The organism is Brevibacterium epidermidis NBRC 14811 (genome assembly GCF_001570805.1).
GTDB classification, from domain to species: Bacteria; Actinomycetota; Actinomycetes; order Actinomycetales; family Brevibacteriaceae; genus Brevibacterium; species Brevibacterium epidermidis.
On record NZ_BCSJ01000004.1, the window covers coordinates 1 to 57,671 of the forward strand.

Annotated in this window: 49 protein-coding genes and 1 riboswitch (1 of these 50 running past the window's edge); of the genes, 30 read left to right on the forward strand and 19 right to left on the reverse strand. The window is 65.8% G+C overall.

The window, feature by feature from the left end; genetic code table 11:
* Positions 1-55: 55 nt before the first annotated feature.
* Positions 56-718, reverse strand: coding sequence for a TetR/AcrR family transcriptional regulator (locus BEP01S_RS17205; RefSeq protein ID WP_062240933.1), 663 nt, complete (start codon positions 716-718; stop codon positions 56-58).
* Positions 719-1,032: 314 nt separating this feature from the next.
* Between BEP01S_RS17205 and BEP01S_RS04380 the strand changes: the two genes are divergently transcribed.
* Positions 1,033-1,611: an NADPH-dependent FMN reductase gene (locus BEP01S_RS04380; RefSeq protein ID WP_039212101.1), complete on the forward strand. Its 579-nt coding sequence runs from the start codon at positions 1,033-1,035 to the stop codon at positions 1,609-1,611.
* A 123-nt stretch (positions 1,612-1,734) separates the two neighbouring features.
* Entirely contained in the window at positions 1,735-2,496 is a 762-nt protein-coding gene (locus BEP01S_RS04385) for an SDR family NAD(P)-dependent oxidoreductase (protein WP_062240935.1), read from the forward strand.
* A gap of 118 nt (positions 2,497-2,614) precedes the next feature.
* On the opposite strand, the gene BEP01S_RS04390 is transcribed toward BEP01S_RS04385, so the two are convergent.
* Together BEP01S_RS04390 and BEP01S_RS04395 are read right to left on the reverse strand one after the other, a co-directional pair.
* Entirely contained in the window at positions 2,615-3,247 is a 633-nt protein-coding gene (locus tag BEP01S_RS04390; RefSeq protein ID WP_062240937.1) for a response regulator, read from the reverse strand.
* Positions 3,244-4,650, reverse strand: coding sequence for a histidine kinase (locus BEP01S_RS04395; RefSeq protein WP_062240939.1), 1,407 nt, complete (start codon positions 4,648-4,650; stop codon positions 3,244-3,246). The genes BEP01S_RS04390 and BEP01S_RS04395 overlap by 4 nt, the downstream gene beginning before the upstream one ends.
* A gap of 181 nt (positions 4,651-4,831) precedes the next feature.
* On the opposite strand from BEP01S_RS04395, the gene BEP01S_RS04400 reads away from it, so the two are divergent.
* Entirely contained in the window at positions 4,832-5,866 is a 1,035-nt protein-coding gene (locus BEP01S_RS04400; protein WP_167348257.1) for a CPBP family intramembrane glutamic endopeptidase, read from the forward strand.
* Here BEP01S_RS04400 and BEP01S_RS16755 read toward each other — a convergent pair.
* From BEP01S_RS16755 to BEP01S_RS16760, 3 genes are all read right to left on the reverse strand, one after another.
* A complete protein-coding gene (locus tag BEP01S_RS16755; protein ID WP_062240942.1) occupies positions 5,775-6,773 on the reverse strand; it encodes a hypothetical protein in 999 nt (332 codons plus the stop codon). The genes BEP01S_RS04400 and BEP01S_RS16755 overlap by 92 nt on opposite strands.
* A 74-nt stretch (positions 6,774-6,847) precedes the next feature.
* Positions 6,848-8,893, reverse strand: coding sequence for a sensor histidine kinase (locus tag BEP01S_RS04410; RefSeq protein WP_062240944.1), 2,046 nt, complete (start codon positions 8,891-8,893; stop codon positions 6,848-6,850).
* Complete coding sequence (locus BEP01S_RS16760) at positions 8,890-9,789, reverse strand: DMT family protein (protein WP_062240947.1); 900 nt, start codon at positions 9,787-9,789, stop codon at positions 8,890-8,892. The genes BEP01S_RS04410 and BEP01S_RS16760 overlap by 4 nt, the downstream gene beginning before the upstream one ends.
* A gap of 168 nt (positions 9,790-9,957) precedes the next feature.
* Here BEP01S_RS16760 and BEP01S_RS04420 point away from each other — a divergent pair, with 168 nt between their 5' ends.
* On the forward strand, positions 9,958-10,689 hold the full coding sequence (locus BEP01S_RS04420) for a response regulator (protein WP_162835632.1): 732 nt from the start codon (positions 9,958-9,960) through the stop codon (positions 10,687-10,689).
* Between the two features lie 156 nt (positions 10,690-10,845).
* Here BEP01S_RS04420 and BEP01S_RS04425 read toward each other — a convergent pair whose 3' ends face one another.
* Complete coding sequence (locus tag BEP01S_RS04425; RefSeq protein WP_083532526.1) at positions 10,846-11,877, reverse strand: NAD(P)H-dependent flavin oxidoreductase; 1,032 nt, start codon at positions 11,875-11,877, stop codon at positions 10,846-10,848.
* A gap of 286 nt (positions 11,878-12,163) precedes the next feature.
* Here BEP01S_RS04425 and BEP01S_RS04430 point away from each other — a divergent pair, with 286 nt between their 5' ends.
* On the forward strand, positions 12,164-13,747 hold the full coding sequence (locus BEP01S_RS04430) for an acyltransferase family protein (protein WP_062240949.1): 1,584 nt from the start codon (positions 12,164-12,166) through the stop codon (positions 13,745-13,747).
* Between the two features lie 69 nt (positions 13,748-13,816).
* On the opposite strand, the gene BEP01S_RS04435 is transcribed toward BEP01S_RS04430, so the two are convergent.
* Together BEP01S_RS04435 and BEP01S_RS04440 are read right to left on the reverse strand one after the other, a co-directional pair.
* Positions 13,817-14,308, reverse strand: coding sequence for an SRPBCC domain-containing protein (locus BEP01S_RS04435; RefSeq protein WP_062240951.1), 492 nt, complete (start codon positions 14,306-14,308; stop codon positions 13,817-13,819).
* Positions 14,305-14,643 (reverse strand): ArsR/SmtB family transcription factor, encoded by a 339-nt coding sequence (locus BEP01S_RS04440; RefSeq protein ID WP_062240954.1) that lies wholly within the window; start codon positions 14,641-14,643, stop codon positions 14,305-14,307. The genes BEP01S_RS04435 and BEP01S_RS04440 overlap by 4 nt, the downstream gene beginning before the upstream one ends.
* Before the next feature lie 197 nt (positions 14,644-14,840).
* Here BEP01S_RS04440 and BEP01S_RS04445 point away from each other — a divergent pair, with 197 nt between their 5' ends.
* The 6 genes from BEP01S_RS04445 to BEP01S_RS04470 all read left to right on the forward strand — a co-directional run bounded on the left by BEP01S_RS04445 (position 14,841) and on the right by BEP01S_RS04470 (position 21,497).
* Entirely contained in the window at positions 14,841-16,121 is a 1,281-nt protein-coding gene (locus tag BEP01S_RS04445; protein WP_280512728.1) for a cystathionine gamma-synthase, read from the forward strand.
* Between the two features lie 285 nt (positions 16,122-16,406).
* Positions 16,407-18,488 (forward strand): sensor histidine kinase, encoded by a 2,082-nt coding sequence (locus BEP01S_RS04450; RefSeq protein ID WP_062240960.1) that lies wholly within the window; start codon positions 16,407-16,409, stop codon positions 18,486-18,488.
* The gene (locus BEP01S_RS04455) at positions 18,476-19,120 is read left to right on the forward strand and encodes a response regulator transcription factor (protein WP_062240961.1); all 645 of its coding nucleotides are present in this window, start codon (positions 18,476-18,478) and stop codon (positions 19,118-19,120) included. Before BEP01S_RS04450 ends, BEP01S_RS04455 begins: the two co-directional genes overlap by 13 nt.
* A gap of 1 nt (position 19,121) precedes the next feature.
* Positions 19,122-20,057 (forward strand): DUF4097 family beta strand repeat-containing protein, encoded by a 936-nt coding sequence (locus tag BEP01S_RS04460; protein WP_062240962.1) that lies wholly within the window; start codon positions 19,122-19,124, stop codon positions 20,055-20,057.
* 68 nt (positions 20,058-20,125) lie between these two features.
* Positions 20,126-20,875: an SDR family oxidoreductase gene (locus BEP01S_RS04465; protein WP_062240963.1), complete on the forward strand. Its 750-nt coding sequence runs from the start codon at positions 20,126-20,128 to the stop codon at positions 20,873-20,875.
* A gap of 82 nt (positions 20,876-20,957) precedes the next feature.
* A complete protein-coding gene (locus tag BEP01S_RS04470; protein WP_062240964.1) occupies positions 20,958-21,497 on the forward strand; it encodes a DUF421 domain-containing protein in 540 nt (179 codons plus the stop codon).
* A gap of 61 nt (positions 21,498-21,558) precedes the next feature.
* Here the strand turns inward: BEP01S_RS04470 and BEP01S_RS04475 are convergent, their stop codons facing one another.
* The gene (locus tag BEP01S_RS04475; RefSeq protein ID WP_306306251.1) at positions 21,559-22,554 is read right to left on the reverse strand and encodes an amidohydrolase family protein; all 996 of its coding nucleotides are present in this window, start codon (positions 22,552-22,554) and stop codon (positions 21,559-21,561) included.
* A gap of 134 nt (positions 22,555-22,688) precedes the next feature.
* Between BEP01S_RS04475 and BEP01S_RS04480 the strand changes: the two genes are divergently transcribed.
* Complete coding sequence (locus BEP01S_RS04480) at positions 22,689-23,531, forward strand: ribonuclease FAU-1 family protein (RefSeq protein ID WP_062240965.1); 843 nt, start codon at positions 22,689-22,691, stop codon at positions 23,529-23,531.
* Positions 23,532-23,606: 75 nt separating this feature from the next.
* Entirely contained in the window at positions 23,607-24,629 is a 1,023-nt protein-coding gene (gene curA, locus BEP01S_RS04485; protein WP_062240966.1) for an NADPH-dependent curcumin/dihydrocurcumin reductase, read from the forward strand.
* A gap of 122 nt (positions 24,630-24,751) precedes the next feature.
* Here the strand turns inward: curA and BEP01S_RS04490 are convergent, their stop codons facing one another.
* The gene (locus tag BEP01S_RS04490; protein ID WP_062240967.1) at positions 24,752-25,753 is read right to left on the reverse strand and encodes an asparaginase; all 1,002 of its coding nucleotides are present in this window, start codon (positions 25,751-25,753) and stop codon (positions 24,752-24,754) included.
* Between the two features lie 76 nt (positions 25,754-25,829).
* Here BEP01S_RS04490 and BEP01S_RS04495 point away from each other — a divergent pair, with 76 nt between their 5' ends.
* The 8 genes from BEP01S_RS04495 to poxB all read left to right on the forward strand — a co-directional run bounded on the left by BEP01S_RS04495 (position 25,830) and on the right by poxB (position 39,475).
* Positions 25,830-26,264: an MmcQ/YjbR family DNA-binding protein gene (locus BEP01S_RS04495; RefSeq protein ID WP_062240969.1), complete on the forward strand. Its 435-nt coding sequence runs from the start codon at positions 25,830-25,832 to the stop codon at positions 26,262-26,264.
* A gap of 45 nt (positions 26,265-26,309) precedes the next feature.
* The gene (locus tag BEP01S_RS04500; protein WP_062240971.1) at positions 26,310-29,261 is read left to right on the forward strand and encodes a DEAD/DEAH box helicase family protein; all 2,952 of its coding nucleotides are present in this window, start codon (positions 26,310-26,312) and stop codon (positions 29,259-29,261) included.
* A 103-nt stretch (positions 29,262-29,364) separates the two neighbouring features.
* Entirely contained in the window at positions 29,365-30,828 is a 1,464-nt protein-coding gene (locus BEP01S_RS04505) for a DUF3375 domain-containing protein (protein ID WP_062240973.1), read from the forward strand.
* Positions 30,825-31,595, forward strand: a complete 771-nt coding sequence (locus tag BEP01S_RS04510) for a DUF4194 domain-containing protein (protein WP_083532529.1) — start codon at positions 30,825-30,827, stop codon at positions 31,593-31,595. The genes BEP01S_RS04505 and BEP01S_RS04510 overlap by 4 nt, the downstream gene beginning before the upstream one ends.
* Complete coding sequence (locus tag BEP01S_RS04515; RefSeq protein WP_062240975.1) at positions 31,592-35,017, forward strand: ATP-binding protein; 3,426 nt, start codon at positions 31,592-31,594, stop codon at positions 35,015-35,017. The genes BEP01S_RS04510 and BEP01S_RS04515 overlap by 4 nt, the downstream gene beginning before the upstream one ends.
* Positions 35,014-36,375, forward strand: a complete 1,362-nt coding sequence (locus BEP01S_RS04520) for a Wadjet anti-phage system protein JetD domain-containing protein (protein ID WP_062240977.1) — start codon at positions 35,014-35,016, stop codon at positions 36,373-36,375. Before BEP01S_RS04515 ends, BEP01S_RS04520 begins: the two co-directional genes overlap by 4 nt.
* Positions 36,362-37,528: an MFS transporter gene (locus tag BEP01S_RS04525; RefSeq protein WP_062240979.1), complete on the forward strand. Its 1,167-nt coding sequence runs from the start codon at positions 36,362-36,364 to the stop codon at positions 37,526-37,528. The genes BEP01S_RS04520 and BEP01S_RS04525 overlap by 14 nt, the downstream gene beginning before the upstream one ends.
* Before the next feature lie 231 nt (positions 37,529-37,759).
* On the forward strand, positions 37,760-39,475 hold the full coding sequence (gene poxB / locus BEP01S_RS04530) for a ubiquinone-dependent pyruvate dehydrogenase (protein ID WP_062240981.1): 1,716 nt from the start codon (positions 37,760-37,762) through the stop codon (positions 39,473-39,475).
* 98 nt (positions 39,476-39,573) lie between these two features.
* On the opposite strand, the gene ribH is transcribed toward poxB, so the two are convergent.
* The 4 genes from ribH to ribD form a co-directional block, all read right to left on the reverse strand.
* Positions 39,574-40,044 (reverse strand): 6,7-dimethyl-8-ribityllumazine synthase, encoded by a 471-nt coding sequence (gene ribH / locus BEP01S_RS04535; protein WP_062240983.1) that lies wholly within the window; start codon positions 40,042-40,044, stop codon positions 39,574-39,576.
* A 139-nt stretch (positions 40,045-40,183) separates the two neighbouring features.
* Positions 40,184-41,593 carry a bifunctional 3,4-dihydroxy-2-butanone-4-phosphate synthase/GTP cyclohydrolase II gene (locus BEP01S_RS04540; RefSeq protein ID WP_062240985.1) on the reverse strand — a complete coding sequence of 470 codons (1,410 nt, stop codon included), beginning with the start codon at positions 41,591-41,593 and terminating at the stop codon, positions 40,184-40,186.
* Positions 41,586-42,311 carry a riboflavin synthase gene (locus BEP01S_RS04545; protein WP_083532530.1) on the reverse strand — a complete coding sequence of 242 codons (726 nt, stop codon included), beginning with the start codon at positions 42,309-42,311 and terminating at the stop codon, positions 41,586-41,588. Before BEP01S_RS04545 ends, BEP01S_RS04540 begins: the two co-directional genes overlap by 8 nt.
* Positions 42,312-42,386: 75 nt before the next feature.
* Positions 42,387-43,481 (reverse strand): bifunctional diaminohydroxyphosphoribosylaminopyrimidine deaminase/5-amino-6-(5-phosphoribosylamino)uracil reductase RibD, encoded by a 1,095-nt coding sequence (gene ribD, locus BEP01S_RS04550; protein WP_241897552.1) that lies wholly within the window; start codon positions 43,479-43,481, stop codon positions 42,387-42,389.
* A 114-nt stretch (positions 43,482-43,595) separates the two neighbouring features.
* Positions 43,596-43,724, reverse strand: a riboswitch (FMN riboswitch).
* 179 nt (positions 43,725-43,903) lie between these two features.
* Between ribD and BEP01S_RS04555 the strand changes: the two genes are divergently transcribed.
* The 4 genes from BEP01S_RS04555 (at position 43,904) to BEP01S_RS04570 (ending at position 47,409) form a co-directional block, all read left to right on the forward strand.
* Positions 43,904-44,428, forward strand: a complete 525-nt coding sequence (locus tag BEP01S_RS04555; RefSeq protein WP_083532531.1) for a MarR family winged helix-turn-helix transcriptional regulator — start codon at positions 43,904-43,906, stop codon at positions 44,426-44,428.
* 87 nt (positions 44,429-44,515) lie between these two features.
* Positions 44,516-45,829 (forward strand): MFS transporter, encoded by a 1,314-nt coding sequence (locus BEP01S_RS04560; protein ID WP_062240987.1) that lies wholly within the window; start codon positions 44,516-44,518, stop codon positions 45,827-45,829.
* A gap of 361 nt (positions 45,830-46,190) precedes the next feature.
* Complete coding sequence (locus tag BEP01S_RS04565) at positions 46,191-46,697, forward strand: DUF805 domain-containing protein (protein WP_083532538.1); 507 nt, start codon at positions 46,191-46,193, stop codon at positions 46,695-46,697.
* Between the two features lie 115 nt (positions 46,698-46,812).
* A complete protein-coding gene (locus tag BEP01S_RS04570; RefSeq protein WP_062240992.1) occupies positions 46,813-47,409 on the forward strand; it encodes a DUF805 domain-containing protein in 597 nt (198 codons plus the stop codon).
* 232 nt (positions 47,410-47,641) lie between these two features.
* Here BEP01S_RS04570 and BEP01S_RS04575 read toward each other — a convergent pair whose 3' ends face one another.
* Complete coding sequence (locus BEP01S_RS04575; protein ID WP_062240994.1) at positions 47,642-48,721, reverse strand: tellurite resistance/C4-dicarboxylate transporter family protein; 1,080 nt, start codon at positions 48,719-48,721, stop codon at positions 47,642-47,644.
* A gap of 378 nt (positions 48,722-49,099) precedes the next feature.
* On the opposite strand from BEP01S_RS04575, the gene BEP01S_RS04580 reads away from it, so the two are divergent.
* Together BEP01S_RS04580 and BEP01S_RS04585 are read left to right on the forward strand one after the other, a co-directional pair.
* On the forward strand, positions 49,100-49,957 hold the full coding sequence (locus BEP01S_RS04580) for an ATP-binding cassette domain-containing protein (RefSeq protein WP_062240996.1): 858 nt from the start codon (positions 49,100-49,102) through the stop codon (positions 49,955-49,957).
* Positions 49,958-49,997: 40 nt separating this feature from the next.
* Positions 49,998-52,175 (forward strand): YhgE/Pip domain-containing protein, encoded by a 2,178-nt coding sequence (locus BEP01S_RS04585; protein WP_062240998.1) that lies wholly within the window; start codon positions 49,998-50,000, stop codon positions 52,173-52,175.
* Between the two features lie 177 nt (positions 52,176-52,352).
* Here the strand turns inward: BEP01S_RS04585 and BEP01S_RS04590 are convergent, their stop codons facing one another.
* Positions 52,353-52,952 carry a LysE/ArgO family amino acid transporter gene (locus BEP01S_RS04590; protein ID WP_062241000.1) on the reverse strand — a complete coding sequence of 200 codons (600 nt, stop codon included), beginning with the start codon at positions 52,950-52,952 and terminating at the stop codon, positions 52,353-52,355.
* Between the two features lie 70 nt (positions 52,953-53,022).
* On the opposite strand from BEP01S_RS04590, the gene BEP01S_RS04595 reads away from it, so the two are divergent.
* Positions 53,023-53,922: an ArgP/LysG family DNA-binding transcriptional regulator gene (locus BEP01S_RS04595; RefSeq protein WP_062241037.1), complete on the forward strand. Its 900-nt coding sequence runs from the start codon at positions 53,023-53,025 to the stop codon at positions 53,920-53,922.
* A 105-nt stretch (positions 53,923-54,027) separates the two neighbouring features.
* On the opposite strand, the gene BEP01S_RS04600 is transcribed toward BEP01S_RS04595, so the two are convergent.
* Positions 54,028-54,633, reverse strand: a complete 606-nt coding sequence (locus BEP01S_RS04600) for a TetR/AcrR family transcriptional regulator (protein WP_062241002.1) — start codon at positions 54,631-54,633, stop codon at positions 54,028-54,030.
* A gap of 146 nt (positions 54,634-54,779) precedes the next feature.
* Between BEP01S_RS04600 and BEP01S_RS04605 the strand changes: the two genes are divergently transcribed.
* Together BEP01S_RS04605 and BEP01S_RS04610 are read left to right on the forward strand one after the other, a co-directional pair.
* Positions 54,780-55,253: a membrane protein gene (locus BEP01S_RS04605; RefSeq protein ID WP_039212163.1), complete on the forward strand. Its 474-nt coding sequence runs from the start codon at positions 54,780-54,782 to the stop codon at positions 55,251-55,253.
* Positions 55,254-55,304: 51 nt separating this feature from the next.
* Entirely contained in the window at positions 55,305-57,443 is a 2,139-nt protein-coding gene (locus BEP01S_RS04610; protein ID WP_083532535.1) for a RecQ family ATP-dependent DNA helicase, read from the forward strand.
* Between the two features lie 7 nt (positions 57,444-57,450).
* On the opposite strand, the gene BEP01S_RS04615 is transcribed toward BEP01S_RS04610, so the two are convergent.
* Positions 57,451-57,671, reverse strand: the final stretch of a protein-coding gene (locus BEP01S_RS04615; protein ID WP_062241003.1) for a hypothetical protein. Its footprint extends 265 nt past the window's final position; only the last 221 of its 486 coding nucleotides appear in the window; its start codon lies beyond the right edge, outside the window — the gene reads right to left on this strand; its stop codon occupies positions 57,451-57,453.

The window sequence follows — 57,671 nt, forward strand, 5'->3', positions numbered from 1 at the left end:
GGCGGCCCAGCAACCTCGCGCGAGGTAGCTGGGCCGCCGTCAGGTAGTACGGGGGTTATTTGGTGTCGGCGATGAAGTCGAGCATTCCGGCCTGGTTGACCGGCAGAGCCAACAGGCGGTCGAGTTCGGCCTCGTCGGGGTCGATGCCGAGGATGCGCAGCGAGTACTGGGTGAAGTCGCGCTCGATCATGTCAGGCGTCAGGTCGCCCGTCGGCCGGTACCACAGCGAGAGCGAATTGCAGATCGAGTGGATTGCGCGAGTGGCCAGAGCCGCACTGTTGACGCGGAACGTCCCTGCGTCGATTCCGGTCTGGACGATATCGCCCATGATCTCGCGAGCTTCCCGCTGGAGTTCCTTGACGCGGACCGCGTTGTCGCCGGTGAGGCGTTCGGTGTCGCGCAGCAGCACGGTGGAGACCGAGACGTTCTCCATCCGATAGCGGGCGAGGTAGCGCACGGCCACGGCCAGCTGATCGACCGGATCATCATCGACGTCGGCGATGACGGCCTGGCAGTGCTCGATGTACCAGGAATACGCTGTGTGGACGAGCTCGTAGAGTGCTTCCTGCTTGGATGGGAAGTAGTAGTAGAGCGCAGAGAGGCTCAGGCCTGCTGTCTGTGCGATGTCGCGGATGGACGCACCGTCGAATCCTTTGTCCGCGAAGGTGTCTCTGGCCGAGCGGAGGATATTGTTGCGGCCGTTGGTTGAGCGCGCGATGACCGGACTCCTTGCCTAGTTTTCCGTCGAAGCCGTCTTTTAACGAACAGTCTTTCACTTGCCCATCGACCATACACGACAGACGGGCTCTGCGGGCCTGATTTCGCGCGGAAATACGGTATCACCGTGTTCTGCGCCCGACTCCAATTAGTGACGAGGGTCACTCGATCCCCGGGAATGATTGAGTGTTCAACCATGTTGCCCAGTGTGGAGTTGCAAGTGATCCGGTGCGCCGAGGTCGCTGGCTCCACCCGTGAACTCGACCGCCACGGCCGCCCGGCCGGCGGACACCGCTCAACGATTTGAGGACGCATATGCTCAACATTGCCATCATTCCCGGAACCTCCCGCCCGCAGGCGCTCAACCCGCAGATCGTGAACTGGGTCGAGCAGCAGCTGGCTTCCAACGGCGATGTCCGCGCCGAGGTCGTCGACTTCGGCAGCTTCGACCTGCCCCTGCTCGACGAGGTCATCCCCGCCGGTGCGAAGATGTACGCCAATGACCACACGAAGGCCTGGGGCGCGAAGCTCGAAGAGTTCGACGCCTTCATCTTCGTCACCCCCGAGTACAACCACTCGATCTCCGGCTCGCTGAAGAACGCCCTCGACTTCGTCGCCACCGAGTTCAACCACAAGGTTGCCGGCATCGTGAACTATGGCGCCGACAAGGGAGTGCGCGCGGCTGAGCACCTGCGCCACATCCTCGCGAACTACAAACTGGCCGTCGTCCGCGACCAGGCATCGTTCTCGATCTTCACCGACGTTGCCGACGGCACCTTCGCCCCGACCGAGGTCTCGACCGCCCCGTTCGCATCCATGGTCGACGACATCGTCGCCTGGGGCGAGGCGCTGAAGTCCGTGCGCGAAGCCGGCGCCGAGGAGCAGGCCGCCTGAGTCTGCCCGCATCGCTGAACTGAGACAAGCCCGCCGGTCACCCGACCGGCGGGCTTCGTCGTCCCCGCACTTGCGTTAGAGTCACAGTGATCAACTGTTCGCTCAGCGATGCAAAGGACACTCATGGATCTCACGAACACCGTCGCCCTCGTCACCGGCGGGGCCTCCGGCCTCGGCCGCGCCACCACCGAACGTCTCCTGGCCGCCGGCGCCCAGGTCGTCATGGTCGATCTCAACGCCGAGGTGGGGCAGCAAGCCGCCGCCGAACTCGGCGATTCCGCCCACTTCGTCACCGCTGACGTCACGAACGAAGAGCAGGTTCAGGCCGCCGTCGACACCGCCACCGGACTCGGCGCCCTGCGCGTCGTCGTCAACTGCGCGGGTGTCGCGACCCCCGGAAAGCTCGTCTCCCGCAAAGGTCCGCTGCCGCTCGAAGCATTCCAGAAGGTGCTCAACATCAACATCGTCGGCACCGTCAACGTCTGTCGCCTCGCCGCCGCCGCGATGCAGGAACAGGAAGCCGACGGCGAAGAGCGCGGAGTCATCATCAACACCGCCTCCGTCGCGGCCTTCGACGGACAGATCGGCCAGATCGCCTACTCCGCGTCCAAGGGTGCCGTGGCCGCGGTGACCCTCCCGATGGCACGCGAGCTCGCCGCCTCCCTCATCCGCGTCGTCACCATCGCACCCGGCATCTTCGAGACCCCGATGATGGCCGGTCTGCCCGCCGAGGCGCAGGAATCCCTCGGAAAGTCCGTCCCGCATCCGGCCCGACTGGGCAAGCCTGCCGAATACGCGCAGCTCGTCGAATCGATCGTTGCCAACCCGATGATCAACGGCGAGACGATCCGCCTCGACGGCGCCATCCGCATGGCCCCGAAATGATCGACTGACCCCTCACCGAGGATGCCCTCCCCGAGGACTTCCCCGTCGAGGATCGCGTGACCGACAGAGGCGCCCGTCCGCAATTGCGGACGGGCGGCTCTGTCGCTTGGTGGGACGCTCAGCGGTGCGAGTTGACGAGCAGTGCCAGCTGCACCCGCGAGGTCACCTCGAGCTTGTCGAAGATGCGCGCCAAGTGGGTCTTCACCGTCGCCGTCGAGACGAAAAGCGACCGCGCCACCTGCGCGTTCGTCATTCCCTGCGCGACCGCCTCGGCGATCTCCCGCTCCCGTGTCGACAGCGACGCGAGCGGATCCTGACCCGGCGCCGAGGCGGGCGGACGAGACGACATCAACGTGGCCAAGGCGGTCGCCGACAGAGTCCGGGTGCCATCGGCAGCCGCCCGGACGGCATTGATGAGCTCTTCCGGCGGGGTGTCCTTGAGGATGTAGCCGGCAGCCCCGGACTGCAGAGCGCGGTGGATGAAATCGTCGGTGCCGAAAGCCGTGAGCATGAGCACCTGCGGGTGTTCGGGATCGCTCAGCAACGTCTGTGCCGCCTCGAGCCCGTCGAGTCGGGGCATCCGGATGTCCATGAGCACAAGGTCGGGACTCAGCCGGCGAGCGAGGTCGATGGCTTCGACTCCATCGACCGCCTCGGCGATGACGTCGATATCGTCGGCAGCGCCGAGGAGGAGCTTGAGACCCGAGCGCATGAGCGATTCGTCGTCGGCGATGATGACGCGGATCGTCATGCTTTCTCCTGTTCGTCGTGGGAACCGGCCGTGTCGGCGGTGCCCGCTGAGTCGTCGTCTGTGAGGACGTCTGCGTCGATGGGGATGCGGGCGCGGAGGGTGAACTCCGGGGTCGTCGTCACCGTGAGGTCGCCACCCATGGCTTCCATTCTCTCCCGCAATCCGAGCAGCCCCAATCCGGATCCGGTGACGAGCTGCTGCGCTCCGGCGCGGAAGGCCGGGGCCAGCCCCGTGTGCGGATTGCTCGCGGTCAGTTCGAGGTGACCGTCGGCCTCATCGAAGCCGACTTTGATCGTCACCTTTTGGCCAGGGGCATGCTTGACCGCGTTCGTGATCGCTTCTTGGACGAAGCGATAGATCGTCGTCTGCTCGAGTGCCCCGCACCGGTGGAGCGCCGCGGCGGTCACGGGTTCGAGGTAGCGCAGCTCGGCGGTGTCGCCCCTGGCCGCGACGAGGCGGTCGATGTCGGGGTCGATGACCGTGCCCTGATCGTCGCTGCGCAACATCGTCAGCACCTCGCGGAGTTCGACACCGGAGCGACGGGCCGCATCGGCGATGAGGCGGGCGCTTTCGCGGACTTCGTCGGGGTCGAGGTCCTGCCGCACTGACAGGGCACCGGAGTACATGGCGATGACGGACAGGTGATGGGACAGAGAATCGTGCATGTCGCGGGCGATGCCGCGGCGCACCTCGGCGATGGCGCGGTCCTGCCGTGAGCGTTCGCGCAGCAGGGTCTGCGCGGCGGAGTCGATGAACCCCTGCTCGCGGGCGCCGCGGATGACGCCGATGATGACGATGACGGCGAAGACGACGCCGTTGGTTACGAAGATCGGGACTTCGAAGGCGCCGGTTGCCTGCGGAGTGAGGAAGTAGGTCGTTGACTGTGCGACGACCGCCGTCGCCAGCGCGCCGAAATCGAGTGCCCAGCTGCGTCTGGCCGCCAGGGAGACGAGCATGATCGAGGCGGCGAAGGCACCGAGAACGCTGACCGTGCCGATGAGGATCCCGATGATCCCGACGGTGACGGGAACCCAACCGCCCGGTCGGCGCTGGAGAGATTCGACGGATCCGTCGGCGGCGAGGAACTCCTCACCACCGCGGCCGGTGACGGTGAGGAATTCGCGCAGCTTCTCTGCGGCCAGCACCTTCGGGCGCAGCTGAGTGCGCGGAACCCGACGTCCATCGAGGACGAGGACGATGGGCAGGCAGACGAGGGCAATGAGTCCGAAGAAAAGGTGGACGAGGAACTCGAAATAGAGTGCGTCGTCCTGGGCTTCTGCGCTGTCAAGGTCCGGCCACTCGGTTCCGATGACTATGAAGAGCAAGAGCACACCGGCGGCAGCGGTGATGCCGGTCCAGAGGAGGGCTCGTGCGAGCGGGCGGCGGGCGGGGCGAGGAGTCACGCTTCGAGCCTACCGGGGAGACGGCTGCGAGACTGTCGTCCGAAAGGATGAGTTCTGCCGGACGCTGTGGCCGCAGGAACCCGGATGTAGGCATTCTGACGTGCGCAATCACCCGAACGGATGACACGAATCATGCCCTTGGCCGATGGCGGGCGACCGTCGGTTTCGAAAGGGTGGAGGCATGAGAAACCTACCCCGCCGCACATTGTCACCCACGCCCACCGCAACCCAGTCGGCTGCGCTCATAACAACCCAGCCGGACCTTAACCCCCATATCGACGGTTCCGTCGAGCCGCCTCGGCGGTATCATCGGCAGTTCGCCGAGCTGCCGAACAATCGGTGGTTCAATCCGATCCTCGTGGCCCTTCTGACCCTGGCGTTCTACCTGATCGCGGTCCTCGTCCTGTTCGTCGGCTTCTTCGTCTGGGCGCTGTTGGCCTTCGGCGCCGACGGCGACTTCAACGCCTGGTCGGACCGTCTCATCGACATGAACACCACCACGGGCGTGCTCTTCGGACTCATCAACGTCATCGTCATGTGGCCGGCGGCGGAGCTCGCGACCTTGTGCATCTATCGGCGCTGGTTCTCCTCGATGATCTCGCTGCGTGGAGGAATGCGCCTGCGTCGACTCGGCCGGTATCTACTGGCCGGCACGGCCGTGTGGGTGGTCTGCGCGTTGGTCATGGTGCTCTTCTCCGATGGTGCGATTGGCAGCCTGACCTCGGGAATCAAGTGGGATCAGCACGTGCTCACCATGCTCATCGCAATCGTCCTGCTCGTGCCCTTCCAGGCAACGGCCGAAGAGATCGTCTTCCGCGGACTGGCCATGAACATCACCGGCTCATGGCTGCGCCACCCCGCATGGGCCGTGCTCATCCCCGTGCCGATCTTCGTCGTGGGCCACGTCTACGACCTGCCGGGACTCATCGACGTCGGCATCTTCGCCGTCATCGTCGGCGTCCTGACCATCATCACCGGCGGACTCGAAGCCGGAATCGCCTTCCACATCGTCAACAACGTCTTCGCGTTCGGTCTGGGCGTGCTTGCCGGAGCCGACCTCAACGCGACGAGCGCCCCGACGATCGAGGTCGTCATGTCGATTGTCGCCCCGATCGTCTTCGCCGTCATCGTCGTCTTCGATGAGCGTCGCCGAGGCGGAACGACCCCTCGTCTGCCGAAGGGTTTCGAGGCTCCGCTGTCAGCAGCCGATCGATGAGCTCGTCGGCAGTTATGCCCTCGGCCCGGGCGGCGGCGTCGATGCGATCGAGCGTCGACGGGGACAAAGCCGGCGAAGGGTGAGTCGAAGGAGACTGGGTCGACGACTGCGCCGAGCGTGGCTGGGCCGACGACGACTGAGCTGATGCCGAAAGAGGATGGGAATTCGACGGCCGAGTCTGTTTCTCCGGCGTCTCGACGGTCTCGACGGCGCCGGTGGGCTTCGTCCCGGCCCTGAGCAGCAGCGACGTCAGCGGCACGATGACGACTCCCAACGCAGCGAGAATCCACACGATCCCGTTGACGCGGGTGAGCCACTCGAGTCCCCACGCCGATTCGACCCAGATCGTCACGAGCACCAGGCATGTGCCGAGGGCAAGCAGGCCGAGCGTGATCGGCAATCCGATCCGCACCAGCCAGGTCCGGGACGTCAGGAGCAGAATGAGCGAGGAAATCGAGGCGACAGCGGTGACAAGGGCGAATGAGGACAGCACCTGGTAGAAGATGTCGCCAAAGGTCATGCCGGTCGAGCCGGGGGCATGGTCACCCCACGAAAACGGATCGCCCCACAGCAACACAACGCTCAACAGCAGAGTGACGAAGGCCAGCAGAATTGTGACGCTGCCGAACCATTGAACTCGTCGACCGATGAGCGTCGCCCCACAGAAGGCGGCGACACTGCAGATGCCGGTCACTGCCGTCGTCCCGATGACCTGGAACGTCGCTTCGGACTCGATGTCGCCGAGGAGGACGATGATCCCGCCGGCTGCAGCCAGGCCGAACGCCACGACGATGATGATGGCAATCGTGCGCCGGAGATCCCGGACGAACTGGGACTGTTTCCGTGGCACGGACTCGGTCGCGGGCGTCGTCAGGCCGGAACGTGTCGATGACGATGAGTGAGGCACTGTTCATGCACCTTTCGGAGCGGATTTCAGACAGCAGGAATCCCTGATTGATTATGTCATCAATCCGTTCGCCCTCACTCCACCGGCAGCGATGCCCGCACGGCGAACCCGCCGGCTTCCGTCGGCCCCACCTGCAGGCTCCCGTTCAGTGCTTCGACGCGTTCGCGCATCCCTTTGATGCCGAAACCTCCGCCGAGGTGGCTGTGCCCACCCGGATCCGACCCGCTGTCGGGTTCCCCGTTGAGCACGGAGATCTCGAGTCGGGTGCCGATGACCGTGACGGTGACGCCCACCGCAGCACCGGCTGCATGTCGCAGCGCATTCGACAGGCTCTCCTGCACCACGCGGAACGCCGTGAGACTCGTCGTCGGCGGCAGCGGCAGGGTCTCAGCCGGAAAGTCGAGATCGACGACTGCACCAGAACCACGTGTGACATCGACAAGAGCGGGAATGTCGTCGACGGTCGGCTGCGGAGCCAGATCGGCGTCCCGTCCGCCGCGGAGGATTGCGAGCAGTCCGCGCATCTCCGTCAGCGCCTGCCTGGCCGATGAGGCCATCGAGTCGAATTCGCCGAGGCTGCGCTCATCGAGTCCGGGCAGTCGGTACTTCGCCGTGGTCGCCTGCACGCTGATGACCGACATGCTGTGGGCGACGACATCATGGAGTTCCTGAGCGATCCGGTTGCGCTCTTCCAGCTCCTGGCGCTTCGCCAGCTCCGCGGCACTGAGTTCGCGTTCGGATTCGAGCTGCTGGCGACCTTTGATGAGCAGGTTGCCGATGACGCCGATGATCCCGGCGCCGGCGGCGATCGACATAGTGGTGATGACGTTCGACAGAGCCCCGGGCAGCTCGCCGGCATGCGGCAGGATCAGGGCGAGCACACCGATGAGCGCACTGCCCGACCACAGTGCCACGAGGTGGATCCAGCGGTGACGCAGTCCGATGATGAGGTGGAGGAACACGAGAGCCAACAGTGAGGTGACCGTGAACGGTCGGACCGCTCCCGAGATGTCCGCGGTGAGGAGGATTCCCGCCAGCTGACCGACGAGTCCGAGAGCGATCGCCGGAATCGGCCAGCGCACGACAAGGACGAGGGCGGCGCTCTGGGCAAGCGCAATGAGCATGGCGAAGACCGTCGGAACGTCGTAGAGAACCGTCGTCACCGGCCATGAGATCGCCACGAGTACGGCACCGACGAACACGGAGATCAGCCAGAACCACCCCTCACCGCCGGTGATCGCCTGGAACCTCGACGGCTTCGGTGAGGCTTCGGGAGTCGCCTGCGACCCCGCTGCTGGACTCGCAGCGACTGCAGTGGTCCGAGGCCCGCCCGGATTCTGCGCAGCGCCAGAACCTTCGACATCGTGGGACAGGGCCGCACGAATCGCGACGATCTCGAGCAGCGCCATGGCATGGAGAACGAAGGGGAACGTCAGCAGCAGGATGATCCCGACGATGAACTGGAAGGTGGCCTCGGCTGCGAACCCGAGATCAGTGACCGGGGAGTTCGTCACCCACGCGACGACGAAGTCGACGGTGTTTCCGCCTCCGTCGGGGACGAACGCGCCCCAGAAGAAATGCGTGATCCCGCCCAGACCGCCGGCGAACCAGGCCAGGCAGACGGAGAACGTGAAGAGCCGGATCGGCAGGGCGAACACGGTTTCGAAGAGTAAGTCCAACCACGCGCGGGCATCGGACAGCGGAGCCAACCACCAGCGAAGTCCGTGTCCACGGGGACGGGGAGCCGCCTCGGCGATGGGCGCGCCCCAGGCGCGGGCACGGCCCCGGGAGAGGTTGCCGAACGCGCGGGCGACGGTGAGCGTCAGCGGCAGGAGGATCACACCGACCCAGACGATGACCGTGGCTATCGAGGCGGAGAACAGGGTGATGAGCACCGGGAACGCGATGAGCGAGATGAGCAGGCTCGGGGCGATGAGAACGGAATCGCGGCCGAGATTGCGCCACAGCCTGGCCCACCGCGAACGCGGTTCGCGAGGGGCCGGAGAGTCGGCGGCCGACGTTGCGTTCGGGCCGATCTGCGGAGGCTCTGCTGGGCGGGGCACGTCTCCAGCGTACGTCTCGGCGGGGGCGGGGGAGGTGAGATCGGGGGAGTGGTTCACAGCGTGATTCCTTCCTGAGCTGTCTGCGAGGCGGCCGGCGCAGGGGCGGCGGGAGCAGTGCCGCGAGATTCGAGGACTTTCGGGTGGAAGCGCGAGAGCATCCACACCCCGCCGATGCCGACGGCCGCGGAGACGAGCAGACCGATGACAGCCGGCGGCGTCAGTCCCGTGTATTCGCCGAAGAACGCGGCACCGATGATGACGGCGACGATCGGGTCGATGACCGTGAGACCGGCCAGCACCGTCTCGGCGGGGCCGCAGGCATACGCGGTCTGGACGAGCCAGAATCCCGCTGCCGAGGCCAGCCCGACTGCGGCCAGCAGCGCCCACCAGCGCAGACCGAATGTGTCGAGTTCGGGCAGACCCGACATGACGACCGACCGAGCCAGGACGTGCGTGGCCGCAGCGACCGTGCCGAAGACGATCCCGGTCATGACGACCCTAGGGATGTGGCCGGCGGAGCTGAACGAGAACAGTCCGGCGAAGAGGGTGAGGGCGATGAGCACGGCGAGCAGCCAGGTCACCGACTGTGCGTTCACGGAGATATCGTGGGCGAACCTCGCCGAGGTGGCCACGAAGGAGAAGATCCCGAAGAGCGTGACCGCGATGCTGATGAGCAGCGGAGCACCGAGGCGGAGACCGAAGTACCGCCGGCCGATGAGGACGGCGAAGACGAGCGAGACCGCGCCGATGGGTTGGACGATGGAGACCGGACCGAGTCCGAGTGCGATGACGTTGAACACCGTGACCAGCCCCATGAGGCCGAGCCCGGTGACCCAGGTGGCGCGACGGCGCAGGCCGGGGGCCATGGTGGCCACGGCATGCTGCTGGAAGTGGGTTCCCAAGGCCAGGCAGAACGCTGCGGCGGTGGCGAGGATGACGGCGGTGATGATCATGACTCGAACATTAGGGAGGCGGTATGCGCCGGCACATCATACGCAGGAGTGAAATGGGTGCCGCACGTATCACCCATGAGGATGAAATTCGGTCGAAACCGGGCACGGTCGGCGGATTCTCGGGGATTGCGCGGGTTCCGTGACCACACTGTCCGGTAGGTTGGAACCATGCCGGGAATTGAGGATGCGCTGGGCGGGGACGGGGGAGCCGCCTCGGCGAGTGTGCCGCCTCCGTCGGAGACGACGATCAGGGTCGCCATCGTCGACGATCAGGCGATGGTGCGGCAGGGGTTCGGGGCACTGCTCGACGCACAGTCGGACATGCAGGTCGTCGGCAGCGCCGATGACGGATCCGCCGTCGTCGACCTCGTGCGCCAGACGAGCCCCGATGTCATCCTCATGGACATTCGGATGCCGACCCTCAACGGGCTCGACGCCACCCGAGCGATCTTCAACATGCCCGGAGCCCACCCGCGGGTCATCATGCTCACCACGTTCGACGCCGACGAATATGTGTTCTCCGCGCTGCGGGCCGGTGCCAGCGGATTCCTCCTCAAGGACGCCACCGCCGAGGACATGATCACCGCGGTCCGCGTCGTCGCCGGAGGGGAATCGCTGCTCGCGCCCTCGGTGACCCGCCGGCTCATCGCCGAATACGTCGCCGGGCCCACCGTGGCCAAGGACACCGCCGTGCTCGGCCAGCTCACCGACCGGGAGATCGACGTGATGACCCTGGTGGCGAAGGGGCACGCCAACGCCGAGGTGGCCGAGCAGCTCTTTCTCGCCGAACAGACCGTGAAGACCCACGTGTCGAGGATCCTGTCGAAGCTGGGTCTGCGCGACCGCACCCAGATCGTCGTCGCCGCCTACGAGTCCGGGCTGGTCGTCGCCGGGAGCTGAGGGCGTTCTGTTGCGGGCTTCGGGCTGGGAACGCCTGCTTAGGTGGTCAAAATGGTCACGCCGTGCTCGGTTTTCTGTGACCATTTCGCCCACCTAAGCGCATCGCAGTTTGAGGAAAGTGCGGTCCGCCGGTCTGCCCGCCCGGTGACTGCCTGACTACTCGCGGGCGAAGCGAGAGCCGAGGTCCTTGACGATCGTCTCGGCAGAACCGTCCCGGGCGCCGCGGTAGCCGGTACCCGCCCATAGGTGTAGGTTCTGCGGGTCATCGGCCTTCTTCGCCGCGGCCCGGAATTCCTTCGTCAGATGATGCACCGCCGGGTAGGCGTCGACGGCGACCGGATCGAACTTCCGCACGAAGTCATTGACCAAAGCTCGAGCCGGACGACCCGTGAACGCCCTGGTCAGCTGGGTGTCAGCGAACTCATCGGAAGCAAGTGCGGCCCGATGCGTGGGCGCCGTGCCTGCCTCGTCTGAGCGCAGCAGCAGGGTGCCCACGACGACGGCGCTCGCCCCGGCCTCGAGGAGGTCGCCCACCATGGCCTCACCGTCGACTCCGCCTCCCGCCGCCACGGGCAGGTCCACCTCGGCGAGGATGTCGCGGACGAGTTCGGCCGTCGCGCGGTCTTCGACGGTCCGCGTCGGATCGGCCGTTCCCGAATGTCCGCCGGCACGCGGACCTTGGACGATGAGCCCATCGACCCCGACTTCGGCAGCCGCACGAGCCTCGGGAACCGAGGTCACCGTGGCGACGACCTGAGTGCCGACGGCGTGGAGGCGGTCGACCGCCTCGGCGGTGGGCAGATTGAACGTCGTTGAGACCAGGGGGACGGGGTGCTCGGTGAGCCAATCGAGCTTGGCGCCGAAGTGATCGTCGTCCTCGACCGGTTCGGGGTCGAGCGTGATCCCACGCTCGGCAGCGGCCGGTTCGAGTGCGGTGACGAAGTCATCGAATGCTTCGCGATCGACGGGGACGGGGTTCGGAACGAAGAGATTGACGCCGAAGTTCGGGGTCGTCTCACGCATCCGTGTGATAAGCGGAGCGAGGGCCTCGGCGGTGAGATAGCCGCCCGCGACGAAGGGGAATCCACCGGCCCGAGCAACCGCCTCGGTGAGTTCGGGCGTCGTCGTCCCACCGGCCATGGGTGCGCCGATGATGGGCAGTGCGGTCTTCGCGAAGGCGATCGTCACGGTTCTCTCCTTATATCGGCCGGAACCAGGCTCGGTGTCTGTCGCCGAACGAGGCGGCCGGGTGGTCGGGCGTGCTCATCGCCATTCTCACACGTGCGGACGACGCGAGTATGAGGTGGTCGGTCAGCGGTATCCCTCGGAAGTATCGGTCGGCGGGGGAGAGGTCGGCTCTCCGGCGTGATGTGGAAGGGCAGATGCGGTTCCTAACTTTGGTGTCAATGCATCCGGTCGCACGTGATCGGCACTGAATGACTCTGACACTGAATGACTCTGACGAGGAACTGATATGACACTGACACTCAACGACCCGTTGCCGTCCGATGATCACCATGAGAATACGCGGCTCGCTGGAAGAACCATCCCGAACGCAACACCCGTTCCGCTGCGCAGGCAAGCGAAGCCCCACCGTGACCAAGCCATCGACCTTCTTCGCTTCGGTTGCCTGGTCGTCGTGGTCGTCCTCCACTCGCTGATGAGCGCGGCGGTGCTCGGCCCTGGCGGCACGGTGGTGCCCACCGTCGCGCTGTCCGGCACTCAAGGATTCGCCGCCGCATCTTGGTTCTTCCAGATCATGCCGCTGTTCTTCATCATCGGCGGTTACGCGGGCATCACCGGCTGGCGCCGCACCCGCGCCCGAGGAGGCACCTGGACCGACTATCTGCGCGCTCGCCTGCGCCGGCTCGTCGTACCCGTCACCGTGCTCATCGGCCTCGCCGGCCTCGGGCTGTCCGTGGCCGGCGAGCTCGGAGTTTCGCCCGACCTCCTCGCCGAGGCCAGTCTGCGGATCGGCCAGCCGTTGTGGTTCCTCGCCGTCTACGTCGGCCTCACCGCGCTCGTGCCGGTTGCCGTGCATTTCCACGAAACCGCGCCGAGGCGGTCCCTCGCATCCCTCGCCGGTGCCGTCATCGTCGTCGACAGTCTGGTCGCGGTCACGGGCGTGACCGGGCTCGGCTACCTGAACTTCCTGCTTGTGTGGCCCCTGGTCCAGCAGCTCGGCTTCTTCTACGCCGATGCGCTCGACCGTCCCGTGCACAGGCCCATCGCCTGGTTCGTGCTGGTGGCAGCGCTGCTGACCCTGGTCGGACTCGTCTCGGCCGGCGTGTACAGCCCGAACATGCTCGTCAACCTCAATCCGCCGACCGGTGCCCTCGTCCTGCTCGGGGTGGTCCAGATGTGCGGATTGCGCCTCGGCCACGCTCGGCTGGGCCGAATGCTCAACGCCGCGGACGAGACCACGAGCACCTCCACCGGCGAGGCGGCTCTCGACCCTCGAGTCCTCCGCGCGCAGATCTGGGGCCGGGTCATCGCCTGGGGCAATCGGTACGGGATGCATGTCTACCTGTGGCATATGAGCATCGTCATCGTCCTCATCGGCGGCCTGGGCGCGCTTGCTCAGGTTGTGTCTCTCGTGCCGGGTGCCTCCGAGCTCGTCCTCCCGGAGATCGGATCGTCATGGTGGTGGGCCACACGTCTGCCCTGGCTGATTGCTGTGATGGTGCTGTCCGGCCTGGTGGCCATGGCCGCCGAGCGGATTCCGTTTCCGTCGGAACAGCGGCTTGCCGCGGTCGGTCGAGTGATCGCCGAGATCGCGCGTGAGGTGCGCGGACGTGAGACACATGAGCAGGGTTCGGCGGCTTCCCACGTTGACGCCGACGGCGTCGCCCCAGCTGTTTCCCGTGCAGGAGCCGACGCCGTGACCCCGACTCTCGGTCATCCGCGGTTGCGGGCCGCCATCGCGGTCGGTGCCGCCGCAGCCGGCATCTCTGTTGCTCTGCTCGTCGGGATCGCCCCGTTGATCTGGACGTTTGTCGCGTTCGGCCTGCTCCTCACCTCGCTCACCATCTCAGCTGGGCTGACTCCGCGGAGGTGACCGCGCAGGGCTGATCCGGCAGCTGTGTCCGGCCCGCGCGGCGAGCCTGGCACAACTGGGACGCGCGAGTCACTCCACCGAGGCAGCCAATTGATCGGTGACTGTTCCCCATCCGTCGAAGAAGCCGAGTTCTTCGTGTCGGGCCCGCTGTTCGGGGCTGCCGTGTCGGACGATGGCGCGGTAGTCGGTGCCGTCGGGATGGTCACCGAGGATGATCTCCGTGGTCATCGCCACCGGGTCCGGCAGCGCCGGATGCCAGGAACTGCTGACCGCGTTCGTGAACACGAGTCGGCTGCCCTCCTCGATGACGAGGAACACTGCGTCGACATGAGGTCGCCATTCGGTGCCGTCCTCGCTCATCTGGGTGACGAAGGCGCCGCCCGGGGTGAGCTCGAGGGAGTCCACGCGAAGTTGCAGCGGTGCGGGAATCCACCACTGGGCGAGCTGAACCGGTGTGGTCCAGGCGTCCCAGATCGTCTGCTTCTGGGCGCGGATGACGCGTTGGATGCTGAGGTCGAGGTCTGGATTCTGATTCCGGGTGCGAGAGAGATGGGTGGTCATGATTCCTCCTGGGTGACGAACTGCTCGAGCCGATCGGTGCTCTCTTCCCAGATCCGCCGCTGTTCCTCCAACCAGCCCGTAAGCAGGTGGAAGCGATTCTGATCGAGCACGCAGGTGCGAACTCGCCCGGACTTCTCGGTTCTGATGAGGCCGCACGATTCGAGGCTGCGCACGTGCTTCATAAAGGACGGCAGCGAAATCGACAGCGGACTCGCCAGTTCCCCGACGCTGGCCGGTCCCGCGCCGAGGCGTGCGATGACCCCGCGTCGTGTGGGATCCGCCAGGGCCGCAAACATCGCGTCGAGCTCATGCGAATGAATCTGATGCTTAGCCATAAGGCTAAGTATTACACCCTTTTGGCCTAGTGCGGAAGAGGAAACCGAGGATAGACGCGTCGAAAAATGACAATTATCGGCGACATATGACATGCAGTGACAATGCGCGTCACCGGGCATGCACGAACGGGAATCGGCCACTCACACTGAAGCACACCGCAGATGCGCGGTACCCATCAGTGAAGGAAGGATCCGCCGTGAGTTCACCCCGTTTCGAACCCACCACACCCGCCGGAATCTCGACCCGATCGGTGCACTCGGGAGCTATGCCCGAGGCACACACCGGTTCGGTCGTGGCCCCGATCTTCCAGACCTCGACCTTCATGATGGACACCCCGGGACAGACTCGTGCCGGCTTCGACTACGCGCGCACGGGCACCCCGAACCGCAGCGACCTCGAACAAGCTCTGTGCGAATTGGAAAGAGCAACGTTCGCCGCGGCCGTGAACTCGGGAACGTCGGCCGAGGTGGCCGTGTTCTCCGCGCTGCTGCGTCCCGGTGACGAGGTCATCTTGCCCCGCGACGTCTACGGCGGGACCTTCCGGCTCCTGCAGAACGAGTACGTGCGCTGGGGAGTGGTCATCCGCACCGTCGACCTCACCGACACCGAGGCGCTCGCCGCCGCCATCAATGAGAACACCGCGATCATCTGGGTCGAGACACCGAGCAACCCCGGTCTCGACATCATCGACATCGCCGAGACGGCCCGGCTCGCCCACCGCGCGAATGCACTCCTGGCCGTGGACTCGACCTTCGCGACCCCGGTGCTGCAGCGTCCGCTGGAGCTCGGTGCCGATATCGTCGTCCACTCGACGACGAAGTTCATCAACGGCCACTCCGATGTCATCGGCGGTGCCGTCCTCACCGGTGATGGGACGAGCTGTCCCCGAGCCGCCGAGGTGGTCGACCGTCTCGAGAACCACCTCGCGTCCGTCGGGCTGGGTATCTCCCCGTTCGACGCCTGGCTGACCAGGCGCGGGATCAAAACCCTGCCGGTGCGGATGAAGGCGCACTGCGCCAACGCGCAGGCAGTGGCCGAATGGCTCGAGACTCGCGATGAGGTGGCCGATGTGATCTACCCGGGCCTGCCGTCGCACCCGGGGCATGAGGTGGCGAAGCGGCAGATGAGCGGGTTCGGGGGAGTGGTGTCCCTACGCACCGACACCGAGGAGCGGGCGTTGTCCCTGGTGGCGAACACGAAGCTCATCACTCTGGCCGAGTCGCTCGGAGGAGTTGAGTCACTCATCGACCACCCGGCGACGATGACGCATCTGTCCGTGGCAGGCAGCGAGGTCAGCGTTTCCGGCAGGTTCATCCGCCTGTCCGTCGGCATCGAGGACATCGATGACATCCTCGCTGACCTCGCCCAGGCCTTGGATGCCACGGCGGAGGGATCGGCCGAGGCGCCATCCGACCTTGACTCAAGCCGTATTGCCGACCCGGATGCCTCGGTTATCGGAGTCTCGGTCCTCGCTTAGCCGGCAGCCATCACGCACCGGCAACGTCACATCCCACCCCGAGTGGCACGTCCTCCCGGTGCTTCGGCATCCCTCACTCATTGTGGCGAAACACCTCCTTGCACCGGGGTAATTCGCCGCGAAGAGTGAGGGATGCTCAGGTACGGCACGGCGTGAGGAGCGCGCGGGGATCCAGAGTCCACCGAGGATCCCGTGTCCGTGGTCACAGGGTGTCGGGAAAACCCGACGTGGGGTCGGAGGTCTTCGTGCTGTTCGCGCGCCCACGGCTCCCGTAGCGTTATTGCTATGAGTGAGAAGACCCCCGAGAACCCGCAGGATCAGGAGCCGGTCGGCCCCGATCCGCAGGAGACTCAGACCCCCGAGGCGGCCCCAGGCATGTCCTCGGACGATGTCCCCGCCGCGGATGACCATGGCACCGCAGATGCGGCGCCCGGCACGATGGAACGCGAAGAGTCCATCAGCGCCGAAGCGATCGTCAATGCACCGCCGACCACCGAAGTCGATGCAGCGGCAGCCGATGCGGCCGCAGCCGACGCGACCGTAGCTGATGCGACGGCGGCCGATACGGCCGCAGCCGACGTGACAGCGGTCGACGAACCGACCGCTCGCGAAGCCGGCGAGTTCCGGACGAAGCCCGTCGACCTCGATGTTCCCTTTGCAGCGGGCACGACCCGAGTGATGGGATCAGGCGACCAGGCTCAGCGACCTGACTACCCGCCGATGAACCCCACCCGGCCAGTCACCCACACGACCCCGATGGCTCCTGCCCAGCCGGGCACCCACACTCATCCCTCGGCTCAGGCCGCATCATCCGGGTACGCCCCTTCGAACACCCCGAACTACCCCGCACCGCCCGGCCACGCCCCTCAGCCCGGACCGCACCCCGCCCAGCAACCCGCCGCGCAGTTCGGTCGGCCCGCGCCGAATGCGCAACCCATGCCGAACGCGCACCCCGCCCCGAACGCGCAGCCCATGCCGGCCGCTCAGCCGATGCCACGTCAACGGCCGCCTCGGCGAATGAAGCCGCGACGCGAACCCGTCGCATACGCACCGGTCACCGGTTCGCTGCCGCTCAGCCGTGACGAGGTCACGGAGATCCCCGCCGACGGCCCCATCACCTGGCCCAAGCGCCCCACCGGAATCATCGGCGTCGCGAACCTCGTGCTCTCCGCCGTCCTCGGCCTGATCTGGGCGTGGATACCGCTCGGACTGCTGTTCACCGGCATCGGCGGAATCTTCGCCCTCGGTCTCGGCGTCCTCGCCCTCCTCGTCTGGGTTCTCGTCCAGCAGGGCGCGAACAACGCCGAACGCTACCGAGCCGAACTCATCTACTCCGATAAGATCCCCGTCCCGAAGATCGAAAGCAGCAATCGCGATCCCGGCATGGGCCGCTTCCTCCACAACCGCTGGCTGCAGGTGAAATCCGGTGCCTTCTGGCGCTCGACCGCCCACCACTACATCAAGATGCTCCTCGGCCTGATCGTCGTCGCCGGCACCATCGCAGCGATCTGCGGGTCCATCTTCGGCATCTTCGCGGCCATCAACCCCCACGGAGTCAACACCTTCTTCATCGGTGAATCCATCGACGGACCGGCCCGTATCGGTGTGGCCATCGGCGCCGTCATCGTCCTCGCCAGCTCGCTGGCCATCCTCTGGTTCGCCCCGTTGCTCGACCGCGCCCTCGATCGGGCGCTGCTCTCACCGGCCCGCACTGTGGCGCTGCAGGCAGAGGTCACCGAACTCGACCGGGCCCGCATGGCCGGCATCGAGGCGGCCGCCGCCGAACGCCTGCGCATCGAACGCGACCTCCACGACGGAGCCCAGCCCCGCCTCGTCGCGCTGACCATGACCCTGGGAATGGCGAAGACGAAGATCGACTCCGACCCGGAACGGGCGAAGGAACTCGTGTCCGAAGCCCACGCCGAGGCGAAGGGCATCGTCACCGAACTCCGTCAGCTCGCCCGCGGCATCCACCCCGCCGTCCTCACCGACCGCGGACTCGACGCCGCCGTCTCCGCTCTGGCAGGTCGTGCGACGATCCCCGTCGATGTCGATGTTCGACTCGAGGGCCGGATCGGGCGCGAAGCCGAAGCCGTGTCCTACTTCGTCGTCGCCGAATGCCTGACGAACATCACCAAGCATTCGGGTGCGACTCACGCCAGAGTGTTCATCGCTCCGACCGATTTCGGTGTGCAGATCGTCGTCACCGACAACGGCCACGGCGGAGCACGCGTCGACCGTTCCGGGCGTCACACCGGAATAGCCGGTCTCATCGACCGGGTCGAAGCCGCTCGTGGCACACTGAACCTGACCAGCCCCGCAGGTGGGCCAACGACTGTAGTTGTGGAGGTGCCATGCGCATCGTAATCGCTGAAGACTCTGCCGTCCTGCGGGCCGGACTCGAACGGCTGCTCGCCGACGCCGGACATGAGGTCATCGCCGCCGTGCCCGACGCCAACGAACTCCTCGCCGTCGTCCACAACGATCCGCCGGACCTCGCCGTCATCGACGTGCGCATGCCTCCGACGTTCACTGATGAAGGCATCCGCGCCGCCGTCCTCATCCGCAAGCAGAACCCGGACGTCAAGGTTCTCGTGTTCAGCCAGTACGTGGAAGAGCAGTACGCGTCCGAACTCATCGCCGAGAATACCGGCGGCTTCGGCTACCTGCTCAAAGACCGCGTCGCCGATGTCGAGGACTTCCTCGCCGCCGTCGATGAGGTCGCCGGAGGCGGCACAGTCCTCGACCCGGAGGTCGTGTCCCAGATCCTCGTGCGCACGCGCAAGAAGGACGGACTGTCGACCCTGAGCCCACGCGAAATCGAAGTCCTCCAGCTCATGGCCGAAGGCAAATCCAACGCCGCCATCGCCCGCACTCTCTACCTCAGTGCCGGTGCCGTAGAAAAGCACATCTCCTCGGTGTTCACGAAGTTCGGCCTCACCGCCGACACCTCGGACAACCGCCGAGTCCTCGCCGTCCTCACATTCCTCGGAGCCTAGAATGCCCAGCACAGTGCGCATCAGCGAATCCGCCCGCGTCGGTCTGCGCGCGGTCCTGATCATCCTCGCCGCCGTCGTCCTCCTCATCCCCGTCATCGTCAGCACCGCCCAGGGCGCCTCCCGCCTCGACTACGGGCGGATCGAAGCGAGCGAACCGCTGCCGAAGGCGATGAAGGAACTCAAGATCGGCCTCGACTCCGGCGGTGCCGTCGACATCAGGACCGCCGACGTCGCCGAGGCGACCGTCAAGCTCACCGGCACCGGTCCCCGCGACAGCTCCGCGAACCTCGAGGTCGACAGTCGAGCTGATACCGCCGAGGTGGACCTCAAGAACGCCGGGAAACTGGAGAACACCCGGTTGACCGTCACCATGCCGACCAGTGTGGCGAAGGACCTTGCGCTGGACTTCGACGGCAACTACGGCCGGTTCGATGCCACCGGCGACTTCAACGAGATCACCGCCCACACCGGCGGCGGAGCAGTGAGCGTGACCGGTTCGGCAGACAAGATGCGGACCTCGAGCGATTGGGGCGCCACCTACCTCGACGGAGAATTCGGAACGGTGTCGGCCAAAACCGGAGTCGGCGCCATCGAAGGGGAGAACCTCACTGTCAGCGACCGCATCGACGTGGTCAGTTCGACGGGAACCGTCGACCTCGACTTCACCAATCAGGCGATGCCCACCGGCGGAATCGTTGCGAAGACCGAAGAAGGCTCGATCGACATGCGGGTGCCGAACCTCGAGCTCACGTCGGAAGAGCTGGATGAGGACTTCTTCTATCGGATCAACGCGAAGTCCAATGACGGCACCGTCGACCTCGCCTCCGATCTGGAGAAGTTCGATGTGGCGGAGGACCCGAAGGAAGCCAAGGGCAAGACCCTTGTTCCGATCTCGGCCACAGCCGACACTGGTACCGTCACAGTCAACCAGAACTGAGAAACGACCGGCGCACGGGCGGGCTCGAATTCGGGCCCGCCCGTGCGGCGTCTGAGGGGTCGACGACCATGCAGATCACCGTCTACGGAGCTACCGGAACATTCGGCAGGCAGCTGGCTCCCCAGCTGCGCGAACGCGGCCACACAGTCATCGCCGCCCATCGCAGCAGCGGGGTCGACACGGTGACCGGCCAGGGAGTCGCCGAGGCGGCCGAGGGCAGCGATGTCCTCGTCGACTGCGTCAACCAGCTGACGACGAATGCCGACAAAGCCATCGACTTCTTCTCCCGCAGCTCACGCTCGATCGCCGAAGTCGCTGCCCGGCAGCCCGGTACTTCCGTGGCCGTCCTGTCGATCGCGTTTCGTCCGGAGACCGCCGAGTCGCGGCTGATGGGCTACTACCAGGGCAAGGCGATGCAGGAGCGCATCTTCCGCCGGCTCATCCCGGACGAGCAGCTGCTGATGTTCCGGTCCGCCCAATGGTTCGAACTCGTCGACACGATGACGATCAAGGCCGGGCCGCTGCGGTTCGTGCCGAAGATGCGCGTGCAGGCCCTGGCCGTCGCCGAGGCGGCACGCATGATGGCCGAGGCCATCGACGCACGCGAGACCGGCACCATCGAAGTCGCCGGCCCCGAGATCAGCGATTTCGCCGAGATCGCCCGCAGACTGACCACCGCGCGAGCCGAGAAAGCAGGGACGAGACCGCCGAAGATCGTCGGCATTCCGTTGCCCGGCCCGATGGCCCGCGACGGCCTCATCCCACCGTCACCGAGGATGTCCGACGTGACCGTCGACGAATGGCTGCGATCGGTCTGAGCCCCGACCGATGCGCTGAGTCCCGCGCATCGGGTCGAGTTCGAACCCTGAGCAAGGCGTAACATCCGTTCCGGAGGTTGAAATGGATTGGATGGAATACGGGCTCAACGGGGCCGACGCGGTCAGGATCGTCGTCTCGTGTGTGGTCTTCTACTTCGGGATCATTCTGCTCCTGCGCATCTTCGGTCAGCGCACTCTGGCCAGCCTGTCGAGCTTCGATGTGGCCGCGATCATCGCCATCGGAGCGATCATCGGGCGGTCCATCCTCGGTGATACCCCGACTCTTGCGGCTGGCATCTTGGGTCTGGCGACCCTGCTGATCCTGCAGGCGCTCAGCGGAGTCGGCCGGCGCTTCGGGTTCGTCCGCAGCGTCGTCAACTCTCCGGCCGTGGTGCTCATGGCCGGTGGCGAGATCCTCGCGGACAATCTGTCGCGGAGCCACGTCGACCATGACGAACTCATCGCGAAGCTGCGGTCTGCCGGTATCCGCAATCGCGATGAGGTGGCGTGCGCGATCCTCGAATCGACGGGCCAGATCAGCGTCATGCGGCGCGGTGCTCCGATCTCCGAGGAGATGCTCACTGGCATCGTCGGCGCAGACCGGGTGCCCCGCGACGGCTGAGTCTCAGTCGAGGCGATCAGTGGTCGCGACCCGCCATCGTCGGCGGGCTCCGCACCACGGATCAGTCGAGCCCGAGCACCCGTGCGCCATTGGTCCACAGCACCGAGCGCATCCAGTCATCGCCGAGTCCAAGGGCCGCGAGACCCGAGATCTGGTCGACGTAGGGGTAGGGGATGTTCGGGAAATCCGAGCCGAGGATGACCTTGTCCTCAAGCCCGGCCAGGCGTTCGCGGTAGGCGGGGGTCACCTCGGCGGGGGAGGAGAAATACCCGGAGGCGAACATCGTCGTATCGAGATAGACGTTCTCGTATTTTTCGGCAAGGTCGGCGAACTCGTCGTACTCGGGCATCCCCATATGCGCGATGACGAACTTCAGCTTCGGGAACCGCTCGAGGACATTGATCACTGCCTGCGGCCCCGTGTACGTGCCCGGCAGGGGAGCAGAACCGGCGTGGATGACGATCGGCACTCGAGCCTCTTCGAGCGCCTTCCACGCAGGGTCGAGGACCTCGTCATCGGGGGAGAACACACCGACCTGGACGTGGACTTTGAACAGCTTCGCCCCGGCGGCCAGGGCTTTCGGCACATAGTCGGCGGCTTCGGGTTCGGCATAGAGGGTGCCGCAGTGGATGACGTCGGCGTGGGCGGCGGCGAATTCGGCGTTCCACTCATTCAGCCACGCGGCCATGCCGGGCTTGTGCGGGTAGGTCAGGGCCGGGACGGCGCGCAGGCCGAGTTCGCGTACGGTGTTGAGGCGGGTGTCCTCGTCGAAGCGGTAGTTGATCGGCCAGTCGCGGCCGTAGTTGTCCGCGGCGTTGTCGAAGTACTCCCACACCTTGTCGAGCACGTTCTGCGGAAGGAAGTGGACGTGGACGTCGGCGAGTCCGGGCAGGCCGAGTGCGCGGACGTAGGCGGGGACCTCGGCATCGGTGCGCGGGGGAGTGGTCATCGTGTCGGGGACCTCGAAATCGCGACCGATCGTCGTCTCCGGAGCGGGATTCGCGGTCGCTCGGGCGGGTGATGGGGTCTGAGTCGCTGCATCATCGGAGTCGTCCATGGCCCCACTCTATGACCTCACCGCCGCCGACTCGGCGGACGGTCCGGAGTTCGGCCCGACTGATGCGATGTTTGCCGACACGGGCGGCGGTCGGTCCTCAGCGCTCGTCCATGCCCGGCGCATAGACTGCCCGCATGAGGCTGCGCGATCCGTTTACGATCCCTACCCCGTCCCAGGTCAGACCCGTGGGACAGGCGCCGTTCTGGACTCCTGGGCAGACCGTGACCTGGACGTTCCGGCGTTTCGACTTCGACCGTGACCGCGCCGAGGTGGCCCGCCCGATGCGTGTCATCGCCGATGGACCCGACGGTGCCGTCCTGTGGTTGGCCGGGGGTACGCCGACGCAGGAGACCCGGATCGTCGGGTGGGAGGAGACGAACGCCCACGATGTGCCGTTGAAGGCCCGGTTCCGACCTCTGGCCGCGGCGCCCACCAGGATCAATGTCGAGGGCACGTGGCGGGGCCGCGGGGTGCTCAAGATCGTTCCGCCGCAGGTTCCGTTCTCCGTGTGGGTGCTGCTCAAAGATGCTGGGGACGGTGTCGATCGTCCGGAGATCGGCGGTGTGCGGGTCGAGTGGTACATCAATCTCGAGGCCACGCACCAACGCACCGATGATGCGCTGTTCACCAGCGACCACATTCTCGACATCACTTTTCCGATCTCCTCGATGCCTCTGCACGCCGAGGACGGTCGGCTCGATCCGACAGGTGCCGTATTCAAGGACGTCGACGAACTCGCTGCGGCGGCGAACTATGGGGCGTGGCCGCAGGAGTGGTCGGAGATCATCCGGGACAATGGCAGCCACCTGCTCGACCACCTCGGCGATTTCGGGTGGGCCTTCGAACCCGAATGGGAGACGGTGGCCCGCGATCTGGTGGGGAAGGCCCGACTGGGTGCTGCCTCGGTGTCAGAAAAATCGTTCGATCAGGAACATCGGGCGATCCCGAATGGTTGTTATGACCGACAGCATCGGTGATCGTCGCGGATGCACCTGTCGCCCCACTGAAGCACACAAGTGAAGAATGATCTGCTACTGAAAGGAACCGTCTCCATGACGACCAACCATCGGATTCGCCTGAACTCGCGCCCCGTGGGCGCTCCCACCGCAGAGAATTACCTGCTCGACGAGGTGCCTGTGCCGACGCCGGGCGATGGGCAGGTGCTGCTGCGCACCCTCTATCTCTCGCTCGACCCATACATGCGTGGACGGATGTCGGACGCGAAGTCCTACGCCAAGCCCGTCGAGGTCGGCGATGTCATGGTCGGAGCCACCGTGTCCGAGGTCGTCGAATCAAATGCTCCCGAGTTCGCCATCGGTGAGATCGTGCTCGGGTACGGCGGTTGGCAGGAGTACTCGGTCGAGTCGACCGGGCACCTGCGCAAGATCGATCCGGAACTCGCGCCGATCTCCACCCACCTCGGTGTGCTCGGCATGCCCGGGTTCACCGCGTATGCGGGTCTGCTCGAGATCGGTCAGCCCAAGGAGGGCGAGACCGTGGCCGTGGCCGCCGCGACCGGGCCCGTCGGTTCCGTCGTCGGACAGATCGCGAAGATCAAGGGCGCGACGGCCGTCGGCATCGCCGGCGGTCCGGACAAGGTCGCGCACCTGCGTGAGCTCGGCTTCGACGTGGCACTTGACCACCGCACGGGGAACCTGCGGCAGGAGCTGAAGGAGGCGGTGCCGCAGGGCATCGACGTCTACTTTGAGAACGTCGGCGGGGAGGTCTTCGATGCTGTGCTGCCGCGGCTCAATACGTTCGCTCGCGTGCCCGTGTGCGGTCTCGTCGCCAACTACAACCTCACCTCGCTGCCCGAGGGGCCGGACCGTTCGGGAGCGCTCATGGGCAACATCCTGTCGAAGTCGCTGCTCGTGCGCGGATTCATCCAGACCGAGTTCGCCGAGCGTCTGACCTCGCAGTTCCTTACGGACATGAGCGGCTGGCTCAAGGATGGCAAGGTTCGCTTCCGCGAGGACATCCGCCCCGGACTCGAGAAGGCTCCCGAATACTTCAACGATCTGCTTACCGGCGGAAACTTCGGCAAGATGGTCGTCGCCGTGGGCGCCGAGAGCTGAGGCTGTCGGTTCATCCCTGAATCGGAAACGAGGAGGCGGCGTCGGCCAGTTCTGGTCGTCGCCGCCTCTTTTTGTGAGTGAGGTCGGTATTGCTGGTTAGCCGGGCATGTGCCTCGGCGAACTCACGCGAAGTGAGCGAACACCTCGGCGGGGTCAAGGCCGAAGCTCAGCGCCAGGTTGAGCACGATGCGGGCCTTGCGGGCATCGAGGATGCCGGCGGGAATGAGTCCCGCCTCGAGGAGGCCGATCTCTCCGCCCGGGTAGCCGTAGGTGCGACGCAGACTCACACCTGATCCCGTGCGGGAAGCGAGGACCACCGGCATGGAATCCGCCAGGCGATTCACTGCAGGCAGCAGAACCTCGGGAACGTGACCACCGCCGACCCCGGAGATGACGGCGCCGTCGAACCCAGACCCCGCGATGAGATCAAGGGTCTCCACCGGTTCGCCCATCCCCACCTCGGCGAGGGCGACCTTGCTCAGCTTCGACGGACGGGACAGGCCGGCGAACGGTGATTTCGGGGCACGTGGTGCGTGGGGGAGGTGGAGATCGTCCTCGCTCAGCCACCCGATCGCGCCGAGGACGGGCCCGGAGGAGAACGCTGCCGTCGAGGTCGTGTGCGACTTCGACACGAACCTCGGATCGTGGACCTCGTCGTTGAACACGAGGGACGCAGGCAGGCCCTTGACCTGGTCGGACAAAGCGGTGAGGGCGGCGGATCGAACATTCGCCGGACCATCGGCGCCCGGCAGGGTCGGGTTGCGCATGGCCCCGGTGGCGGCGATGTGCGTGCCTGAGTTGTTGAGCAGCCACAGACCGAACGCGGACTCCTCGAGGGTGTCGGTGCCTTGGGTGAGGACGATTCCATCGGCCTCGGACGAGCGGGCGAGCTCGACGACGTCGAAGAGTATCTCGAGGGTGACATTCGCGCTTGAGACCTGGGCGACCTGAATGAAATCGGCCTGCAGATCCGGCCAGACCTGGTCGAGTCCTGCGGCCGCAGCGATCTCTGCTCCGCTCAGTGCCGGAGCAACCCCGCCTTCGGCGTTGGCGGTCGACGCGATGGTCCCGCCGAGGGCGGCCAAGAGCAGGTGAGGAGCGGTGCGGGGCGAGGTCTCAGGCATGGTTCGAGTCTATCGTCAGTTCCCAATCAGGGCCGTCGTCAGATCTGGAGTCAGTGGCCTTTGCTAGTCTCCACGCATGGACGGGGAAACAGTGATCAATGTGGCTCACGAGCAGGCCATGCAGTACCCCTCGGTCGAACTCGATTATCCATTCGGGCCGGACAGCGCCGTATACAAGGTGCGCGGGAAGATGTTCATGATGGCCTTTGAGTTGCGCGGGACTCCCAGCCTCAATCTCAAGATCGATCCCCTTGATGGTGAGGTGCTGCGAGACGCCTATCCGGAGATCTCTCCCGGATACCACATGAACAAGAAGCACTGGATCACCGTCGCCGGGGACGGTGGTGCAGTCGGTGGAGACGGTCATGGGTCGGATGCGGCTGGCGACCGGCTCGATGCCGACCTCCTCCACGATCTCGTTCTCGAGTCCTACTGCCTTGTCGTGGCCAAGATGCCTAAGAAGGTTCGACCAGTTGACCCGGAGAGCTTCGGCGGGCGCGGGGATGACTGATGACTGTTCCGACGAGATCACCCGATGGCTTGGGCGAGGGCACTCATGACGACTGAGCCCACGACAGCGGCGGCAGGGGGTCGGGTTCCCCTGCGTCGCCACCAGTCAGAGGCCCTGACCGTCCTGCGCGAGGGGGCAGTCGCCGATGAGCGCCGGTCGTGGGTCGTCCTGCCGCCAGGGGCCGGGAAGACACGCGTCGGAGTTGAGCATGCGATCCATCTGCTCGACCGGAAGCTCATCGAACGCGTCGTGGTCTTCGGCCCGAATACGGCGATCCAAGGTCAATGGGCCAAGGAATGGAACCGCCTCGGCGGGGGTCGTTCTCCGGCCGGAAGCAACCGCGATCTGACTCAGATCTTCACTGCACTGACCTATCAGTCCCTCGCCGTCTTCGACACGGACCGGGACACCGTCGACCGCGAAGAGAGCGCGCGCAGCACGGATAGGGGTGGAGAACCCGACGACCGTGCGACCGGTAACGGTCAACCAGGACCAGACGGCAGCCTGCTTGACTCCCTGGCACCCGGCGGCCGGACCCTCGTCGACAATCTCGTCGCAGCCGGTCCGATGCTGCTCATCCTCGACGAATGCCACCATCTGCTCGAGGTCTGGGGACGCCTGCTGTCGGATCTGCTGGACCTGCTGCCCGACGTGTGGGTACTCGGACTCACGGCCACCCCGCCGGCCACGATGTCGACCCGACAACGGGAACTCGTCACAGGCATCTTCTCCGCCATCCGCTACTCCGCGTCCATCCCCGCGCTCGTCAAAGAAGGCGACCTCGTGCCCTTCGCTGATCTCGTCTGGGTGACCGAGCCCACTCGAGAAGAACAGGACTGGCTGTCGGCACAGGCCGAACGCCACACCGAGTTCATCACCGGCATCCTCGATCCGGGCCAGGGCACGATCGGACTGCTCGAATGGGTGGACCGACGATTCCTCGGCGACCGTGCCGAAGCTGTGAGCTGGCAGACGCTGAGCCGGCAGCGTCCCGAACTCTGCGATGCGGCACTGCGCCTCCACCACGCCGGACTGCTGCGTCTGCCGCCCGGAGCCCGACCCGGAGAACAGCACCGTCGCGACCCCGATCCGGACGATTGGGCCCGACTCATCGAAGACTGGATGCGTCACCACCTGCTCGCCTCCGACGCTGCATCCGATCAGAACCTCGCCGAGGAGATCCGCCGCAGACTGCCCGCGATCGGCTACCGCTGGACGCGTCACGGAATCGCCGCCGGCCGATCCCCGACCGATCGGGTCCTCTCCCACTCGGCGGCGAAGCCGCGCGCCTGCGTCGATATCGTTGCCGCTGAGGCAGCGACCCTCGGAGACCACTTGCGAATGCTTGTCCTCTGCGACTTCGTATCCGCCACCGCGACCTTGGCCGCTGACGTTCGTGACGTCCTCGACGAACGGTCCGGATCCGCACTTCTGACCCTGGAGACCTTGGCCGCCGATGCCCAGACGGCACGACTGAACCCGCTGCTCGTGTCCGGGCGCACCGTCGCCGGGCCACCGGACGTCCTGCGTGAGCTGATCGATTTCATCGCCGACGACGATGCGTACCTCGCCGCCCGGCTGAGCATCACAGATCCCATCACCGGTGTCAGCCGCATCGACGGGCGCTGGACGAGTCGAGACTGGGTGCCGTACGTGACCTCGTTCTTCATCACCGGGGCAGCACAGGTGCTCATCGGCACCCGGGCGCTCCTCGGCGAAGGGTGGGACGCACCCGCTGTGACCGGACTCATCGACCTCACCAGCGCGACCACCCCGACTGCCGTGACGCAGACCCGTGGTCGAGCGCTGCGCGAAGACCCGAAGTGGGCGGACAAGGTCGCATTGAACTGGACCGTCGTGTGCATCAGCCCGGACCACCCGCGCGGAGGCCAGGACTGGAACCGGCTCGTGCGCAAACACGACGGTTTCTTCGGCACCGACTCAAGCGGCGAGATCGTCGACGGCGTCGCCCATATCGACCCCGCGTTCTCGCCCTACCACCCGCCCGAGGACGATATCGACGCCATCAATGCGCGGATGACCCGACGATCCCAAACCCGCGCCGAGGTGGCCGAACGCTGGCAGGTCGGCGCAGACTACCGCGACGAGGAGCTGCGATCGGTGCGGATCATCGCCGCCGACGTCGAGGGTGCTGTGGCCGTTTCAGGCCGACCCGAGGTCGTCGACTCGTCCGACCGGGGAGTAGGCGGCCGCACGGAAGCCGCCTCCGGAAGTGCCGGGACCGAGGCCACCGCCGAGGGCGTCATCCCGATGCCGCGGCACCGCAAGGGTGATCCCGGTAAGATCCTTCCTTTCCCTCTCCGTGCACCGACCGTCATCGTCTGGGCAGTGGTAGGTCTCCTCCTCGTGGCTGCGGCTGCGGTGCTGAGTGATGGAGGCGCGGCGTGGATCCTCGGGCTTCTCGCAGCCTCGTTGCTGGTGAGCCTGCCGGTTGTCCTCACCATTGCCGGCCGTCGCAGGCAACGCATCTACGGGGCCACCCCGACCGTCGCGCAGATAGCCGGTGCCATCGCCGAGGCGCTGCACACTCTCGATCTGAGCAGCGCGGGTGCCGACGCGGTGCGAATGACGATCGACGCACGCGGAGACCTGCGGTGCCACCTCGACGCGGATCCCGCCTCGGCGGAGGTCTTCGCGCTCGCCCTCGACGAAGCGGTATCGCCGATCGGCGATCCTCGGTATCTGCTGCCGTGCTGGCATCTGCCGAGTCGTGCCCAGGGGGTGCGCGGCTGGTTGACGCAGATGCGGTGGGGGACCGGCTCCGCCCAGACAGCCGACCCGATCTGGGTCGGCGTGCCCACGGCGCTGGGGACGAAGAAGGAGCGTGCGGTGGCCTTCGCAGCTGCCTGGGACACCTGGATCGGAGGAGGCGAACCGATCTACACCCGCAATCCCGACGGGGCCGGCATCCTTGCAGCCGTGCGCGGAGGCGACCCCTGGGGAATGACCTCGGTGCTGCGCATGCGCTGGCGCTAGATCACACTCTGGTCGGCGCAAGCCAACCGGCTTCCGTTCGCAGAGTTGCCGGCTCTGGGCCGCGAATTGGCGCGCACCCGCCCGGGCGCAGAGAATAGTTTCTATGTCCGCCCTGTCATCCGCGCTCGCCTACCGGCGACTGCTCGAATCCGATGCCACCCTGCGCATGCTCCGGGCCGACAACCTCGCCGTCATGGCCGGAACCCTCGACGCTCACCTCGGCAGGCCCGGCACCAGGATGAACACCGAGGATCTGCACGAAAGCATCGACGCCGACCTCGAGGAGCTTCGCGACCACTTCGATCTTTCGCTGCGAACGGCGAAGGCCTATTGCGATGACTGGCGTCGCGCCGAGATCCTCGTCCGTCGGCCCGCCACCGCCGCGAGAGGCGAAACCTACGAACTCTCCGCCGCCGGCTTCGACGCCATCCGCATGCTCGAACAGCTGCGCACCCCACCGCAGACCGCCACCGAATCGCGCCTGGTCAGCCTCGCCCAATCCGTGCGTCAGCTGGCCATCGACACCGATCCTGACAGCTCTCGCCGGCTCGCCTCCCTGCACGCCGAACGCGACCGCATCGATGCCGAGATCGCCCGCGTGCGCCGCGGCGATCCGCGCTCGGTCGTCCTCGACAGGCGACGAGCGAACGAACGCGTCTCCGACATCCTCCAGCAGGCACAGGGCCTGCCCGCCGACTTCGCCCGCGTGCGCGCCCGCTTCGAAGAACTCAACCAGGAGCTGCGGATCTCGATCCTCGCCGCCGAGGATTCCCAGTCCCAAGTCCTCGACGAGGTATTCCGCGGCGTCGACCTCATCGAATCCTCCGACGAAGGCCGCACGTTCTCGGCGTTCTCCGCCCTCGTCCGCGACCCCGAGCAGTCGGCGGCCTTCGACGACGACATCGCCGCCATCCTCGACCGGGACTTCTCCGCCGCCCTGTCCCTGGCCACCCGCCGTTCCCTGCGCACCTTGATGCGCCAGATGAAAGACGGCTCCCACGAGGTCTCGGACATCCTCACCGAGTTCGCCCGAGGCCTGCGCCGCTACGTCCACTCCCATGAATTCCAACGCGACCGCGTTATGCGCACTCTCCTCCAGGAGGGCCTCGCCGCGGCCGCCCCTGTGTCTCAGGAACTCAGGCCCTACGATGAGATCGGCATCGACCTCGAACTCTCAAGCGTGTCGTTGGGCAGCGTCGGCGAGGTCATCCTCCACGACCCTGAGGAGTTCAACGCGGGAGCAGAACTCGGCGAGGCCGCTGACTCCGAGATCGACTTCGCCGAGCTCATCGCTGTCGCCCGAGAATCCGAAATCGACTTCGCCGAACTCACCGAGAACATCAACTCCGTCGTCACCTCCGCCCACGAGGCCTCCGTCGCGGAGGTGCTCGACACCTACCCCGCCACACAGGGCCTCGCCAGCGTCGTCGGCCTGTTGTCCCTGGCCAGCACCTATGGCCACGTCGATGTCGGCAACCGCGAAATCCTCACCTGGGCCGGCGTCGACGGCATCGTCCGCACCGCCGCGATCCGCCGCCACTACTTCACCGAAGGCATCACCCTATGAGCCCCACCCACCACGACAACGACACAGCCCCCGCCGAGGTGGGGGCCGCCTCGGCGATGGAATCCACCGATTCCGCGGACGACCTCAGCCGCAACCCCAGCGGTCTGTGGTCCGGGGACACCGGAACGCTGGGAGAGCGCACCCGCCGAGTGCTGCTCGAACTGCTCAAAGGGCCGTATGTGTCCGGGACGCAGGCCCCGCAGCTATGGGCCGCTCTCGTCGCCGACGAAGGCCTTGTCCGCTCGCGCCTGCACGACCTGTTCCTCGACCTCGTCATCGACCGGGTCGACGAATTCGCGTTCACCCGCAAGATCGTCACCGACGAGATCGACGCCCCAGCCGCGGTGCGCAGCGAACGGCTGACGTTCCTCGACACGGCCATGCTTCTCGTCCTCCGCCAGCTGCTCCTGGCCGCGCCGGGGGAGAAGCGCGTCATCGTCGACCGTGAAGAGGTCTATGAACGCCTCGCGATCTACCGCACTGGCGACGAATCGACGTTCCAGCGCAACCTCAACGGCGCGTGGTCGCGGATGAGCAACCGCCTGCGCGTGCTCCACAAGGCCGGTGAAGACCGCTTCGAGATCTCGCCGATGGTGAAGTTCCTCATCGACGAGGACCGCGTGCGCGAACTCATCGACGTCTACGAACGCATCGCCGCAGGTGAGACCGATGCTGGTGAAATCTATGACGGCAAGTCTGATGACGGTGGGGACTCCATCGCCGAGGCGGTCGATGACAACACCGTCACCGAGGAGGACGACGCGTGACCGAAGCACTCTTCCCGCTCGATGCCGCCTTCGTCGCCGACCAGGCGCGTGCGCGCGGGGCGAACCGTCCCGACGTCGGCAGCCAGTGGCGGCTGAGCGAGATCCAGATCGCGAACTGGGGCACGTTCGACGCGGACATCCACCGCATCCCCGTCTCCCACAAGGGCCACCTCATCACCGGCCCCTCGGGGTCGGGCAAGTCGTCCCTCCTCGACGGAATCGCTGCCGTGCTCACCCCGGACAAGTGGCTGCGCTTCAACGTCGCCGCTCAGACCGCAGGTGCTCGTCTCGACCAGCGCAGCCTCGTCAGCTACGTCCGCGGAGCCTGGACCCGAACCGCCGACACGGAAGAAGACCGGGTCGTCAGCAAGTACCTGCGTCCACGCGCCACCTGGAGCGGAATCATCCTCCGCTACGACAATGGAAGCGATAAGCCTCTGTCGTTGGCCCGACTCTTCTTCATCAAAGGATCGGGCACGAAGGCGACCGACCTCTCCGACGCCTGCGTCCTCGAGCGCGCGGACCTCGATCTGTCCGACCTGCAGCACTACGCCCGGTCCGGACTCGAGACCCGCAAGCTCAAGGCCGACCATCCCGATGCTGTCGTCACCTCGAACGGCCACCACGGTAAGTTCTATGCGCGGATGCGCAAGACCTTCGGTATGGCCGACGAGTCCGCACTCCAGCTGCTGCACAAAACACAGTCGGCGAAGAGCTTGGACAGCCTCGATCGGCTCTTCCGTGACCATATGCTTGAAACGCCGGTGACCTTCGAACTTGCCGAGACCGCCGTCGCCCAGTTCGGTGACCTCAAAGACGCTCATGACCATGTCGTCGAACTGCGCAAACAGCGCGATCATCTGCTTCAGCTGCGCGAAGCCGCCTCCCGCTTCGAGACCGCCAACGACATCGCAGCGAAGTCGATCGCGCTCAGCGAAGCTCTGCTGCCGTACCAGAAGCGCCGCGAGCTCGATATCCTCCGCGCCGACCTCTCGGCGCTGACGCGGCAGATCGTCGAACTCGAAGTCACCGCCGACCGTGTGGGGCGTGACTTCGACGCAGCCGTCGACGAATACGACCTGGCCAGGCGAGCCACTTTGGAACTCGGAGGTTCCGAAGCCGAACACCTTCAGCAGCGCATCGATACCGCCGAGACCGAACGCCGCGCCATCGCCGAACGCTGGTCGGGGCTGGCTCGACAGCTCGAGCAGGCCGGAATCGAGCATGCCCCGACCACGGCCGCCGAGTTCGCCGAACTGCAGGCTCAGATCGCCTCCAGCCTCGACGACGACACACAGGTCGCCGGACCCAGCCATGCCGATCACGACAGGTTCTCCCAGGCGCGGACCAAGGTGCGCGAACTCGAAGGCGAGATCGAATCGCTGCGCCGGTCCGGATCGACCGTGCCGAACAACCTCATGACGATCCGCTCCGAGCTCGCCGCCGGCACCGGCCTGAGCGAAAAGGCGCTGCCGTTCGCGGCCGAACTCATCGAAGTCGACCCCGACGAGGCCCGGTGGACCGGCGCCATCGAGAGGGTGCTGCGGCCCATGGCACTGACCGTCCTCGTCCGTTCTGAGAACCTCTCGGCCGTGCGCACATGGGTGGATGCCCACCGCATCCGCGGACGACTCGTCTTCGAGGAGATCCCGCACTCGGTGTCGAGCCCCCGCCCAGTGGGCAGTGAGAAGTCGCTGGTCAACAAGGTGCATGTGTCCGACACCGGCTTCGGCGACTGGGTCCGGACCACTCTGTCCGAACGTTTCGACTTCGCCTGCGTCGACCGTCCCGAGGAACTTGACGACCACCCCCGCGCCGTCACCGTCAAAGGTCAGATCAAGACCTCTCGCACCCGTTACGAGAAGGACGACCGGCGGGCCATCGACGATCGCAGCCAATGGGTCCTCGGCGACCGCGAAGCGAAACTCGAAGCCCTCGTCGAATCCCTCAAAGAGGCTCAGTCGGAACTGGCCGCCGCCGAACAGGTCGTTGCGGCGGCCGATGCCGAGACCGCACAGGCTCACCGTCGCCGCGGCATTCTCGCCGGCATTCGCGAACAGTCGTGGCGCGACGTCGACCGAGACGGAGCGGCCGAGAAGGTCGCGACTCTCGAACGGCAGCTGGCCGAACTCGAAGACGCCGACGGCGACCTGCAGCAGGCGATCGGCGCCGAACGCGAAGCCAAGACGGTCAAGGACGAAGCCGAGAAGGCGAAGAACGACGCTGACTATGCCCTGCGCCGAGCGAACGAGGAATCGACGGGTCTGCGCTCGAACATGACCCGGATCGAAGACGACGTCAACTCCGGTCGGGTGGCGGAAGTCGAGGGCCACCTCGGCGAACAATTGGACGAACGGTTCCGGAAGGTCCAACGCAGCATCAAGCGAGAGAACCTCGCCGAGGTGGGCCAGCAGGTCTCGCAGGTGCTGCAGGAGGAGAAGGACCGGGCACAGGCCGATGCAAGTCGGTCGGGGCAGTCCGTGACTCGGCTGGCTGCCGAGTTCAAAGCCGCATGGCCGTCGGTATCGTCCCAGCTCACCGCGGAAGTCGATGATCGTCGGGCCTACCTGTCGATGCTCGATGAGATCCTCGCGCACGGATTGCCCGATCATGAGAACCGTTTCCGGGATCTGCTGCAGCAGCGGTCCCGGGACCTCATCGGCGAACTCCTCAACGAGATCCACGCCGCTCCGCGCGAGATCGAGGATCGGGTCGCGCCGATCAATTCGTCACTGCTGCGCTCGCAGTTCGACGAGGACCGGTACCTGCGGCTGAAGGTCAAGACCCGCCGGTCCGAGACCGTCAACGCCTTCATCGCCGATCTTCGACTCGTCGCGAGCGGCAGCTGGGGCGAGGACGATATGGAGACCGCGGAGAAGAAGTACGACACTTTGGCCGAAGTGATGCGCCGATTCGACTCCAGCGAACATATCGACAAGGTCTGGAAGAACCAATGCCTGGACACACGTCTGCACGTGAGCTTCCTCGCCGAGGAGATCGACGACCACGGGCGCGCGCATGCCACCTACGATTCGGGTGCCGCGATGTCCGGCGGTCAGCAGCAGAAGCTCGTGATCTTCTGCCTGGCGGCAGCGCTGCGGTATCAGCTCGCCGACCCGGATGAGGCGATCTCGAAGTACGGCACGATCATCCTCGACGAAGCCTTCGACAAGGCCGATACGCGGTATACGCGGATGGCCTTGGACATCTTCATCGAATTCGGGTTCCACATGGTGCTGGCGACTCCGCAGAAGCTGCTGCAGACGATCGAACCCTATGTGGGTGCGGCGACCTCGATCGAGAATCCGAGCCGGCAGAAGACCCTGACCTCGACGATGGTGTGGGACGAATCGGAGCGGGAAGAAGCCGGCGAGGCCGAGTCTTCCGCCGCTCTCGAGTTCGAAGAGTCGGACGCGCAATGACCATGCTCTCCGTCGCCGAGGCCCGGGGCAAGGCGCGCAAGCGCCTGACCTCGGCTATGGCCGTCTGGGCGGCGGAGCAGGTCGAGCAAGTGCGAGTGGAGATCGCGCTCCGCCCGCCGACGGAGAAGCAGGTGCTCGCTGATCAGACTGCCGCGGCCGACTGGGCGGGCAGCTGGCGAGCGGTTGAGGGTAAGACAAGAGAAACTTCGGGACTCGAGGTCGATTGGGAGGACCGCACCTGGGCCCGAGTCGGCCGCCAACGGGTTCCCAGGCGACTGCGCCTGAACACGCCAAACGCAGTCGCCGGTTTCGTCGGCGGTGAGGCCGCCCGCGATTGGCGGAAGCTGCGTGATCGGGCCCAGCTGATCCGGGAACAGTTCGGGTCAGAAGCGACCGGAGCAGAAGTGAACGAAGCTGAAGCGATCGGCGACGGAGATGCGGAGCCCATTGGGGACGGGGACTCCCTTGCCGCGGCGATACGTTCCCAGTCGAAACGGATCCTCTCCTTGTCCGACGCCGCATTCGTTACTGTCATCGACGTCGTCGACTGGCTGTGCACCCATCCGCTCGGATCGCTGCGACCCAGACAGCTGCCCATCCGCGGGGTGGACTCGAAGTGGTTCGAGACCCACCGCAGCCTCGTCACCGCCCTGCTCGGAGGGATCGGCCACGCCGATGCGGTGACCGTCCTCGACGCCGAACCGCGACTGCGGCTGCGTATCCTCGACGGGACCCTGATCGGCGCCGTGGATCATGAGGTCACCGTCGATCGCACTTCGGTCAGAGCAGCCGCCGCGTCCCTCGACGATGTGACCGCTCCGATCTCCCAACTCGGTCGACTGCCCGTATCGCCGAGGCTGGTCTTCGTCTTCGAGAACCTCGAATCAGTGCTCGCCATGCCGGATTGGCCGGGTGCCGTGGCCGTACACGGCTCTGGCTATGCCGTCGACGGGGTCGCTCGATTGGACTGGATCGACGGTGCGCGTGTGATCTATTGGGGCGACCTCGACTCCCATGGTTTCGCGGTCCTCAACCGCCTGCGCAGCCATCTGCCGGAGGTCGAATCCGTGCTCATGGACGAAGCAACACTGCTCGCGCACCAGGATCTCTGGGTACCGGAACCGAAGCCGAGCACCGGCACTTTCGCGCATCTCACCGGCACCGAGGCACGTGCCCTCGAACGACTACATGTTGAAGGAGGCGTCCGGCTCGAACAGGAACGCATCCCGTGGGATACGGCTCTGAACCGGCTGCGGACCGCGGCCGAGGTGGAGACCTCGGGCCACCTCGGCGAAGGAACGGGACGTGGCGTGGGAACGGAGCACCGCTTCGGCGAGGGCCTCGATGACGACCGATAAGCCGCGCGGGGGACTGGCCGCTCTCTGCGTCGCCGAGCTGGTGTGCTGGGGGCTGCTCTACTATTCCCTGCCGGTGGCGGTCACTCCGATCTCGGCGGACATGGGCTGGAGCCACACGACGGTGACGGCGGCGCTGACCGTCGGGCTCATTGTCTCAGCACTCATGGGACCCACGGTCGGGCGGATGCTCGACCGGCACGGCCCGCAGCTGATCATGGGCGCGGGCACTGTCATCGGGGTCCTCGCGCTCGGGCTCGTCGCGATCGCGCCGAACCTCTTCGTGTTCTTCGCCGCCTGGATCCTCGCCGGATTCGCCCAAGCAGCGACGCTCTACCCGCCGGCCTTCGCCGTCATCACCCGCTGGTATGGGGCGGAGCGGACGAAGCCGCTGACGACGATCACGCTGGTCGGCGGGCTCGCCTCGACGGTCTTCGCCCCGATCATCGCCTGGCTCATCGACGGACTCGGCTGGCGCGGAACCTACGGAGTTCTCGCCGGACTGCTCGCAGTCCTGGCCCTGCCGATGCACCTGTTCTTCCTCAACCGCACCTGGACCGACGAGGCGTCCGCATCCGCGGTGAAGCCGAGCCGAGCCGAACTGCGCCAGGTCACGCGAGACCCGCGCTTCATCACTCTGCAGATCGCCGTCGCGATCGCCACGTTCACCCTCTTCGCGGTGACGATCAACATCATCCCGCTCATCATCGAGCGCGGCGCCGCATACAGTCTGGCGGCCATCGCTCTCGGGCTCGTCGGCTTCGGCCAGGTGGCCGGACGATTCGGCTACCCGAGCCTGGAACGGCACACGTCGACGCGGGCGCGGACGGTCATCCTCTTCGCCTCGGGCGCTGTTGGGCTGTGGCTGCTCGCCTTCGTATCTGGTCCGATCTGGCTGCTCATCGGCATTGCCATGCTCACCGGCGGAGTGCGAGGGTGCATGACATTGCTGCAGGCCACGGCGGTCTCCGACAGGTGGGGGACGAAGAACTTCGGGGCCATCAACGGTGTCTTCGTCGCCCCGATCACCGCGGGCACCGCGCTCGCACCTGTTGCTGGCCCCGCGTTGGCCGGGGTGCTCGGCGGGTACCCGATGATGGCAGTGGCCATGGCCGGACTGCTCACGCTGGCGACCCTGCTGTCCGCGCGGACGTGAGGGTCGCCTCGGCGATGGACGTCCTCGACTTTCCGCGGGACCGCCTCGGCGGAGATGTTCCCTCACCGTCTCGGCGGGGATATTCCCGCAATCGAGGGTGAGGAATCGGACAGCCGTCCTGATGGACTTCGGGGATAGACTGAAAGCGCGGTCAAGGCCCCGAGCGTGGGGCCGCCACCCTGCCGGGGCTGTGCATGCACCCCGGTGCCATGGTCCAACGGAAGGAAGTCAATGCCCACCGTCGCCAGAAACATCGTCGATACCCTTGTCGCCAGCGGAGTCAAGCGCGTCTACGGAATCCCGGGTGACTCGCTCAACGGATTCACCGATGCGCTGCGCGTCAACCCGCAACTCGAATGGGTTCACGTCCGCCACGAGGAAGCCGCCTCCTTCGCCGCCAGCGGCGAGGCCGCCCTGACCGGTGAACTCGCGGTCTGCGCGGGCAGCTGCGGACCCGGCAACCTCCACCTCATCAACGGGCTCTTCGACGCCCAGCGCTCGCGGGTCCCCGTGCTGGCCATCGCCGCACAGATCCCCAGCGACGAGATCGGCTCGAACTACTTCCAGGAGACCCATCCGACCGAGCTGTTCCGCGACTGCAGCGTCTACGTTGAGAACGTCTCCTCGGCCGAACAGATGCCCCGCCTGCTGCGCATCGCCATGCGCGAAGCCATCGAGAAGCGCGGCGTGGCCGTCCTCGTCATTCCCGGCGACGTCGGCCTGGCCGACATCGATGCCGCCGCCGAGGAGGTCAGGTCCTACCCGTCGCACGTGGTCCCCGCTGCGTCCCAGATCGAAGCCGCGGCCAAGGCCCTCAACAAGGGCAAGAAGACGACGATCCTCGCCGGTGCCGGCACCGAGGGTGCCCACGATGAGCTGCTCGCCATCGCCGAGAAGCTCCAGGCTCCGATCGTCCATTCGCTGCGCGGCAAGGAGTTCGTCGAATACGACAACCCCTATGACGTGGGCATGACCGGTCTGCTCGGGTTCTCCTCCGGCTACGCCGCGCTCAAGGACTGCGATTCCCTGCTCATGCTCGGCACCGACCTGCCCTACCAGCAGTTCTACCCAGAGGACGCGACTGTCATCCAGGTCGATGTGCGCGGCTCCCAGATCGGGCGGCGCACGAAGGTCGACATTCCGCTGGTCGGAACGGTCGCCGACACCATCGAAGCGCTGCTGCCGCACATCAAACCCAACCGCAGCAGCACGCATCTCAAGGCGCTGACCAAGCACTATCAGAAGACCCGCAAGGATCTCGACGAGCTGGCCACACCGTCGAAGCGGACGATCCATCCGCAGTACCTCACCCGGCTCATCGACGAGATGGCCGATGACGATGCGGTGTTCATCCCGGACGTCGGCTCACCGGTGGTGTGGGCAGCCCGCTACCTGACGATGAACGGCAAGCGCCGTCTCATCGGCTCCTTCAGCCACGGGTCCATGGCCAATGCCCTGTCCCAGAGCGTCGGCGTGCAAGCGGCGTACGAGGACCGGCAGACCATCGCGCTCGCCGGCGACGGCGGACTGACCATGCTGCTGGGCGAGCTCATCACGCTCACCCAGAACAAGCTGCCGGTGAAGACGGTCGTGTACAACAACTCCTCGCTCAACTTCGTCGAGCTCGAGATGAAGGCCGCCGGCTTCGTCACCTTCGGCACGGAGCTCGAGAATCCGAACTTCTCCACCATCGCCGAGGCGGTCGGAATCAAGGGCTTCCGCGTCGAGAAGTCCAAGGACCTGCCGAAGGTCGTCAAGGAGTTCCTGGCCTACGACGGGCCCGCGGTCCTCGACGTCGTCACCGAACGCCAGGAGCTGTCGATGCCGCCGTCGATCACCGTCGAGCAGGCGAAGGGCTTCGCGCTCTACGCTATCCGCACGGTGCTCTCGGGCAAGGGCGACGAACTCATCGACCTGGCGCGAACGAACCTCCGCCAGCTGTTCTGACGAGTACGCGCTGAGAAACGGGTTGAGCGTCGAAACACGGGTGTACGCACCCGAGTCTCGACGCTCAACCCGTTTCTCGATGAAACCAGGGCATTTCTTCAGCCCAGCGAGTACGGTGCCAGGGCCTGGGCAGTGACGAGGGCGGCGGTCATCGCCTCATGCCCCTTGTCCTCGACAGAGCCTTCGAGGCCGGCGCGATCGAGTCCCTGCTGTTCGGAGTCGCAGGTGAGCACGCCGAAGCCCACAGGCTTGCCGGAGTCGATGGCCACGCGGTTCAGGCCGTCGGTGGCGGCCTGGCAGACATAGTCGAAGTGCGGTGTGCCGCCGCGGATGACGACGCCGAGCGCGACGATCGCATCGAAATGCGGTGCCAGTCGGGCTGCGGCCACGGGCAGTTCGAAGCTGCCGGGTACGCGGATGAGCGTGGCCGCGGCACCGGCCTCGGATGCGGCGCGTTGGGCCCCGTCGACGAGGCCGTCCATGATCTGGGTGTGCCACGAGGCGGCGACAATCGCCACGCGCAGTTCGGCGGCGTCGACGGTGAGTTCAGGTGCTCCGGAATGAGCCATGAATATGTCCTTTGTTCGAAGGCTCCGCAGAGCCTGGTTTGTGTCTGGTGTGATTTCGCCGGTGATGCAGCACCCTCGCCGAAGCGGCTGCCGCACCCGCGGGTTCGTTCGGTCCCAGCCTCGCCGGGGCGCCCGAGTTTCAGCTGGCGACGGCTCCGGTGGTGCTTGCGCCTGTGCCGGACGTGCCCGTGACCTCCGGCAGTGAGAGCACATGGTGCATGCGTTCGCGCTTGGTGGACAGGTAGCGGGTGTTCTCCGGCCGCGCCGCGACCTCGAGCGGAACCACCGCCTCGACCGTGATACCGAGTTCCTCGAGGGCCGAGGTCTTCGCCGGATTGTTCGTGAGCAGGCGGATGCGAGTCAGCCCGAGGGAGCGCAGGATCGCTGCCGCGGCGCGGTAGTCGCGGGCGTCGTCGGTGAACCCGAGATCCCGGTTCGCATCGACGGTGTCCCGCCCCTGATCCTGCAGGGCGTAGGCGCGCAGCTTGTTGCTCAGCCCGATTCCGCGACCCTCGTGACCGGTCAGGTAGAGCACCGCCCCGCCCTGTTCGGCGATGAGGTCGAGCGCCAGATCGAGCTGCTCACCGCAATCGCACCGGTGCGAACCGAAGACATCCCCGGTCAGGCACTCCGAATGCAGGCGCACGAGAGGTGCCGGTCCGTCGGCACCGGAATCCGGGGATCCCGCGAATACGCCGAGGTGGTCATGCCCGTCGATTGTGAATGCGCGGGCCCGCAGGCTGCCGTGTTCCGATGGCAGCGCGACCTCCGCCGTCGCCTCGAACGATTCGTCCTCAGCGGGTGCACCGGCCGCCGTCACCGAGGCGGCCGCCTCGGCGCGGGAATCATCCGCAGTCGACGACGCGGCCGAAGCGTCGGACGATGAGACGGCGGCAGCGGAGCCGCTCGAGGCATTCCCATCCCGTTCGTCAAGGAAGGCGATGAGCTGTTCGATCGAGACCATGACGAGGTCATTGGCATCGGCGAAGTCACGCACCGCGTCGAAGCGCATCATCGACCCGTCGTCGTGAACCACTTCGCCGATCATCGCCACCGGCTGCGCGCCGGCCAAACGCGCGAACTCGACCCCGGCCTCGGTGTGGCCGGGGCGCTCCCGGACACCGCCGTCCTTCGCGATGAGCGGGAAGACATGGCCGGGCCGCGAGATCGCCGCCGGATCAGGGTGGGCGGCGGCGAGGACCCGACCGGTCTCGGCGCGTTCGGCGGCGCTGATTCCCGTGGTCACCCCCACCGCATCGCAGCTGACCGTGTAGGCCGTGCCCTTCGGGTCCTCGTTGTCGCTGACCATCGGCGGCAGGCGCAGGGCGTCGGCCCTGTCGGCGGTCATCGGCGCACAGATGACGCCCGAGGTGTGCCGGACGAAGAAGCCCATCGTCGTGGCGTCGGCGAACTCGGCGGCCATGATGAGGTCGCCTTCGTTCTCCCGGTCCTCATCGTCGACGACGAGGACAGGCCGACCGGCCGCGATGGCTGCGATGGCCGCATCGATGGGATCGAGGCGGCTGGCGTGAGCGATGGGATCAGTCATGATCGACTCCTTGCTGGGTGCTGTTCGGCAGTGGCGAGCCCACCGAGGCGGGGCTCGAGTCGGAGGGAACCGCGCCGTTGGCGGTGCCGTCGCCGGCAGCGGTGCGGAAGGACAGGAGACGCGCGGTGTACTTCGCAAGCACGTCGACCTCGATGTTCACGGCTGCGCCCACAGGCATCTGCCCGAAGGTCGTGTGGGCCAGGGTGGCCGGAATGAGTCCGACTTCGACCCACGCCGACGATGCGCTCGGTTCGGACACGGCCGTCAGGGTCAGGGACACCCCGTTGAGAGCGATCGAGCCTTTGATCGCGGTCAGTGGGGCGAGTTCGCTCGGGATTCCGATGCGCAGGGTCGACCAGTCGGGACGGTCGGTGCGGTCGAGGAGTTCACCCCGACCGTCGACGTGGCCCTGGACGACGTGGCCGTCGAAGCGCCCCGAGGCGGGAGTGCAGCGTTCCAGGTTGACCTGGTGACCCGTGGCCAAGGTGCCGAGTCCGGTCAGGCGCAGGGTCTCGCCCATGACCTCGGCGGTGAAGAGGCCGGGACGCTGCTCGGTGGGCCGCCGCGTCGAGGACAGGCAGACTCCATTGACGGCCAGCGATCCGCCGAGCTCGAGGTCGGCGACGAGGGAGCCCGCGTCGATGGTGATCGTGGCCGAATCGTTCGTGTACTCGATGGACTCGACGGTGCCGAGTCCTTCGATGATTCCGGTGAACATGTGACTCCAGATTCTTAAGCGTTGGTCTGTGGCGTTCTCAAGTGATGGTCTGTGGCGGCTGGGGGAGCGCGGCGGCTACGTGCCTGACCCGGAGGATCCGGATGCGGCTGGGGCTAGACCCGCAGCCGCGAAGTGCAACAGGAAGTCGGGACCGAGCTGCGAGACCGCCGGCGTCTCCGTGTCATCGGGAACCAGTCGCAGCGCCTCGGTCAGTGTGCCGATGTCTAGGCCTTCGACGCTCCGACGGCCGGGGCCGATGAGCAGCGGAGCCTGGTAGCAGAAGACTTCGTCGACGACTCCGGGGGCGAAGAATGCGCCGAGCACCGTCGGTCCGCCCTCGACGAGAAGGTGGCGCACTCCTGCGGCGTACATCTGGTCCAAGGCTTCTCGGACATCATGGGTGCGCAGGTGCAGAGTGTTCGGGTTGAGAGCGAGAAATGAGGTGACCGGCAGATCGGAGGTGCCGAGCACGACGGGGCGCGGCTGATCGTCGAGTGAGATACCGTCATGGTTGCGAGCATTGAGGCGCGGGTCGTCTGCCAGGGCGGTGCCGGTGCCGACGAGGATGGCGTCGACCCGGGACCGGACTTCGTGAGCGTGTGCGCGAGACTCTGCCGAGGTGATCCACTGACTGGTGCCGTCCGCGGCGGCGACGGAACCGTCGAGGCTCTGTGCGATCTTCGCCGTGACGAACGGGCGGGCCTCGGCCATGGCGCGCACCCAACGGTCGTTGAGGGTGCGGGAGTCCTCTTCGCGCAGTCCCGAACGAACCGTCAGCCCCGCCTCGGCGAGGGTGTTCCCACCGCCGGCGGCCAGGGGATTCGGGTCGGGGGACGCGAAGACGACGGAGGGGATTCCGGCGGCGATGATCGCCTCGGTGCAGGGCCCGGTCCGGCCGTGATGGCTGCAGGGCTCGAGCGTGACGAACAGCGTCGACGTGGTCAGGTCGATGCCGAGGTCGTGGGCGGTGGTGATCGCGTCCACCTCGGCGTGGGGTGTTCCCGCTCCTCCGTGGTGACCGGTGACGATCTGCCCATCCGCGGTCAGGACTGCCGCTCCTACCAGCGGGTTCGCTCCGCGAGAACCTTCGCGGGCAGCGCCCAGGGCGGCGGCCATCGCCGCGGATTCGAGTTCGGTGAACTCCGCTGCGTCGCCAAGTTGCACGCCCATGAAAAAACCTCCCGAGCCTTAGCCGGGAGGGAGGATATTGCGGGTGCAACCATCAGAGCGTCTCAGACGCATGCGACGGTGCGGTCGAACGCACCTGACACAGCGGCCGAGGCCACCATGCTCCTCCCATCCAGACTCTGACTGTCGGTTTCGGAATTTCACCGAATCAGCCGCCTGCACGAATGCGAGCGGCTCGCGGACTTTGACCGCCGGTACGGAATTTCACCGTCCCCGGAACATGTGAGGTCAGATTAGCACGACCATCACCGAGGTGGCAGTGAGGTTCGGCACATGGCGACATCTGCGTGTAGTGGAGGAGTCGTTGCGTGCGGGGTTCGGCTGCGTTGCCACATGCACGGCGGGGTGGTGTTCGGGGCGACGGCGACTTGTCGAAATGCATAACCTGGGTATATAAATAAGTTATGGATGATGTGGATTCGGCTGAACTCGTTTCGCGGCTCGTTGTCGTCTCGTCACGCCTGACCAGGGCGTTTCGGCGAGTGATCGGCAATGAGAACTCATTGGCGGCGCTGCGTGCGCTCGCCGTGGTCGAGCAGTATCAACCTGTCCGTGTCGGTCATTTCGCGCAAGGATATCTCAGCTCCCAGCCTGCGGCGACGAAGCTGCTCGCCAAGCTCGAGGAGGCCGGTCTCGTCGTGCGGGAGCCCAGCCCGACGGACGGCCGCGCTTCGCAGTTCTCGCTCACCGATGCCGGTCGGGCCAGGCTGGCGGAGAATCGCGCGATCATGATCGAGCAGATGCAGCCGTACTTCGAGTCGCTGAGCGTCGAGGAGAGGCAGAGCGTCGATCGCGCGCTCGGACTGGTATCGGACTTCCTCAAGGACCGCCACCCGGTCGACAGCGCCGACGAGCAGACCGGCGATTCGGGCCCGGAATCGGATTCGGGCTTGGACTCGGATTCGGGTCCAGGGTCGGCTGCGGACTAGCCGCCGAGCACATCTCAGTTTTCAATCCGCTTCGGGAGCAGATTTCGGAAGCGGAACACACCACAGGAAAGGGGGCGCGACCAGCAGATGAGAGCGTCAGCAGACAACGAAACAACAGGGGACGAAACGCCCGGCGATCCCGGGGCGGGAGCGTCGATCCTTCGCCAGCCACGTGCCGTGTGGGCGGTCGCGTTCGCCGCGGTCATCGCCTTCATGGGCATCGGTCTGGTCGATCCGATCCTGCCGGCCATCTCGGCCGAGCTCGACGCCAGCCCCGCCCAATCGATGCTGCTGTTCACCAGCTACCTGTTCATCACCGGCGGGATGATGTTCTTCACGAGCTTCCTGTCCTCGCGCATCGGTGCGAAGACCACGCTGCTCATCGGTCTCGTGCTCATCGTCGCGTTCGCGGCGCTGGCCGGTTTCTCCAGCTCCGTCGACCAGATCATCGGCTTCCGCGCCGGTTGGGGTCTGGGCAACGCGCTGTTCATCTCCACCGCTCTGTCGACGATCGTCGGCGCCGCGTCCGGTGGTGCTGAGAAGGCGATCATACTCTACGAGGCGGCTCTCGGCGTCGGAATCGCTACCGGCCCGCTGCTCGGCGGACTGCTCGGCGGCATCTCCTGGCGCGGACCGTTCTTCGGCACCGCAGTCCTCATGGCCATCGGCTTCATCGCCATCGTTGTGCTGCTGCCGGGAGGCACGAGCTCGAACGGGGCCTCGGCGGAGCCGATCGAGCTCAGCGCTACGTTCCGGGCGCTCGCCCGTCCGGGTGTGGCCATCCTCGGCGTCTCCGCTCTGCTGTACAACTTCGGCTTCTTCATCCTTTTGGCCTACAGCCCGTTCCCCGTCGAGGCTGCTGCCGCGAAGCTGGGCATGGAGGACTTCGGGGCCATGGGGCTCGGCTACGTCTTCTTCGGGTGGGGCATCTGCGTGGCGATCACCTCGGTGTTCGGCGCTCCGGTGCTGACCAAGCGGATGGGGCGTCGTCGCAGCCTCATCGTCACCCTCGTCGCACTGGCCGTGCTGCTGGGCGTCATGTCCTTCCTCGTCGAATCGTTCCTCGGCATCATCGTCTGCATCATCATCGCGGGCATGCTTCTGGGCGTGCTCAACACCGTCTTCACCGAATCGGCGATGGAGGTCAGCGACCTGCCTCGGCCGGTCGCCTCGGGCACCTATTCGGGTGTGCGCTTCATCGGCGGTGCGGTGGCGCCGATCGTCGCCGGTGCGGTGTCGGAGTCGATCAGTGCGGGCTCGCCGTATCTCTTCGGCGCCGGGGGCGTGCTGCTGTCGGTTGTCGTCATCTCGCTTGGGTGGAAGGCGCTGCGCCGCGTCGACGGGCACATCGATGAGTCGCCGGTCGACGAGGCTTATGCCCTCACCGGAGGCGATGCCTGAGGGGAACTCGCGTGCAGGCAGTGCCGATCGTCGACGAGGCCGAGCCTTTTCGAAGCGGCGGCGAATCGCTGATCATGGCGCCCGAGGAATCGTTCCTCGGGCGCCGTTTCCGTGTCCGGACCATGACAAGTGGGTGAATGATGCGCTGTGTTGCAGATCTGAAACCGGTTCGACACATGATCGACGGACAGCCTGATGCAGAATAGTTTCTGCGCTTCCTGAATATCGACTGGGCAATCCATGCTCTTCGACGACGGAACGCAATCAGAATCGTCACCTACAAATGAAGGTCATCATGTCCTACGACGCGAATGCAGCATACAACTCCGGCGCACCCGGTCAAGGGGCGCCAGGAGCCGGAATGCCAGCCAGCCAGGGCTTCGGTGGAGCACCTCGCGGTGCCACCAGCCCCGATGACCTCACGCTCCCGCTCTACGGCGCGACTTTCGGCCAAGCCGTCAAGCGCTTCTTCAAGAACTACGTCAATTTCAAGGGACGCGCCTCGCGCAGCGAATTCTGGTTTGCCTATCTGTTCATCTTCCTGCTGGGAATCATTCCCGGAATCCTCTACAGCATCGGGATGATAGGAATGCTGTCATCGCTTGCGACGGCAGATCCATACGGGATGTCCGCTCCCGCAGCGCCGTCCGGAGGATCGATCGCGATGTTGGGCATCGGCGGTGTCCTCATGGGCATCATCGCTCTTGCCGTTCTTCTGCCGCAGATCGCCGTCGCTTGGCGGCGGCTCCACGATGCGAACTTCAGCGGCCTGCTCTACCTGCTTTCGCTGACCGGAATCGGCGGCATCGTGGTTCTCGTCCTGTGTGCCATGCCTTCCAAGCCCGAGGGTCAGCGCTTCGACGCCTGACCCCTCGGCCGGTGACTCCCTGACGGTCGGCCATCATTTTCATCTGCATCGACACCGATGAGATGATCTGCTGGCCGACCATTCTTGTACGCAATCACTACCAATGAGAGTCACCATGTCCTACGACGCGAACGCAGCATATAACTCCGACCCCGAAGTGCGTGGCACAGGAACGCCGGACCAGGGAATGTCCGGCCAGGGATGGCCTGGTGGGCAGGGTTACGACGGGTTCGGCCATGGCGGATCACCCCGCGGTGCCACCAGCCCCGACGACCTTTCGCTTCCACTCTATGGCGCGACCTTCGGCCAAGCGATCAAACGCTTCTTCAGGAACTATGTGAAGTTCTCCGGGCGAGCGTCTCGCAGCGAATTCTGGTTCGCCTATCTGTTCTTGATTCTCGCGCCAATCATTCCCATGATTCTGGGATTTGCCGGGTCGGCGATTGCCGGAATCTCGGCGTCGGGGGACTCCTACAACTCAACACCTCCGGGCGGCGCGACGGCACTCATGGCCATCGCCGGAATCCTGTTGGCGGTCGTCTTCTTGGCCACGATCATTCCGTTTATCTCCGTCGGCTGGCGGCGCCTGCACGACGCTAATTTCCCGGGTCTGATGTTCTTCCTCTGGCTCATTCCGGGAGTAGGGCCGATCATCGTGCTCATCCTGATGGTCATGGAACCGAAGCCCGAAGGGCAGCGCTTCGACCGCTGAGTTCGGCGCAGGCATCACGCCCTGCTGCTGATACGTCCTACCGCTGCGTGGGCATCACGCCCCGTCAGTGTCATCTCGCACCGTTGCAAGTGTGCAAGATGCCACCGGCGGGGCGTTGCGCTGCTAAGGGGGTGTATTGCGAGGCCCGGGGTGGAGTGTGACGTGCGCTGGGAATTGCGCTCAGAGTCGCCCGATGTACGGCCAGATTCCGCGCCGAGGCGGGGCAGGCTGTTCAGGGGCGGCGGAGGGTTCTGACGAATGATGTGATCATCGCGGCGAAGACGATTGCCCAAACTGCGAGTGCGACCCAGAACCAGTGCTGCCCGATCCACTCGATCGCGGGCACATGATCCGAACGGCCCAGGTAGATGCTCGCCACCGAGTGCATGCCCACGGGGAACACCATGCTCCACAGCCCGGCCGCGTACGTCATCGGCACCCGGTGGACGGCATGCTTCCAGATGCCTGCGGCGACGAGCGCCGGGATGAGCCACGTGGCGACCGCCCACAGCAGCGCCGAGGAAGCGCCGATCAGCACGCGTGTCGCCTCGAGCAGGGGAGCCTCGCCGAGATCGAGAATCCGCGAACCCGCAACGATCGTGATCGCCAGCGCGCCCATCGTCACCCAGTACGGAGCATCGAGATCCTTGGGCCCGAACCGATGCCGGAGAATGCGAACTCCGATGGCAATCACGCACACAACGTAGAGCGCCAGGCCCACGGCCCACATCACCACCGCCGTGAGCGCGAGGGAGGCGGCCAGACCGGGATCGGCGTACGGAGTGTTCGGAAGCTCGATCCCCAAACTCGACGCCGCCACGGCCACGGATTGGGCAGCGACGGCCCACACGAGCCATGTGCCGTTCACGCCGGCAGACACCGGCCGTGTGCTTGAGCCGAGGATGGCGGTGAAGGGGATCCCGTACCCGAGCACCAACCACAGCAGGGCGCCGAGACCGAAGAGGACGAGGGCAAGCGGGATCATGCCGAATCCGACGAGTCCCGTCGCCAGGACATTCGTCCCGGCCACAGCGGTGAAGAAGCCGAACGCCCGGGTCGGATCATGCAGGTCGTCGCGAACGGCGTCGCGATATCGGACGAGCCGCACCGCGGTGAGCACGATGAAGAACACGTAGAGTGCGACGGCAAGCCAGAACAGAGCGACGGACAGCAGATGCAGCCCCTTGAGCTCGGCACCGATCGACACGATCCCGGTCGCCATCACCGAGGCGAAGCACCCGGGAGCCAGTGTCGAAGGGCTCAGGCCCCACCTTCTGTGCAGTCCGGTGAGGCAGCGATCGGCCGTGCTCATCCGCTCCTCATTCTCGTCGTCGTGTGTCGAGGGACATCGACGTCTTCGATAGTACGACCCCACCCCTGAAACCGCGTTGCAGTCCCGCCCTCCTGATCCGTTCCGAGGTCCCCACCGAGAGGCCACCCGAGAGTCCGCCCGATGGCCTCTGTCCAGCGAATCGATGTGCAATTCGTGACATCTGGGTCTTCTCGAGTCACTCTCGCTTCATTTTCATGAGAGAATTCACTGGTGTTACCAATGGGTAACTTCGCGTGGAGTCGCCCGCTCCACACCCTCACGTGCCGGTGGTGGCGTAGTCTGCAGTCACCTGCGCGGTGCAGAATTATCCGGCACTGACCGGATCGACGAGGGCACAGACGATTGGGAGCGATGGCTATGGAGAGCACAACGGACACTCTCGCCGAGGACGCCGACATCGACGCACCAGCGGTCTCGCTGCGCGGTTGGTCCCTGTCCGGAAAACAAGGCGACGTGTTCACCGATGTCGACCTCGAGGTGCCGACAGGTGCCGTCGCTGTCATCCGCGGACCTGCCGGCAGCGGCAAAACCTCTTTCCTCCTGTCCCTGGCTGGAAGGATGAAAGTCTCGGCAGGGGAGGGCCGCCTCGGCGATCTTGATATCCGCAAACAGGCCCGCAAGGTACGCGGACAGGTCGCGGTCGGACACATCGGCGGACTGACGGATCTCGAGGACGATTTCACGGTCGCGCAGCACGTCGCCGAACGGCAGATCATGCTGCAGCCCTGGTATAAGCCATGGGCGTCGAAGTCGACATTACGCGAGGTCATCGGCCTGTTCCGGGATGCTTTCACCACGGCTACGGAGCTCATCGATGATCTGCCGCCGGGGACCTTTTCGAAACAGGACGCCCAGCGCGCGGACTTCCTCATCGACGACAACGGAGAGGTATTCGTCTCCGAACTGAGCGAACTGCAGAAATTCTTCCTCGAGTTCGGACTGGCGAGCCTCAGTCGTCCACCCGTCGTCGTCATCGACAACATCGACTACCTGCGAGAATCCGCTGACCGAGCTCGCGCCTGGGCGGGGATCCTCATCTACCAGCAGATGCGCAGATCGCGGGACCCCGAGGATCCGCTTACGGTCATCGTCTCCTGCGAGGACTCGCGCGAACTCGACATCGCCACCAGCTCTCTGGGCTATCGCGCGGAGCCGTCGGTGCTCGAACTCGAACTGCCACCACACCTTCCCGCTCACCGCGGGTCCAAGCACTGAACCTCCTGCCCCACGACCACGAATCCGAGGAGATTCCCGAATGTTCTCTCTCCCCTGGTTAGAACTCTCACGGTTCAAACGCCACACGATCACGCGACTGGCGATGATCGTCATCATCGTCATCCCGTCGATCTACGGCGGCCTGTACCTGGCCTCGAACTGGAACCCGACCGACCACCTCGACAAACTGCAGGCGGCCATCGTCAACGAGGATACGGGCGCGGAGAAGCCTGATTCGGACGGGGAGAGGCTCAATGCCGGCGATGACCTCGTCGACGAGATCACGCCGAAGGGCGAAGGCGGATTCGACTGGCAGGAGACCAGCCAGGAGGAGGCTGACAAGGGGCTTGCCGAGGGGAAGTACTTCGCGATCCTCGAAGTCCCTTCGGACTTCTCGGAAATGCTCGTGTCGACAGGCGGTGACGATCCGGAGCAGGCAGGGCTGCGGCTGCGCACCGACGATGCCCACAACTTCATCGTCGGACAGTTGGCCGGGACCATCCTCTCCGAGATCAAGTCGGGACTGAGCGAGACCACCACGGCCGAGTACGTCACCCAGGTGTATCTCGGATTCAACGACATCCACTCTGAGACGGAGAAGGCCGCGGACGGTGCGTCCGAACTGCACGACGGAGCAGGTCAGCTCCACGACGGCACCGGAGAGCTCGTCGACGGGACGACGAAGCTCGACAAGGGCGTCGGAACGCTGCAGACCGGTCTCATCGACCTCGACAAAGGTGCTGGTGAGCTGAAGAAGGGCAGCGGCGACCTGGCCGATGGTGCCTCTGATCTGAAGAAGGGCACAGCTGAGGCGAAGGACGGCTCGAAGAAACTCGCCGACGGCGCCGGGCAGGTCGCCGACGGCACCTCCGAACTGCGCGATACCGCAGACGAGGCCACGAAGAAGGCCGAGGACGTCAAACGCAAGGCCGATGATGTCGTCGACGGAGCGCGCCCCAAGCTCGAACGCGCCGAAGGGGACTTCGACGATGCCCGCACCACCGTGCGCGGGGACATGGACGACCGGATCAAGCGGCTGCAGAAGGACTATCCGGACGACCCGAACGTCAAGAAGCTCGCCGAGGATGCCGACAGCCTTGGCGAGGACCTCGATTCCGCGCATAAGCGCGCCTCCGATGCCAAGGACGAGGCGAAGAGCCTCGAGGACAAACTGACCGACGCGGTCGACGGAGTGATGGACAAGATCCGCACGGCCGATAAGAAGATCGGTCAGCTCGACGACGGCGCTCAGAAGGTCGCGACCGGTGCTGATGACCTCCACTCCGGGCTGATCAAACTCGATGCCGGTGCAGGAAAGCTTGCCAAGGGTGCTGGTGACCTCCACGACGGGGCCGTCCAGCTCAAGGACGGCACGGCGAAGGCCAAGGACGGAGCCGGTGATCTCAAGGACGGATCGGCTCAGCTCGTCGACGGGTCGAAGGAACTCGACAAGGGCGCTGGCAAACTCGACGACGGTTCCGGAGAACTCGCCGACGGTCTGGAGAAGGGACTCGAGCAGATCCCGACCTACGACAAGAAGGATCGGGAGAATCGTTCGGATGTCGTAGCTGTTCCCGTTGACGCGGACAAGGTCAAGGACAACGCCGTCGACGCCTATGGCGAGGGACTGTCCGCGTTCTTCGTCTCCTTGGCCCTGTGGATCGGCGGAATGATCACCTACATGGTGATCAACGCTATCCCGTACCGGGCGTTGTTCTCATCGGCCAGCTCGTCGCGGATCGCCTGGGCCGGCTACGTTCCGGGGCTGCTCTTCGGCATCGCCCAGGTCGCAGTCCTCTATGCGATCCTCACCTTCGCCTTGGACTTCTCGGCCGGAGCGTGGGTGTGGACGCTGTTGTTCTCGATACTCGTGGCGGCCTGTTTCCACTCCGTGCACCAACTGTGTGTCGCGGCCTTGGGAGGGGTCGGCAGGCTGATCGCCCTGGTGCTGCTCATGCTGCAGATCGCCTCGGCAGGCGGAACCTATCCGGTGCAGACGGCGCCGACGATCTTCCAGATCATCTCGCCGTTCCTGCCGATGACGCATGCGGTCAACGGTCTGCGCACCCTGGTTGCCGGTGGCGACATGTTCATCGCCGGGCAGGCGGCCGTGGTGCTGCTGCTGATGACGGCAATCTGTCTGGTCGCCACAACCGTGGTCTGCAGCCGCAAGCGCATGGTCACACTCACCCAGCTCCACCCGAGTCTGGAGCTCTAGGCCGGGGCGCGGGGCCTATAGCAGTCGCTAAGTTGAATTGTCTGGTCGATCCGCAGTGGTTTCCGCGCCCTAACCGACGCGGATCGACCAGGAAAACGGGTTCAGCGATGCGGGCAATCGTGTCGGAGCTCTCTGCTCGAGCACGGCCGTAGAGCCTCGGCCGCCTCGGCGCAGCCCTTATCCGAGCGCCAGCCGCGCGGCCAGCACCACGAGCACGATCGCGATGACGATATCGAGGACCTGCCAGACTCGCGGCCGCCCCAAGTAGCGGGAGAGTCCGCGGGCGCCGTAGCCGATGACGAGGAACCAGCTGATCGAGCCGAGCATGGCCCCGAACGTGAACGGCCAGACTCCACCCGGACCCTGCTGGTTCGCGAGGTTGCCGAGCATGACGACGGTGTCGATGTAGACGCCGGGGTTGAGGAACGTCAGCGCCAGAGTGGTGAGGATGACGGATTTGAGGGTCCGCTGATGAGTGTCCGCCTTCAGCCCGGTGGCCTCGCGCGCTGATTTCAGGCTCGTCCACGCGAACCACAGCAGGTAGGCCACGCCCAGCCAGCGCAGGATCTCGAGTGCCCACGGTGCCAGAAGCACGATCGCCCCGATTCCCACCGTGCCCGCGCCGATGAGCAGGACGTCGGCGACGATGCAGATGGTGACGACGACGCCGAGGTGCTCGCGCCGAATCCCCTGCCGCAGCAGGAGTGCGTTCTGCGGGCCGACGGCGATGATGAGCGACCAGCCGGTGAGGAGTCCGGTGACGAGATGAGTGAGCACGGACTCAACAGTAGAGGCCGACAAGTCAGAAGAAAAACAACAGAATATGCATCTGATGCACAATTGCTTCATGAACATCGATCACGTGAAAGCCCTCGCCGCCGCTGTCGACGAAGGCACCGTCGAGGGGGCGGCCTTCGTTCTCGGCATCACCGCCTCGGCGGCGAGCCAGCGCATCCGCACACTCGAGTCCCGCCTCGGGCAGGTGCTCATCCGACGAACGAACCCGATCACCGTCACCGAGGCGGGGCAGGCGATTCTCCGCTACGCCCGGCAGGTCGAGCTGCTCGAGTCCGAGGCGCTCGACCGGCTGCACGGAATCGACGCCGATTCGCCTGGATCGGGCGGATCAGGTGCTGGGCGGAGCGAGCCGACCGTGCTCCGGGTGGGGGTGAATGCCGATTCGATGGCGACGTGGTTCCGCCCGATCTTCGCCGAGGCGGCCGGCTGGGACGACGTCGTCCTCCGCATCGAGATGGTCGATCAGGACAAAGCGCTGCCGCTCTTGGCGTCGGGCGAGGTGCTCGGCACGATCACCTCGACGGCGACTGGCGGATACGGGACGACCGTAGCCGAGCTCGGGACGATGCGCTACGTCGCCGTGGCCGAGCGCTCCCTGTTCGATCGGCATTCCACCGGGACCGAGGCGGATCTGTCCAGGCTGCCGATGGTGAACTTCGGGCAGGACGATGACCTGCAGTTCGAGTTCCTCCGCCGGTGCGGAGTCGATGGGCGGCCGCCGATGTCGGTCGTGCCGGGATCGGCGGAGTTCGTGGCCGCAGTGGAGGCGGGCCTCGGCTGGGGGATGGTGCCGGTCATGCAGTTCGAGGGTCTCGACGCCGACCTTGTCGAGATCGGCACCGAACCGCATATCGACGTCCCGCTGTACTGGCACCACTGGACGTTGGCCTCTGACAAGCTCTCCCGACTGACCGAGGCGCTGCGTCGCGCGGCCGCCGCGATGCGGTGATCGGGTGACGAGAGGTGCGGTTGCCTTCTATTGAGCCGCTTCCCGGCGCACTGGGTGGGCGAAATGGTCACAGAAATTCGAGCAGAGCGTGACCAAAAAGACCACCTAAGAGGTGCTGTGGGGCGACCAGGAGCTGAGGAGCTTGTCGATCGTCCACTTCACCTGCTCATGTGCGGCGTCGACGGTCATCGTCTCGGGCGAGATGATCGAATGCAGGGCGATGCCGTCGACGGTGGTGAAGAGCGCTGTGGCGGTCGGGGCCACCTCGGTGGGGTCGAGGTGCCCCTCCTCGGCGAGCAGATTCAGCCACCGATGCAGGCTGTCATAAGTGACCCGGTGGCCATGTTCGAGGAGTCGACGGGACACGGCACGCTTCTCGGCTCCGAGCGCATGCAAGTGCATGGAGAACCACGTTTCGAGCTGCACATCCCGATGCTCATGAGTCGGCAGGAATTGGGCGCAGCACTCATAGAGACGATCGGCTGGCGCACGGCTCGAATCGGCGATGGAGAAGTCATTGATGACGGTGTCGATGGAGCGCAGCGCGACCGCCTCGTGGAGGTCCGCCTGGGTGGGGAAGTAGTGGCGCAGCGTCGATGCCCCGACTCCCGCCTCCTTGGCCACAGCACGCACGCTGAGGTTCGCCTGCCCCGGCTGCGACCCCTCCGCCAGGCGAATCGCCGCGGCGATGATCTCGTCTCGCTTCGACAACCGAGCTCCTCGCTTCATTGACAACGATGCTTTCGATCAGTGTATAGTACGTTGTACTAGTACGGTGTGCCAAAGCGTTTTAAGGCGCGGCAGGAACAGTGTGCTGACCCGACCAGAGGACCCGAACGGAAGAAGAGAGAGCCCTCATGATCGACAGTCTGCAGGAATTCGCCGGAAACTTTCCCGACTGGCTGCAATGGGCGGGCGTTCTGCTCGTCTCGGCCATCCCCTTCGTCGAGTCGTATTTCGGCGCTGTCATCGGCGTCGCGATCGGACTTCACCCCGTCGTCGCCATCCTCGTAGCCGTCATCGGCAACGTCATCTCGATGCTCGCCTTCGTCTATGGGGCCGGTGCCATCCGCGACAAGGCGACGAAGAATAAGGAGGTCGAGGAGAAGCCGAAGCGACAGCGGCTCAAGCGCATGTTCGACAAGTTCGGCGTGCCGGGAGTTTCGCTGCTCGGCCAAACACTCCTGCCCTCGCAGATCACTTCGTCCGCGATGGTCGGCTTCGGTGCGAACCGCAATGTCGTGGCCTTCTGGCAGGTCATCTCGATCATCCTCTGGGGCGTCCTCTTCGGAGTGCTCGCCACCTTGGGTATTGAACTCGCGCTGCGCTGAGGGTACGTCGGCCCGTCCAGCCGTGTCAGACCCTCCACCTAGACTGGCACCATGACGGAATCCACCCCGACATCCGCACCCGCAGCCGGCTCGCCCGGCGCCCCAGACGACTTCGCGATCGAGGCGCAGCGCATCCTCGCCGAACTCACCGCGAATCCCAACGCGCAGTTCCGCGACGGCCAGCTCGAGTCCATCCGGGACCTCGTTCAGGCGAAGAAGCGCGTCCTCGTCGTCCAACGCACCGGGTGGGGCAAGTCAGCCGTGTACTTCGTCGCCACCCGCATGCTTCGGGCCTCCGGCACGGGACCGAGCCTCATCATCTCCCCGCTGCTGGCACTCATGCGCGACCAGATCGCCGCAGCCGAACGCGCCGGAGTCCGCGCCGCCAGCCTCAACTCCTCGAACGTCACCGAATGGGACTCCGTGCTCAAGGACCTCAAGGCCGGCAAGCTCGACGTCCTCCTCGTCTCCCCAGAGCGGCTGAACAATCCGCAGTTCCGCGACGAAGTGCTGCCGCAGCTGCTGGCCTTCCTCGGCCTCATCGTCGTCGACGAAGCCCACTGCATCTCCGACTGGGGGCACGACTTCCGCCCCGACTACCGCCGCATCGGCCGCATCCTGTCCGAACTGCCCCACAACACCCCCGTGCTCGCGACGACCGCGACAGCGAACTCCCGCGTCGTCGCCGACGTCGCCGAACAGCTCGGCGACGACACCACCGTCGTCCGCGGCGAACTAGCCCGTGACTCCCTGCGACTCGGCGTCCTCAACGGGCTCGATGCCAGCGCACGCATCGCCTGGCTGTCAGCTCACCTCAACGACTTCACCGGGTCCGGAATCGTCTACACGCTCACCGTCTCCGCCGCCGAAGACATCACCCGAATGCTGCGCGAACAGGGCCACGAAGTCCGCGCCTACACTGGCCGGACCGATGCCGAAGAACGCGCCGAACTCGAGCAGCAGCTCAAGGACAACCGCCTCAAGGCACTCGTGGCCACCTCGGCGCTGGGAATGGGATTCGACAAACCCGACCTCGGATTCGTCGTCCACCTCGGCGCCCCGTCCTCAGCCGTGGCCTACTACCAGCAGGTCGGCCGCGCCGGCCGCGCCACGGACTCCGCCGACGTCCTCCTGCTGCCCGGCGCCGAAGACGAACAGATCTGGGAGTACTTCGCGACTGCGTCGATGCCCAACCAGGACGACGCGAATGCCGTGCTCGCGGCCCTCGCCGAGGCGGACGGCCCCCTGTCCGTGGCCCGCTTGGAGACCTTGGTTGGAACCAAACGCTCCCGCCTGAATCTGCTGCTCAAGACCCTCGAGGTCGAAGATGCGGTTTCGAAGGTCAAAGGCGGGTACGTCTCGACCGGGCTGGGCTGGACCTATGACCGGGACCGGTATGAGAAGGTCGCAGCCGTCCGAGCGGAAGAGGCCCGGGCCATGCTCGACTATGAGGCGACCGGGCAGTGCCGCATGGAGTTCCTTATCCGCCAGCTCGACGACCCCGACCCACAGCCATGTGGTCGCTGCGACAACTGCGCCGGTGTGTGGTTCTCCTCCGAAATCTCCGATGAACAGCGCCAGGCCGCGGCCGGGAACCTCCACAAGATCGGCCTGCCCGTCGAACCGCGCAGCACCTGGCCCAGCGGTCTTGCCAATATCGGAGTTCCGCTCAAGGGCCGAATCCCCGCCGAAGAGCTCGCCGAGGAGGGGCGTGCGATCGCGCGTCTGTCCGACCTCGGGCAGGGCCAGACCCTCCGGGCTTTCCTCGCCCCGGATGCTCCCGATGCCGAGGTGCCCGGTCAGATCGGCAAGTGGTGCCTTGAGGTCTTGGCGCAGTGGGATTGGAAAACACGGCCCGAGGTGGTCGTATCGATCCCGAGCAATCGCCGTCCCGGGACGGTGCGATCCTTGGCCGCGAATCTCGCAACGGCCGGGCGACTCGTCGACGGCGGCGAACTGCTTCAGGTCGGCGACCACGGCACACCGGACGTCAACAGCGCCTTCCGCGTCAAAGACCTCTATGAAGCCTTCGTCGTCCCTCCCGAGGTCGAAGAAGCCGTCGCGGGGAAGTCAGTGCTGCTCGTCGACGACGAGGTCGTCTCCCGGTGGACGATGACGGTCTGCGCACGATTGCTCCGGCGGGCCGGTGCCACCTCGGTGCTGCCGTTCGCTCTCGCCCTGCGGGCCTGACCGGTCCTTAAGCGCGACGCAAGTCGCGGACCAGCCTCGGCGTCGACCTACGTCCGACCTGCCTGGCCCACGTGGACCAGGGGTAGGAGAGTCGGACATGGAAATAGTTGATGTACTCGGCGACAGCGAACTGCCAGATGACGATGATGAGAACCGCGCTGAGCGAAACGCCGGGCCAAGCGACGACGATGCCGATGAGTGAGGTGAGAAGCACGAGCGGGTTGATGA

Coding starts and splice junctions, on each gene's coding strand:
- BEP01S_RS04570 (WP_062240992.1), top strand. CDS start 46,813: ATGTCCTACGACGCGAACGCAGCATATAACTCCGACCCCGAAGTGCGT.
- BEP01S_RS04575 (WP_062240994.1), bottom strand. CDS start 48,721: ATGAGCACGGCCGATCGCTGCCTCACCGGACTGCACAGAAGGTGGGGC.
- ribH (WP_062240983.1), bottom strand. CDS start 40,044: ATGGCTCATTCCGGAGCACCTGAACTCACCGTCGACGCCGCCGAACTG.
- BEP01S_RS04465 (WP_062240963.1), top strand. CDS start 20,126: ATGCAGATCACCGTCTACGGAGCTACCGGAACATTCGGCAGGCAGCTG.
- ribD (WP_241897552.1), bottom strand. CDS start 43,481: ATGGGCGTGCAACTTGGCGACGCAGCGGAGTTCACCGAACTCGAATCC.
- BEP01S_RS04385 (WP_062240935.1), top strand. CDS start 1,735: ATGGATCTCACGAACACCGTCGCCCTCGTCACCGGCGGGGCCTCCGGC.
- BEP01S_RS04490 (WP_062240967.1), bottom strand. CDS start 25,753: ATGCCTGAGACCTCGCCCCGCACCGCTCCTCACCTGCTCTTGGCCGCC.
- BEP01S_RS04540 (WP_062240985.1), bottom strand. CDS start 41,593: ATGACTGATCCCATCGCTCACGCCAGCCGCCTCGATCCCATCGATGCG.
- BEP01S_RS04610 (WP_083532535.1), top strand. CDS start 55,305: ATGACGGAATCCACCCCGACATCCGCACCCGCAGCCGGCTCGCCCGGC.
- BEP01S_RS16760 (WP_062240947.1), bottom strand. CDS start 9,789: ATGATCATCACCGCCGTCATCCTCGCCACCGCCGCAGCGTTCTGCCTG.
- BEP01S_RS04500 (WP_062240971.1), top strand. CDS start 26,310: ATGACGACTGAGCCCACGACAGCGGCGGCAGGGGGTCGGGTTCCCCTG.
- BEP01S_RS04555 (WP_083532531.1), top strand. CDS start 43,904: ATGGATGATGTGGATTCGGCTGAACTCGTTTCGCGGCTCGTTGTCGTC.
- curA (WP_062240966.1), top strand. CDS start 23,607: ATGACGACCAACCATCGGATTCGCCTGAACTCGCGCCCCGTGGGCGCT.
- BEP01S_RS04580 (WP_062240996.1), top strand. CDS start 49,100: ATGGAGAGCACAACGGACACTCTCGCCGAGGACGCCGACATCGACGCA.
- BEP01S_RS04510 (WP_083532529.1), top strand. CDS start 30,825: ATGAGCCCCACCCACCACGACAACGACACAGCCCCCGCCGAGGTGGGG.
- BEP01S_RS04430 (WP_062240949.1), top strand. CDS start 12,164: ATGACACTGACACTCAACGACCCGTTGCCGTCCGATGATCACCATGAG.
- BEP01S_RS04520 (WP_062240977.1), top strand. CDS start 35,014: ATGACCATGCTCTCCGTCGCCGAGGCCCGGGGCAAGGCGCGCAAGCGC.
- BEP01S_RS04595 (WP_062241037.1), top strand. CDS start 53,023: ATGAACATCGATCACGTGAAAGCCCTCGCCGCCGCTGTCGACGAAGGC.
- BEP01S_RS04545 (WP_083532530.1), bottom strand. CDS start 42,311: ATGTTCACCGGAATCATCGAAGGACTCGGCACCGTCGAGTCCATCGAG.
- BEP01S_RS04435 (WP_062240951.1), bottom strand. CDS start 14,308: ATGACCACCCATCTCTCTCGCACCCGGAATCAGAATCCAGACCTCGAC.
- BEP01S_RS04420 (WP_162835632.1), top strand. CDS start 9,958: ATGCCGGGAATTGAGGATGCGCTGGGCGGGGACGGGGGAGCCGCCTCG.
- BEP01S_RS04585 (WP_062240998.1), top strand. CDS start 49,998: ATGTTCTCTCTCCCCTGGTTAGAACTCTCACGGTTCAAACGCCACACG.
- BEP01S_RS04560 (WP_062240987.1), top strand. CDS start 44,516: ATGAGAGCGTCAGCAGACAACGAAACAACAGGGGACGAAACGCCCGGC.
- BEP01S_RS04440 (WP_062240954.1), bottom strand. CDS start 14,643: ATGGCTAAGCATCAGATTCATTCGCATGAGCTCGACGCGATGTTTGCG.
- poxB (WP_062240981.1), top strand. CDS start 37,760: ATGCCCACCGTCGCCAGAAACATCGTCGATACCCTTGTCGCCAGCGGA.
- BEP01S_RS04450 (WP_062240960.1), top strand. CDS start 16,407: ATGAGTGAGAAGACCCCCGAGAACCCGCAGGATCAGGAGCCGGTCGGC.
- BEP01S_RS04505 (WP_062240973.1), top strand. CDS start 29,365: ATGTCCGCCCTGTCATCCGCGCTCGCCTACCGGCGACTGCTCGAATCC.
- BEP01S_RS04470 (WP_062240964.1), top strand. CDS start 20,958: ATGGATTGGATGGAATACGGGCTCAACGGGGCCGACGCGGTCAGGATC.
- BEP01S_RS04460 (WP_062240962.1), top strand. CDS start 19,122: ATGCCCAGCACAGTGCGCATCAGCGAATCCGCCCGCGTCGGTCTGCGC.
- BEP01S_RS04525 (WP_062240979.1), top strand. CDS start 36,362: ATGACGACCGATAAGCCGCGCGGGGGACTGGCCGCTCTCTGCGTCGCC.
- BEP01S_RS04455 (WP_062240961.1), top strand. CDS start 18,476: ATGCGCATCGTAATCGCTGAAGACTCTGCCGTCCTGCGGGCCGGACTC.
- BEP01S_RS04400 (WP_167348257.1), top strand. CDS start 4,832: ATGAGAAACCTACCCCGCCGCACATTGTCACCCACGCCCACCGCAACC.
- BEP01S_RS04495 (WP_062240969.1), top strand. CDS start 25,830: ATGGACGGGGAAACAGTGATCAATGTGGCTCACGAGCAGGCCATGCAG.
- BEP01S_RS04475 (WP_306306251.1), bottom strand. CDS start 22,554: ATGGACGACTCCGATGATGCAGCGACTCAGACCCCATCACCCGCCCGA.
- BEP01S_RS04480 (WP_062240965.1), top strand. CDS start 22,689: ATGAGGCTGCGCGATCCGTTTACGATCCCTACCCCGTCCCAGGTCAGA.
- BEP01S_RS04565 (WP_083532538.1), top strand. CDS start 46,191: ATGCCAGCCAGCCAGGGCTTCGGTGGAGCACCTCGCGGTGCCACCAGC.
- BEP01S_RS04605 (WP_039212163.1), top strand. CDS start 54,780: ATGATCGACAGTCTGCAGGAATTCGCCGGAAACTTTCCCGACTGGCTG.
- BEP01S_RS04390 (WP_062240937.1), bottom strand. CDS start 3,247: ATGACGATCCGCGTCATCATCGCCGACGACGAATCGCTCATGCGCTCG.
- BEP01S_RS04380 (WP_039212101.1), top strand. CDS start 1,033: ATGCTCAACATTGCCATCATTCCCGGAACCTCCCGCCCGCAGGCGCTC.